Consider the following 57671-nt stretch of genomic DNA (forward strand, 5'->3'; position numbering starts at 1 on the left):
CGAAAATCACATCACCCAAACCAGAAACGAAGAAAAAATCGCTGCCTAACCGCTAGGTAGCTCCACTACGTGTCCACGATTTGCGGGCAACCCCACAAGCGTTTAGAAACTACTGCTCGTCGCTGGGTGTACGCCAGTCCATGGGAGCGGTAGGAACTAGTGCCGATAATGCCCTAGCAGAGTCATTTAACGCCACCTTAAAACGTGAAGTGCTACGTGATCGGAAAGTCTTTGACAACCCAATTAACTGTCGCCAAGAGGTCTTCCGGTGGTGCATGCGCTATAACACGCGCCGGCGCCACTCCTGGTGCAACCTCGTAGCCCCGGATGTCTTTGAAACCAAGACTTCGGCTATACTGACCACAGCAGCATAGCTAGCCCCCGATGTGTCCACTTTCCGGGGGTCGGGCCCTTATACGTACACACACCACATCCGCTCACAATGAAAATTGTGATGGTGTGGTTTTCATTTTTATGGGGGTCAGGTCCGTGCGCGCATTAAAGCTGTGCATGAGAAAGCCCGAACCATCGATAGGCTCGAGACGAATGCTAGTAGAGCACGGCAGTCATCGGGGAGTTGTTAATTATGGCTGTCTTGGCTTCTAACTCAGCATGTGAAGGGGAAACCTCGATAGGGGAGCTCTTACATCTAATTTTCGTATCATGGAAAATACGATAACTAAATCCAACCGTAACCGTCCCACCATCCCTCACTAACGCTTTGTCTCTTCCCCAGTGACAATTGCTTACGATCCCATCGCACTCAACGCGCGGGAACGTAAAAATCTTGTGGAACCACCAGCTCACCCAAGTTGGTTTGAAAACCGTGCGGATTTCACGGCAGTCCACAAAGTTCTCTACGTTTTTATCGTCTTCCAATTCTAGGTACCCTTTCTCAACAGGAATGGTCGAAGCAGGGGCCTGACCCCCGGACAGTGGACACGTCGGGGGTCAGGTCCGTCAGAGTAAGCTCTTCTACCGCAATACCGCTCTATATAGGAGCGGCTTGAGGTAACTCTGCTACTTGCCCGCGTGATTGCTACGGTGGCTGAAAGGTCATCATTACAACAGGATGCCCCATAAGAGTTAGAGCATTTCATGGATTAGTAATCCAGTGAATTTTTACCAACACCACCACAACATCAAAACCGACCGACGCGTCAACTACAACATGGACCTAGGCACCGGCACCGTACCTACCAAGTAGACCACCCGAAAGGACCACTGGCCACCCACAACACACACTGGCACTACACCTGGAAGCAATTCTTAGACCACAAAAAGAAAAAGCACCAGAAACTATTTGGTGCTTGAGAGTCCTGACTAGAGGACGAGCAGGTCATAGCGGGTGGATTTGACATCGGAAAGCCGCTTTCGGGCGCGCTCTAGGCGCTGCCATTGTTCCTGGGGGATGGATTTGCGGGCGATGGTGACGGTTTCAGCATCGGGGGTTCCCCAAGCAATGGGCATGGGGGAGATTTGCTGCCAATGCTCCTTATCGGAAGTAGAACGCTGGCCGGACACGGCGGCGACTGGAACCTTGGTGCCCACGGTGCGTTGGACGCCGGGAATGGAGGTCACCGTGCGCAGGCACGCGCCCCAACGCGGGGGCAGGGAAGGATCCACGTTGGTATTGACCAAAGCCATGAGGACCATGTCACGCTCGTTGACCTCCGCGATGACGGCGGGAGCCAGCGGATAGGAGTCATAGAGAGATTGCGCCGTTCCCACCTTGCTGGCGGCGGCAACGCCGACAATCGCCACGACAATGCCGAACAGGATAAGCCCTAATCCCAAGGTAATACCCCAAGAAAACCTCCACCACACGGCGGCACCGGCGATTACGAGAATCAGCCCGAAGATAAGCCCGGACACGCGCAGGCGGTTGGAATCACGAAGTAGCTCATTATTGGACTTAGCAAAGGACTCGTCAACGTCGAACTTAAAGATTTTCATTAACCCAAGTCTACTGCGTCCATCAGCCGGTAGGCATATCCTTGCTCGGCGAGGAAGCGTTGGCGGTGCATAGCGTAGTCCGCATCTAGGCTGTCGCGGGTGACTAGCGTATAAAAGAGCGCCGCGGTTTCCTTCGGACGCAGCAGGCGGCCGAGGCGTTGTGCTTCCTCTTGGCGGGAACCAAAGGTGCCGGAGACCTGGATGGCCAGTGCTGCTTCGGGCAGATCGATGGAGAAATTGGCCACTTTGGATACGACAAGGATGGATAGCACGCCCTCGCGGAATTGCTGGAAGAGCTTTTCGCGCTTGGCGGTAGAGGTGGTGCCATCGATGATGGGGGCATCGAGGTGTTCACCTAATTCGCGCAGTTGGTCCACGTATCCGCCGATGATGAGCGCTTGCTGGTCGTGGGAAGCAAGGATCTTATCGACGGCGCGGAGCTTAGCCGAGGCTTGTGCGGCGATGCGGTAGCGGTCGCGCGGCTGCGCGGTGGCATAGAGCATGCGTTCTTCCGGATCCATATCCACGCGGACCTCGATGCACTCCGCGGTGGCGATGTAGCCGGCCATTTCCAGCTCTTTCCACGGCGCATCGTAACGCTTCGGTCCGATGAGGGAGAACACATCGCCTTCACGGCCATCCTCGCGCACGAGGGTGGCGGTAAGCCCAAGCCGGCGCCGCGATTGCAGGTCCGAGGTCATGCGGAATACGGGTGCGGGAAGCAGGTGGACCTCGTCGTAGATAATAAGGCCCCAGTCGCGGGAATCGAAGAGCTCGAGGGCGCGGTATTCACCCTTGGTTTTCCGCGTGACCACTTGATAGGTGGCGATGGTAATCGGCTTGATTTCCTTCTTCTCGCCGGAGTATTCGCCGATATCGTTTGGAGAAAGCGTGGTGCGGCGCAGGAGTTCGTCGCGCCACTGGCGGCCGGCGACGGTATTGGTAACCAAGATGAGGGTGGTGGATTGCGCCTTTGCCATGGCGGCAGCACCGACGATGGTTTTGCCGGCACCGCAGGGCAGCACGACGACGCCAGACCCGCCGGACCAGAAGGCGTCGGTGGCGTATTCCTGGTAATCACGCAGGTGCCAGCCGTCCTCGTTGAGCGCGATGGGGTGAGATTCGCCGTCGATATAGCCGGCAAGGTCTTCGGCGGGCCAGCCGGCCTTGAGGAGTTCTTGCTTGAGGCGGCCGCGTTCTGAAGGAGCCACGGCGATGGTGTTGTCATCGATGCGCGAACCCAGCAGTTTTCCTACCTTGCCGCGGGAGAGCTCGGTGAGGATAGCGGGCTCTTCGGATTCGAGGATGAGCCCGTGGGCGGGGTGCGCCTGGAGGCGGACTCGGCCGTAGCGTGACATGGTCTCGGCGAGATCGACAAGCAGCGATTGCGGGACCGGGAACCGGGAGTAGGTTTCTAGGACATCGACGACCTGCTCGGCGTCGTGCCCGGCGGCGCGGGCATTCCACAGCGCCAGGGAAGTAATGCGGTAGGTGTGCACGTGCTCTGGGGCGCGCTCCAGCTCCGCGAACGGCGCGAGGGCGGTGCGCGCAGCTGCGGAATCTGGATGATCGACTTCCAGCAAGACGGTCTTGTCCGACTGCACAATCAGTGGTCCGTTCATGCGTCTAGGGTAACGGAGGTGATGCGGTGCAGGGGAAACCGGATGGTGGAGCCATCGGCGGCGCGGGCATCGATTTGGCCACCGGCGACGGTCAGTGGGGTGACGGTGCGGGTCTTGGTATTGCCATTTTTATCGGCGTAGCCAATGGTGATGGGGCGTGCGGTGCGCGCGGCGGCGTGGACCAGATCCAGGTTGGGCAGGCTCGGGGCCTCGCCGGTGGTGAGGTTGCGCAGCGCACGCGCGATATCCGGCGGCGCGGCCTGGGCGCGAGGGCTGGGTGTGGGAAGCGTTGCGGGCTCGGGCGCGATGGACAGGCTAGCGCCGTTTTCGTCCTCGGCAGCGGGGGAGAGGCCGTTTTCGCGCAGGCGCTCCAACAGCTCGCTGACGCGCAGCTGGGAAATCGCGACCGTGGGGGCCAGCAGGCGCAGCGGGGCGGCCTTCGCGGCGATCTGCAAGAGGGCTGGGTCCTCGCTGCGCAGGTAGGACAGGGCAGGGCCGGAGCGCAAGGTGCCGTGGCGCTTGGCGATGTCCTCGATGTGGAACGCCAGCGTATGCGGGACATCGCCATGCGCGGCGAAGAAATCGCGGATTTCAGTGCCCGTCATCCCGCGGTCCAGGCCGCGGCGAAGAGAGGCATCGCTAATCCGGTAGACGCTGGCGAGTCCAGGTGATTCCAAGTCCGCGAGGGACTCCAGGGTGTGGTGGGCCGCGGGCTCGAGGGGGCCTGGCACGAGCACGGTCATATCCGCCTGGACCAGGAAATAATCGATGGTGTCGGGGGTGAGGGAATCGGCGGCATCGAAGCCATCGATAAGCACGCTGGTGGCTTGCCCGAGCGCGATGGCACCGATCCATTCGGCCTCGCGGTGCAGCTCCTCGATGGTCTCTGGGGAGGTGTGCGTTGCAAAAAGGGGAAAGGAAAAATGCAGATCCTCTTGAAACTCGGCCGCGGATAGCGGCTGCGCGGAGTGGAGATACACATCGAGGATATGCCGGCGGAACTTGGGCAGGCGATCGGTGCTGGCAGCGAGCACCCGGCCCGATTCCCACGGGGTCCACGGAGAATGTTCCCAGGCCGCGAGGAGCACTCGCCACTGGGCGGCTAGTCCTGCATCGAGCCACTCTTGGGCGGAGTCGGTGGGCGCAAGGAAGTTTCCCTCGTACCCGGATGGTTCGCCGCGGTTGATAAGCCGCGCAGATAGGCCGAGCGTGATCAGGCGGCGCAGTTCTGGTTCCGCGATGCCCAGCTGCTTGCTGAGCTGGGCAAGGGGGCGCACGCCGACGGTCTTATCCTTGAGCAGCTCGATCGGCCGGGCACCCAGGGCAGAAATGAGCTGTTGCATGCCGCGCACCACGGACAGGCCCGCGGCGGTGCCGGCGTCATCGGCCTTGCGGTCAGCGGTGGGCTCGCCGCGCCGCGCGGAGGGCTCGGTGGGAATATGCGGGACGGTGTGCCCCTTCATCGCGCGGTGCACCTCGCGCGGCAGGCGAACGGTCTGGGAGTCGACGCGCTGTAAGAGCTGCTTCGCAATCAGCCGCGGCACGGGGTGGGACGGATTGGTCTCGCGGGTGGTACCGATGCCATTGGAGCGCGCCAGGGTGGCAAGGACGTGGCGTTCGTCTTCAGCAAGGGCATCGATTGTTGTGGGCGATACCTCGAGCTGATTAAGCAGCGACCAGCCGGTGGGCAGCGCAGGCATGACCTCTGGCGGAATCTGCACCGCGCCGAAGGCGAGGCCGCGCTCCTTGAGCTCGCGGGTAATTTCGGGGTTGTGGTCTTCTACCTCTGCAAGCTCGCCGCCGCGCTTGGCGATGTCCTCCAGCACCGCCAACTGCTGTGCGTTACACTCCGCTAGCGCTCGGGCGATGGAGGCGCGCAAGAGCAATCGCGTGGCCAGCGCCGCGATGGAGGGTGGCAGCGGGGTTAAAACGTCGGGGCGGTGGCGAAGGATGGTGGCCAGTTCCTCTTCAGTGAGGGAATTAAGCCAGGTGCGAAAATGCGGGAGGTGGGAGGACTGAGTCATGATAAATCACAATTTTAGCGCCCGATTGAGTTACGTTTTTGCCCGAGGTTTGAAATAATAAAGCTATGTCGAATGAAAAGAATGGCTTTGTTTCCCCGGCGTGGCCGGACAATGAACACCGCGAGCATGCAATTACGGAAATTTCTGCGCCTTTTGCTGGTGCTTCCAGCCCCTACGGCGACGATCTGGTGCTGCCGATGCCGGCAGAGAAGTTGAACTACGTTCATCCTTATACCCGCATCAACCGCTAAAAAATTCCCCTTGCCGTGAAAGGCAAGGGGAATTTTTATGCGCTTTTTTAGCGGCTGAAGTTCTCAACCAGCTGTGCAACCGGGTCGATGACGTTGCGGTTTGCGGAGTAAAACGCATCAAAGTCGTGGCGGTTGGCGTGGTAGAAGTCGGTGAACTGCGCCGGCAGCTGCAGGCCATAAGCGTTAGCGGTGTCCTTAACGAGGTTGTAGACGGCGTCTACGGCGAGCTCATCGGACTTGTTTTCTACCGCTTGCTGTACTGGCTGCGGTGCCTCAGCGGGTGCGGAAGGAGCGGTGCGCTCGGTCGGCGCGGAGTTCAGGCCGAGGGAGGCCGAGCATGCGGGCCATGCGCCCCAGCCCTGGTTAGCCAGGGTGCGCTCAGCGATGACAATCTGCTGCTCGCGGGTTGCCTGGTTAGCGGTAGGGGCGAATTCACCGCCGCCGTATGCCTGCCAGGTCTGCGCGTTGAACTGAAGACCGCCGTGGTAGCCATTGCCGGTGTTGATGTGCCAGTCACCGCCGGACTCGCACTGTGCGAGGCGGTCCCAGTCGGAGTCAGGGGCAGCGGCGGCGTTCGGTGCCATGATGGCGGCGGCTGCGCCCAAGGCAACGGTGCCCGCGGTGAACTTAGCGGCAAAGTGGTTAGTCTTAGCGGAGTGGCGTCCCATAAAAGTAGTCCTTTCCGTGGTGCCCGTTTTCGTGGAAATGTTTTGCGCCTAGAAGAAAGGATGGGCGGGGAAACCTTCTTTGCGGCGACACTGGGGGCCAGCGTAGCGGTTTATAACGAAATAGTCACGTTCTGGGCACTAAATGGGAAAGAATTGGGACTAGTGTGGTTCCGTCCGCAAGATTTCCGCAGGTAATTGCGGTGTTGTGAACTATATCACACGACACGTGGAACTTCTGTTCTGTATAACTTCCAGCTAAACTTAAGGCTTTACCCAAGAGAAGAGGTGGATACCTATGCCCATTGGCAAAGTGAAGTGGTATGACGCCGAGAAAGGTTTCGGTTTCGTTAGCAACCCGGGCGATGAAGACGTCTACGTTGGCCGGAATGTCCTGCCCAAGGGAGTAGAAGAAATCTTTCCGGGCCAGCGCATCGAATTCGATTTTGCGGCGGGGCGCCGCGGGCCGCAGGCGCTGCGGGTGCGCGTGCTGGATAAGCCACGCCGCCGCACGCCGTCGCGCAAGCCGGAAGAGCTCGGCAGCATGGTCTCTGATGTCATGACCCTGCTGGAATCCCAGGTGCAGCCGGTGCTGAACTCGGGGCGCTACCCCGAGCGCAAGACCGGGCGCCAAGTAGCAGAAATCCTCCGCGCGATTGCGAAGGATTTAGATAGTTAATTATCCATGGTGGATAGGGACCACACGGTGGCGAGGGGGGTTTCTTCGCCATCGTCGTCGGTGCCAATCATGAGGGAGGAGACCTCCACCACCATGAGCCGGGGGCGCTCGCCAGTCGATGCCTCGATGGGATCTACCGAACCGGGGATATCCACCTCGGTCGTTTCATTCGCACCGTGTGAGGTCTCGTCATTGGCGGCGGGGTCATCATAAATGGACAGCACCTTCCATTCGTGATTAGAAATCTCCTCGGGGATTTCAAGATGCAAGGTGTCATCCTCGCCCACGGTTAGCTGGGGGACATCGCCTTCAGGGCAATCGGTTCCCGGCTCGCACACGAGGTAGGGCGTGACCTCCTTGGTGTTATCCCCCACGGAGGCGGTAATCGCGATTTCGCTCGGCTCAGGGCCTGGCCGCGAATTGCGCCAGCTCTGGAAGATCACCGCGGAGGCGACGATGACCGCCACGACCACGATGAGCGCGAGGATTTGTAGCAGCGACTTTTTCCTTGCTTCCTTACGGGTTGCCATGGCCCATTACTTTACTCGAACGCGGTAGAGCTCATCCCACCGCTTGCCGGTAAGCCAGAATTCATTGGTGCCCTTGATATGCGCGATGCCGTTTAAGACATCATCGGGATCGGTGTATTTCGAGTTATCGATGGCATCGGTAGAAATCACCGCGGTTACCTCACCGGAGGAGGGATCGATGCGGTAGATATCGTTGGTTTGCCACACGTTGGCATAGACATCACCGTCCACGCATTCCAGCTCGTTGAGATCCTCTACGGGCGAGCCCTCGAGGGTGACCTCGGTGGTGGAGCGCTCCGCAAAGGTTTCCGGATCCATGTGCCGCAGGGTAGAGGTGCCATCAGACATGATGAGCTCGTCCTGGGTGGCGCAAAGCCCCCAGCCCTCGCCGGTATAGGTGGCAGTCCCAGTGCGCTGGAAGTCGCCGTCATAGCGCAGGGCCTGCCCGCGCTTCCAGGTCAATTGCCAAATAGAATCACCGTATTGGGTAATGCCTTCCCCAAAAAGCGATTCATCCAGGGCGTGGTCTTGGAGGACCTCGCCGTTCTCGGGGGAGAAGCGGATGAGTGTGGATTCGCCCCATTGCCCGGTGCCGAGCAAGAGGTTGCCCTCACCGTCTTCTTCTAGGCCTTGCGTAAAGGAGTTCTCTGGCAGCGGCGCGGTATCGAGGACTTCCACTGATAGGTGCTCGGGGGAGGAAGATTCAGAAGCATCAGAAGAGCAGGCTGTTAAGGTGCAGCAGGGCACGGCAATGAGCGCGGCGCGGCGGAGAAACGACATGCACCATATGTACCACTGTTGGCTGGACATCATGAATAATGAGGGGCGTGAGTAAGCGAAAAGCAAATCCGTTGATCGATTCCCGGGCCGTACGCATTGCGCGTGAGGCATTGGAAGAGGTGGGGGAAGGGGGCATCGGCAAGCATAGGGGCGTCGCCGGAATGGGCCGCAACGTTGTCACCCATCGCTTTGCGGCGGATATGCCGGGCTACCCAGGCTGGGAATGGCAGGCCGTGCTCGCGTGCGCGGATGGCTCGCGCTACGTCACCGTCAACGAGGTGGCGCTGGTGCCGGGCGGGGAGGCGCTGCAGGCCCCAGAGTGGGTGCCGTATGAGGATCGCGTGCTGCCGGGGGATTTGGGCCCGGGAGACCTCATGCCGCCGGCCATCGATGATGAACGACTGAATGGAAATGAGCTTTCCGCCAAGGGGCTGGCGGATGCCAAGCATCGCTGGCAAGAAGAATATGGCCCAACCTCGGAGATGGCGGCCAAGGCGCACCTGCAGTGCCGCACGTGCGCTTTTTATATGCAATTCATGGATAACTTTGGGGTATGCGTCAACGAGTATTCCGCCGATGGCCGTGTTGTACATGCACGCTACGGTTGCGGTGCGCATTCGCAGACGCGGGTGAGCGAGGAGAAGGCGCCGGCCGCGGCCTTCGATGATGAAAAGCCCATTTACCAAGATTTTGATTTTGAGGATTAAGGCAGCACACTTAGGGCGTAAAAATACCGCTCTACGTGAAAGGGCACGGCGTGAAAGCCACTCTCGATCGCTATTTCCACATTTCTGAACGCGGTTCCACCATCGGAACCGAGCTACGCGCGGGAACGGTCTCGTTCTTCGCCATGGCATATATTATTTTGCTCAACCCGCTGATCCTGGGCACGAGCCCGGACGCGGAGGGCTATACCTTAGGCGTGCCGCAGGTTGCGGCAGCTACGGCGCTGGTCGCCGGCGTCATGTCCATTGCCTTCGGTGCGATTGCGAAGTACCCCTTCGCCATGGCCGCGGGCCTGGGCATGAATACCTTCGTCGCCGTCAGCATGGTCGCCACCAGCGGGCTGACCTGGCAAGAAGCCATGGGCCTGGTGGTTATCGAGGGCCTAATTATCGTCCTGCTCGCCGTGTCCGGCTTCCGCACCGCGGTATTTGACGCCATCCCACAGCCCATGAAGGCCGCGATGGGCGTAGGTATTGGCATGTTCATCGCGATGATCGGTTTCGTGGACGGCGGGTTTGTTACCCGCGTGCCTGATGCCGCACAGACCACCGTGCCGGTGGGGCTGGGCATTAATGGCTCGATTGCCACCTGGCCGGCGGTGGTCTTCGTCATCGGCCTTATTGTTTGTGCCTTTATGGTCATCCGCAATGTTCCCGGCGGGCTATTTATTGCCATCATCCTCAACACGGTGATTGCTTTTATTGTTCAGGCGCTCACGGACTCCGAGGACTGGGGCATGGCCGCCCCAGAGGCCCCGGACGGGCTGGGCGGCCTGCCGGATCTGTCCATCGTGGGCGATGTGAACCTGGTGGGCGCCTTTGCCAATATTGGCGTGATTTCCACGGTCCTGCTTATCTTCACCCTGCTGCTGACCAACTTCTTTGATGCCATGGGCACCATGACCGGTCTGGGCAAGCAGGCCAAGCTCGTGGATGACAACGGCAACCTGCCGGGCATGAAGAAGGCGCTGGTGGTGGAAGGCGCCGGCGCGGTGGCCGGTGGTTTGGGATCGGCATCTTCTAATACCGTCTTTGCGGATTCCTCTGCTGGCATTGCCGATGGCGCGCGCACCGGCCTGGCCAATATCATGACCGGTCTGCTGTTTATTGCCGCCATGTTTTTCACCCCGCTCTATGAAATCGTGCCCATCGAGGCCGCTGCGCCGGTCCTAGTCATCGTCGGTGTGATGATGGCCGCGCAGCTCACGGATATCCCGTGGACGCGCATGGAAGTAGCCATCCCAGCCTTCCTTACCATCGTGGTCATGCCGTTTACCTATTCGATTGCCAACGGCATCGGCGTGGGCTTTATTACCTTCGCGCTCATGTCCACCTTTGCTGGTAAGGCCAAGCAGGTGCACTGGATCATGTGGCTGCTTGCTGGCTTGTTCGTCATTTACTTTGGCATCGATCCGATTTCGGAGGCCATCGGCTAGCCTGGAAGGCATGCATATTTCTGATCCCCGTGACCCTCGCCTGGACGATATTCGGAACCTCAATAAATCCGATAAATCCGGCGAGGGTTTGGTCATTGCAGAAGGCCCCTTGGTGGCAGCCCGCCTCATGGAATCGCGGTTTCCCATGCGTTGCCTGGTGGGCTTTCCCCAGAAGCTGGAGGCCTTCTTTGCCGAGTACGGCGAGCCCGAGTGCCCCGTTTACGAGGTCTCGCGCGAGACCCTTGCAGAGGTCGCGGGCTTCGATATGCACCGCGGGCTGGTTGCCGCTGCGGACCGCGCCCCAGAGCCGGAGGTGGGCGAGATTCTGGAGCATTCCCGCACCATCGCTGTGCTGGAGGGCGTGGGGGATCATGAAAATATCGGCGCCATTTTCCGCCACGCGGCCGGCATGAACGTGGATGCGGTCTTGCTCGGCTCGGGTGCTGCGGATCCGCTCTATCGCCGCTCGGTGCGCGTATCCATGGGCCACGTGCTTCGCGTGCCCTTTGCCCATTTGGAGGGCGGTTTCACCACGTGGCAGCGTTCCTTGCAGGCGCTTGCCGATGCCTCCTTTACCCTCATTTCCTTAACCCCCAACCCCCAGGCGGTGCACCTAGCAGAGGCCATGCACGGGCAGGACAAGGTGGCCATGCTGGTAGGCGCGGAGGGCCCCGGGCTTACCGAGCACGCAATGAAGGCCACCGATATCCGCGCGCGGATACCGATGGCCCCAGGTACCGATTCCCTTAATGTTGCGACCGCGGCCGCCATTTCCTTTTATGAGCGCCAGCGTTCCTTGAGCGATTTGAACGTCTGACGCAGCCAGTTGCTAATCAACGAGCCGAGGTGCTTGGCGGTGGAAAGGATCTCATCGCCGGTGGAATCCGGCTCGGCATCGTGGTCCTCGTAGTCGTCATAATCGTTTAGGCCCAGCCTATTCGCTGATTGGGCGGCGAACTCGCTGACCGGCTGCTTCGGCTTCGGCGGATCGATCTTGGGCTCTGGGCGCCCGTCCACGGCATAACCCACGACGTCCAGGTCTGGGCCTTCCCGCCCCACGGTGATGCCCAACCAGTGTTCCTGGGCGGCCTCCATGATGCTGTGGGGCCTAAACGGCAGCGAAATGCCGCCGAGGGATTCGTCCTTTTCGCCGGCCCAAAACGGCGCCTCGAAGGGCTCGGGCAAGCCGGTGTCCTCGTAGAGGCGGTCGCGCGTGGCGCACAGGCAGCGCTTGAGCTCGCCGCCTTCCCACAGCGCGAAGCCCGCATAATCCTCGTCGGCATTGCTAACAAGCGCGATAACCCGCTGGGCGGGGACTGCGTTTAAGAGGTCTTGCGGCAGTTGGGAGAGCAGGACGGAATCGCCCTCACAGACCGTTTGCACCACGGTAATGCCCGGGTAGCCGCCGATGTAGTACTCATTCGGATCCGTCTGCGCAGAGCGGTTGAGGGGGAATTGTCCGATCGGGGTGACCGGGAATTTCGGGTTGAGCTGGGCTAGGAACTTGCGGCCGAAACCGCGGTCCGCCTTGGGCTCGGTCTTGAGAACTTCTTCGGCGCCGGGCTTGGAGATGTACCACAGCGTGAGGACGGCATGAGAGATGTCCACTGTTTAGTCCCTCGGGCGCTTGGTATTGGAGCGAACGCCCAAGAGCACGTCCTCCCAGTGTGGGGTCACGGCCTTGCGGCGGCGCTTCGAGGGCTTGGGCTCGGAGGAAGGATTCTGCAGGAATTCCTCTTCCTCCGCCTCCTCGCTGGAGCCGGAAATATCGGTGACATTGGCGGGCTGGTCGCCGTCAATGGCTTCGTCGTAGCGGCCGCTACCCAGGGAGGTTAGCGATCGCACCGGCTGCACGAAGTCCGGGTCCGTAAGATCTGCCGCGACCGAGTTGCGGGCCTCGACCGTAGCGGGGGAGGACATGGACTGCTTGAAGGTCCATTCCGCCTCGTTTTCAGAAAGGCCAGCCTTCCAGGTCACGCGCACTACCCACGGCTCGCCCTGATGGCGGTAGGCATCCCACGTGGACTCCGAGAGGGAGTGGCCGCGGGCGGCAAAGGAGCTCGCCAGTACTTCCCACAGGGTGAGCTTGGCCGGGCCGTCTTCGCGCACCGGGTGGGCCTGCTTGGCCACCTCAGAAATGCGGTTGCGCTCCAGCATGACCGGGTAGGCGAAGGGCTCGATGCGCGATTCATCGACATGCATCTCTTCCGCGAGCTCCGCGGTGGAGGCACCGGCGCGGATGCGGTTTTGGATCTCTGCCGGCCGGATCTGCTTTTCTTCCTCTTCGTGGGAGGGCTTGGGCATCGGCGCTAGCTTCGGCGGCTCCGGCTTGCTAGCGGCGGGCGTGAGGGCGGAACGCAGCTCATCGGTGATGGGAAGGGAAAACTCTTCGCCTTCTTCGGTGCGTAGCACCAATGAGTCTTCGCTCGATTCGCTGTCAACGAGAAACAGCTCGCGCATAGTGTGGCGCTCCTTTGCCTATCGACGGAAGGACGGATCTGTGATGCAGTCAACTATAACGCGAAAAGGCCCCGCGCCCTGCGAGGCGGCGGGGCATGTTGATCACTTAGTTGGCATCCAGCACGTAGTCGATGCACTGCGTGAGCTTGGCGATGTCCCCAGGCTCAATCGCCGGGAACATACCCACGCGCAGCTGGTTGCGGCCGAGCTTGCGGTACGGCTCGACATCGAGGATGCCGTTGGCGCGCAGGGTGGCCGCGAGTTGTGCAGCATCCACGGATTCGTCGAAATCGATGGTGCCCACGACTAGGGAGCGCGCTGCCGGATCGCTGACGAACGGGCTGGCCTCCGGCCGGGATTCGGCCCAGTTGTACAGCGTGGAGGAGGACTCGGTGGTGCGCTTGACCATGCCGTCGAGCCCGCCGTTGTCATTCATCCACTGAATCTGGTTATCCAGCATGAGCAGGGTGGCTGTCGCCGGGGTGTTATAGGTCTGGTTCTTGCGGGAGTTATTCACCGCGGTCTGCAGGTTCAAAAACTCCGGAATGAAGCGGCCGGAGTTATTGATCTTTTCGATGCGCTCTAAGGCCGCCGGGGACATCGCGGCGAGCCAGAGTCCGCCGTCGGAAGCAAAGCACTTCTGTGGCGAGAAGTAGTACACGTCGGTCTCTGCGATATTGACGGGAAGGCCGCCGGCGCCAGAGGTGGCATCGACAAGCACGAGCTGCTGGTCGTTGTGGGGGTGTGGGCGAACGGCCTCCGTCATCGCGCCGGTCGAGGTTTCATTGTGGGCCCAGGCGGCGACATCGGCATCGGCAGCAAGCTCGCGCGGATCTGGGGCGGTGCCGGCGGGGGATTCGGTAAGAGCCGGGGCATCGAGCCACGGTGCCTTGGAGGCTGCCTTGGCAAACTTGGTGGAGAACTCGCCAAAGGTCAGGTGGGCCGACCGGCGCTCGATGAGGCCAAAGGTGGCCGCGTCCCAGAAGGCGGTGGCGCCGCCCAAAGAAAGGACGATTTCGTAGCCTTCAGGAAGCGAGAACAGATCGCTTAAGCCCTCGCGTACGGATCCCACGAGGTTTTTCACTGCCGGCTGGCGGTGCGAGGTGCCCACGATAGCGGGGTCTATGGCCTCGATTTGGGCGGGGCGCACCTTGGAGGGGCCGCAGCCAAAGCGGCCATCGGAAGGCAAGAGATCTGCTGGCAGGGTGATTTCTGGAGTACTCATGCCGCCAGTGTAGAACAGTTCCGGTTGTACGGCAGGTATTTTGATGCCCGTAAACTTGTTGGCAGAATCACAAAGTTTGCTAGAGTGTGAATAGGTATAAGGCTGACTTGTCTAAGTTAGTGCCTTAAAGAACTCTTTAACAGGGAAAGGAAATTCCGTGTCTACTGAAGAAAACAAGGTAGTACTCAAGCACGCTGGCAACGAGTACGAGATGGATATCAAGCAGTCCACTGAGGGCGATTCCGGCTTCGATATCTCCAAGCTCCGCAAGGAAACCGGGCTTGTTACCTTCGACCCCGGCTACACCTCCACCGGCTCCACCGAGTCCAAGATTACCTTTATTAACGGTGAGGAGGGCATCCTTCGCTACCGTGGCTACGATATTGCTGAATTGGCAAATAACGCCACCTTCAATGAGGTTTCCTACCTGCTGATCAAGGGCCACCTGCCGGATGAGCAGGAACTCTCGCAGTTCAATAGCGCCATCCGCCACCACACCCTCTTGGATGAGGACTTTAAGGCGCAGTTCAACATCTTCCCGCGCGATGCCCACCCGATGGCCGTGCTTGCTTCCTCCGTGAACATTCTCTCCAGCTACTACCAGGATCAGCTGGACCCACTGGATGAGGAGCAGCTGGACAAGGCCACCGTTCGCCTGCTGGCTAAGGTGCCGATGCTGGCCGCTTACGCTTACCGCGCATCCCAGGGCAAGCCATATATGTACCCGGATAACAACCTGAACGCGCGCGAGAACTTCCTGCGCATGATGTTCGGTTACCCCACCGAGGAGTACGAGGTTGACCCGGTTGTCTCCAAGGCACTGGACAAGCTGCTCATCCTGCACGCTGACCACGAGCAGAACTGCTCCACCTCCACCGTCCGCATGATTGGTTCCGCACAGGCCAACATGTTCGTCTCCATCGCCGGCGGCATCAACGCCCTGTCCGGCCCGCTGCACGGCGGCGCTAACCAGGCCGTGCTGGAGATGCTCGAGGACATCGAGAAGAACAACGGCGGCGATGCTACCGACTTCATGAACCGCGTGAAGAACAAGGAAAAGGGCGTTCGCCTGATGGGCTTCGGTCACCGCGTGTACAAGAACTACGACCCACGCGCGGCCATCGTCAAGGAAACCGCACACGAGATCATCGATCACCTGGGCGGCGACCCAATGCTGGACCTGGCCATGAAGCTGGAAGAGATCGCGTTGAATGACGATTACTTCGTCTCCCGCAAGCTCTACCCGAACGTGGACTTCTACACCGGCCTCATTTACCGCGCCATGGGCTTCCCGACGGACTTCTTCACTGTCCTCTTCGCCATCGGCCGCCTGCCGGGCTGGATCGCTCAGTACCGCGAGCAGCTGGAGATGAACACCAAGATCAACCGTCCTCGCCAGATTTACACCGGTGAAACCCTGCGCAAGGTTACCCCTCGCAGCGAGCGCTAAATAGCGCTTTTGGTCGCCCCAATTCAGCCGAATCGGGCTTGAGCACTATAATTGGTGCAGCTCGGTTCGGTTTTATTGCGACCGCACGAACAAACTAGATTTCCCAAGGAGAATAATCCCCATGGATAAACCTGTTATTGAAGCCCAGTCTGGCCCGGCGCCGACCGACCTCGTCATCGAGGACATCGTCGTAGGCGATGGCGCTGAAGCTCAGCCTGGTGGCGTAGTGGAGGTCCACTACGTTGGTGCCGAATATGAGACCAACCAAGAATTCGATTCCTCGTGGGACCGTGGCCAGTCCATCGAGTTCCCACTGACCGGTCTCATTGCGGGCTGGCAAGAGGGCATCCCGGGAATGAAGGTGGGCGGTCGCCGTCAACTCATCATCCCGCCGGAAAAGGCCTACGGCCCAGCCGGCGGTGCGCACCCGCTGTCCGGCCGCACCTTGGTCTTTATCATTGACCTCATCCGCGCCGACTAAACTGCGCTATAAACGTTGAACCGGCTCCCGAAAAAAGGGGAGCCGGTTTTTCGTTGTACTGGGGCCTTAGTTCTTTCAAGTGCCCGCATAAGACGGGAAACTGGGGCACAATGGGAACTATGACTGTGCCAACTATTTCTTTCAATGATGACCGCGAGATGCCCCAGCTCGGTCTGGGCACCTACAAGCTCAATGACGATGAATGCATTCGCGTAGTCCGCGAAGCCATTGACCTGGGCTACCGCCACTTTGATACGGCGACGCTGTACAAGAACGAGGGGGCCTTGGGTACTGCGCTGAACCAAGCCATTGACGCGGGCGATGTCAGCCGCGAGGACTTGTTTATCACCTCCAAGGTCTGGCACTCCCACCACGGCGCGCAGAAGGCGGAACAAGCCTTCCAGGAATCCATGGAGAAGCTGAAGCTGGATTACTTGGACCTGTACCTCATCCACTGGCCGTGGCCACAGGGCGGGCTGTACGTGGAGACCTTTGAATCCATTGCCCGCCTGCAGGGGATGGGCCAGATCGCTTCCATTGGTGTTGCTAACTTCTACGAGGAGGTCCTCGAGAATCTCATTGATAAGACCGGCATTACCCCGGTGCTCAACCAGGTGGAGCTGCACCCTGGGTTCACCCAGCCGCAGCTGCGCGAGTTCCACCACAAGCACGGCATCGTGACCGAGGCGTGGTCTCCGCTGGCGCGCGGCGTGGTGCTTAATAACCCGGAGATCGAAAAGATCGCCGCCGCGCATGAGGCTACCGAGGGCCAAGTGGTACTGGCTTACCTGATGTCCAAGGGCATTTCCGTTATTCCGAAGTCTGCCTGCAGTGAGCGGCTCAAGGAGAACCTGGCCGCCGCGGAGCTGGAGCTGGGCAAGGACGAAATCGCGGCGATTGACTCCTTGGAAGGCCAAGAAGGCTTTGGCCGCATGTTTAATGATCCCAGCGAATTCCCAGGCGCGGAGGGCTAAGACAGTACCTCGAGCTAAGGAGCCACCGGCGACGGCGTCGTCGGTGGCTTTTGCTGTGCAGGATGGCTGAGTGGGAAGTACGTGCTGGTTAAGGCACTCACCTCGCTGATAGGTGGTTCCTTTCGCGCCGCCTTTACTCATTAGTTAATGTCTGGTTAACAAAATTTGCGAACACGTTAACTCTGGGGTGGAGGGGGTGATTTGCAAAGAATATTAGCCCAGTTCACCGGAACCTATCGGGCTAAAAGGGGGGAGTTTTTGTGAGGCATATTGGCAATATTTACTGCTTTGCAAAGATTGTTCTGTATCTTACATAGCAACGCGGGTAGTGATGGACAACACATTGCGCCTCGTTTGTACAGAACCTCTCTCACCCAAGGAGACAACCCTTCTATGAGTGATACAACTGCTCCAGTCGAGCGCCGTGAGCTTACGGCAGCCGACTACATAGAAATGCGCGATAGCGAAGAGTTTGGCGAGCTGCGCAGCGCTTATCGTAGTTGCACCTTTCCCATGACCGTCGCGTTTTTCGTGTGGTACATCGTCTACGTGCTCACCGCCGTGTTTGCGCCTGATTTTATGGCCATTGAGCTTGGCGATGGCGGCTGGAACGTCGGCCTCGTCTTCGGCCTGGCCCAGTTCCTGACCACGTTCATCATTACCTGGATTTACGTGAAATACGCCAATAAGAATATTCAGCCTAAATCGGTTGCTATTCGCGAGAAGTTGGAGGCCAAGTAAATGACTACCACTTACCTTGCACAAGAAACTTCTGCCGGTAACCCGATTCTGAATATCTCCATTTTCGGCATCTTCCTCGTGGTTACCATGGCCGTCGTGTTGCGCGCCGGCAAGTCCACGAAGAAGGCGTCTGACTTCTATACCGGCGGTGGCTCGTTCTCCGGCCGCCAGAATGGCTTGGCCATTTCCGGTGACTACCTTTCTGCGGCATCCTTCCTCGGCATCGTTGGTGCGGTGGCGCTTAACGGCTACGACGGATTCTTGTACTCCGTCGGCTTCTTCGTCGCTTGGCTCGTAGCCCTGATGCTCGTGGCTGAGCCGATGCGTAACGTGGGCCGCTTTACCATGGCGGACGTTTTGTCCTTCCGCCTGAAGCAAAAGCCGGTGCGCGTGGCCGCGTCCATCGCCACACTCTTCGTGACGCTGTTCTACCTCATTGCCCAGATGGCCGGCGCCGGTTCGCTGGTGGCCGTGCTGCTGAACATCCATGACTTCAAGTGGCAGGCAGTTGTCGTCGGTATCGTCGGCGTGCTGATGATCCTCTACGTCTTGGTCGGCGGCATGAAGGGCACCACCTACGTGCAGATGATTAAGGCCGTCCTGTTGGTGACCGGTGTGGTCGTCATGTGCATCATGGTGTTTGTCTCCCTGCGCGGTGGCTTCAGTAACATGTTCAGCACAGCGATTGATATGCACGCGTCGTCCGACTACCTCCATGAAAAGGGCTATGAGGCCAAGGAAATCATGGAGCCGGGCCTGAAGTACGGTGGCTCTACCGCCGCTAAGTTGGACTTCATCTCCTTGGGTATGTCCCTCGTGCTGGGCGTGGGCGGCTTGCCTCACGTTCTGATGCGCTTCTACACCGTGCCGACCGCCGTTGAGGCTCGTCGCTCCGTGACTTGGGCCATCGTTATCATCGGTGCCTTCTATCTGATGACCTTGATCCTGGGCTACGGTGCAGCCGCACTGGTTGGTCCGGACCGCATCCTGAACGCACCGGGTGGCGCGAACGCCGCGGCACCGCTGCTGGCACTGGAAATCGGTGGCTCCATCTTCATGGCCATTATTTCCGCCGTGGCCTTTGCTACCGTGCTCGCAGTGGTGGCGGGTCTGGCGATTACCGCCTCCGCCTCCATTGCGCACGATATCTACCACGCGGTTATTCGCAACGGTGAGTCCACGGAGGCAGAGCAGGTGCGCGTCTCGCAGGCTACCGTGGTGGTGCTGGGTATTGTCTCCATTATCTTGGGCATCTTGGCGATGACCCAGAACGTGGCCTTCTTGGTCTCCCTGGCCTTCGCGGTGGCGGCATCGGCTAACCTGCCGACCATCCTGTACTCGCTGTACTGGCGCCGCTTCAACACCGCGGGTGCCGTGGCCTCCATGTACACCGGTGTTGTCTCCTGCTTGGTCCTCATCTTCTTCTCTCCAGCGGTATCCGGCACCGAAAGCGCCATGTTCCCGAACGCGGACTGGGCTATCTTCCCGCTGACCTCGCCGGGTTTGGTCAGCATCCCGCTGTCCTTCTTCGTGGGGTGGTTCGTCTCCATCGTGACCAAGCCGGACAACTTGGATGAGTTGGCGGCAGAGATGGAAGTTCGTTCCCTGACCGGTGTGGGCGTCGAGACCCCAGTCCAGCACTAATTGCCCGAAAAGGAGCAATTACCGGTAATATGGTTCGACGTGTTTAATCCGTCCTCTCTCAACGCGGCGGCATCAGTAAAGGCTGGTGCCGCCCTTGCCGTGTGCATGCTTGCCTGCTCTACGGTTGCTGGGTGCAGCAATAGCGAGCGAGATAGCACCGCCAAAGCCGAAGACACCACCATTACCGCGCATAGGGCGACAACGGTGCCCCCGCGGATCAATGAGTTCCTCAAGGGGGATGAGGACCATTCCATTAGCTATATTCGCCTGCACGATGGCATGTATATGGGCTCTGCGGCAGAACACGATCCCCGCCCGGCGCTTAGCCTCATCAAGCTCTACATCGCCACCTACGTCATTGAACAGGGTGAGTACGAAGATAAATATGAGGCGCTCGGCATGATCGCCAGCTCTTCTGATAAGAGCGCCGAGGAGCTGTTTAAAAAGTACCCGGATTCCATCGATAAGATTGCCAAGGAATACGATCTGGAATCCACCAAGGCGGGCGAGACCTGGGGCTATTCGGAAACCTCCACCTATGACGTGGCCAGCTTCATCTCGCAGCTCATCAAGCGCGATGAAACCCATCCCGTGCTGGTGGCGATGTCGCACGCGGATCCAGTCTCAGAAGATGGTTATGACCAGGATTATGGCACCGCGAAGCTCTCTAATGTCGTGGGCAGCAAGTGGGGCTGGTCCAACGATAAGTCCATCAATTCTTCGGTGTCCTTTGGCAAGAACTTCGTCGCCGCGGCCTCCATTAATGGTTCTGCCAATGACCTCACGGACTACGTGAAGAGCGAGATCAACGGCGAGAACCTGGGCAAGGCCACCGAGCGGTTCTTGAAGTACAAGGATGGCGAGGACGTGCCACCCATTGAGACGACCTCAGAGAAGCCGACCTCGAGCGAGAAGAAGGACGAGGACAAGAAGGACGAAAAGAAGTCCTCCGAGCCCAAAGGGAAATAGACCTACTTAATGGCCTTGGCGATGTCCTGGGCGGCATCCGCAAGCCCGCGAATTTGCTCGTTGCTTAGCGATGACCCCTTAAAGCTCACCCCATCCGCGTTGAGCTGCGGCAGCTCCGGCATATTTGGGATGGCCTTGTCCAGGGTGGAGCTGAGATCCTGGATGCCTGGCTGCTTGGAACCGGGCGTCCATTGGCCCCAGTCGCTGGCATAGACCTCGTTGACATCGACAATGACGTTCTCGATGGTCTGCTGGCGCGACTGCGGTAGCTGGTGAATGGTGGTCTTGGGGTGGATTTTCCCGTTGGAACCCCAATCGTGCATCCAGTAGAACGTGCCAATCCCATCCTGGCTGGCCCACTCGATGGTGTTGTAGTTGCCGTAGACGCCGGTTTGGTAGCCGGCGACAGACAGCGCCTTGGAGAATGCCTGCAGGTATGGCCGGATGAACTGGGTGTAGTGCTCGCGGGTGGGGTTATCGTCGATGGCGATGTAGATGGGGCGGTGCGTAGGCCCACCGGCGGCCTTGTGCAGCGAAATGGCCTGCGGGGCGTGGATGGCGGCGCCCGCCGCGCCCTGCTTCCAATCGGCGGTTTCGGCGCGGCCGAATTGATATACCGAGGCTGTGGGCAGGCCGGCCGCGGCATTGGCGGCAGTCTCTTGGAGTGTGACCGGCTTGCCGGTCATCCAGGCCGCGCCGGGGCGCTTATTGGAAACGTAGCGAATGGCACCGATATGGCCCGCACGCTTGATGGCGGCGGGGGAGGGGATGCCAGAGGAAAAATCGATAATGGTCCCGCGCACCGGGCCGAGGGCGGCGGCAGAGGGTGCGGCCGCACCAATGGCGCCGGCGGTAAGGGCAAGGGCGCTTGCCTTCAAGAGGCCGCGACGAGACAGAGACGGTGACATGAAAAGCTCCTGCAGTGATCGCATTAGTCACAATAGTTAACAAATGCACCATAGCAGGAGATGGTGGGTGGATCGTGTTTATTTTGACACGTTGCTAAATTCCACGTTCGTGGCGTGTTCCACGGTGCGCGATACCGTGCAGTCCTTCTCGTGGGAGATGCGGATCAGGTTATCCACGAGTGCGCGGGCCTTATCGCCCTCCGGGGTGGAGGGGAAGGCGAGGTCGAAGGCGACGCGGACATCGGAAAGCCGCGAGGCGCCATCCTCATCCACGCGGTCGCCCTCTGCGCGTACCTGGAAAGACTCCGGCTCGGTGCGCCGGGAGGTCACGACATCCACGTCCACCGCGGTGCACCCAGCGACGGCGGCCAGCAGGAGCTCTACCGGCGATAACAGGCCCTCCCTACGGCCGAATTCGATGCTGGCGCCATCCGCATTGGTGGCGCGGTACACCGAATTTTCTACGCGGTTAAGGTCAACGGAATACTGCTTAGTGATTTCACTCATGGCTTAAAGCTTAAGCCAGGCTCGGGATATAGGCCACGCTGCCGCCCAAGGACATGGTGATAAAAATGGGCGCGATAACCAGGGGGCCAAGCCATACGCGGCCGGTATTGGCATAAAACATCTTGTTCAAGATGGGCAGCAGGATCATCATGGGCAAGATGGACTGCAGCATGTTCACATACAGCCAGTCATCGGTCCAGTGCACCGTGCCGGTGGCGGCGAAGACGGAGTACTGGATAACGAAGATCATCGCCAAGCCGACGGAGTTAGCTAACGCCGCAATGAGGTAGGTCTGCCACTTGGGCGTATCGCTATAGCGCGTGCCCACACCGGCGCGAATGGAATTGGCCAGGTAGAAGATGAACATCGCCGGCACGTACATCAGCGCCACCAGGAACCAGCGCAGCGTCAGCGGGCGCGAGGCTACGACCAGGAAGCGGTAATCGCTGTGGAAGGCGAGGTAGACGATGGATAGCACGGAGAAGTACACGAAGAGCAAGATGAAGGCCAGCAGCAGCGTGCGCCAGAAGGTGCGCCAACTCATCGTGATGCCCCACGCGCGGGCGCGCTCGCCGCGGGCATAGGTGGACTTATCCCGGGTGATATAGAACAAGATAAGCCCCACGATGCCGTTGACGATGGCCCACAAGACCACCGAGTTGACCATGCGCGCCGGGAAGAACCAGGTGCTGACCTTATTCGCGGCATCGTAGAAAACGTCTTGTGAAAGGTTCGCCAGCGGCATGAACGTGAAGAACGCGATGGCCGCCGAAAGCACGAAGAATGCCCAGAACTTCGTGGCCTCTTTGCCCCGCGGGCGCTTCGGTACCGTCGGGAGCGCCTGTGCCACTGGTGCGAAGTAGCGGGTGCGCAAAAGCATGCGGGTCAGCGGGAAGAGCATGGCAATGCCGCCGATGAGGGACAGGAGGTTAAAGACCTCCTTGAGCCACCACGTCTGGTTGCCGGAATCCATCTTCACCGGCGCATCCAGGGTGTCATCGAAGAACTCGAGGATGCTGCCGATGGCACTAGGTGTCAGCGGCTGCAGCGGGTGCAGCGTTTCATCGTTATAGGCAACGCGGTACGTGCCCTTGTCGATGTCCCCGTAACCACGGCCGATCTCAATGCGGTCCACCTGGTCTTGTTTCTTGAGCCCAGAGTTGACCATGGACAGGGCCTCTGGGGCATCGCGCAGATCGCCATCGCCGTTGATATTGCGGTAGCCGCCTTCATCGTAGCGGGCATACCCCAGCGCCATATTGGAGTGCACGTGGGCAAACTTCTTATCGTTTAAGTTCTTGAGCCAGCCAGAGATAAAGACCGCGGAGATCTTATCCAGGTCCTCAGCGCGCTTGCGCTCGCCATCTGTGATGGTGGTGCCGCCTTCGCTATCTGGATCCTTGGCGGCTTCGAGCGCATCATCGACCTTCTTGCCGTACTTATTGGCCGCGGTGCGCACCGCGGTACCACCGGCGGAGTGGCCGGTAATGCCGATGCGATCCTCGTCGACGTAATTAAACGTATCCAAGTGGTCAGTGACGTAATCAATGGCAGTTACGACGGCGGTATCGCCATCGTCCGGGTGCTGCGAGCTCGATTCGCCCTGGTTATATGGGTCAACTACCAGGGTGACAAAGCCGCGCCGGGCCAATTCCAGCGAGTTGGAGACCTGAGTTTCCTTGGTGCGCTGGAAACCGGGCGAGACGATGACCATCGGCGCTTTATTCTCCGGCGTCGCGTCCTTCGGCCGGAAGAGATCGGCGGTGACGGTAGCGCCGTGCTTGCCGGCGATTTTGAGATCGGTGACCTGAATATTGCCGCCGTTGGTCTGCACCAGGGAGGAGCCTAAGGCACCAAGGACAACGATCACAATGCAGATAAAAAGCTTCCAGCCATCGCTAAAGCGGCGCTTTTTGGTGAGCTCTTTTGGGCTTGCCGATGCCTGTTCGGTCACGGTTTTGATATCCCGTTCTTCTGCGGGGCTGGCTGGGGGAGTGTGGGATGCGGACATGTACGCGTTCCTTAGACGTATTAGACGGTTAGTACATGGGCACAAAGTGTCCGAAGTGAAGAATGTTATTTTTCAACCGCTAAGTACTGTAGGACGGTGTACACATTCCGGCAAAAGATTTCACTATTCGGGGGTGAAGTGCAATTGCGGGGGTGGGGGCTGCCTCCTATGTTGGGTTGATTCCTCTGGTGGGGAGGCCAGAGTCTCTCGTTCTCGGAACAGTATCCAACCTCTCGCGCAGTCGTCACCGCCTTGCAGTGAGTAAACCTGCAGCACAGAGGATTGAACTAACCCCAGATAGGGGAACTATCTATACGGTAATAGATATTAAATACCTGTAAGACTACCGTTATAAAAAGAAAATTTTAGACAATCTACAAGGAGACCCAATGGATGCGGTGACTGCAGGTAATGCCAGTTGGATGCTCATAAGCGCAGCTCTCGTGCTGCTGATGACGCCAGCGCTGGCACTTTTTTATGGAGGCATGACTGAGCGCAGGGGTGTGCTCAACATGATGCTGATGTCCTTTGGTTCTCTCGCCGTGGTCAGCATTATCTACGTCCTCTGGGGCTGGTCGATGAGCTACGGAACGGAGTCCTGGGGCGGAATCGTTGCCAATCCCTTCGAGCTTTTCGGGCTGAAGGATTCCATTTTTGATGACAACGGTGGCTACATCGAAGGTGAGAACGGTTATCCCAACGTCATCGATATCGGATTCCAGCTCACCTTCGCCGTTATCTCCACCGCGATTATTTCCGGTGCGCTGGCAGGTCGCGTGAAGTTTGGTACGTGGATGATCTTCAGCGGTATCTGGGCAACCCTTGTCTACTTCCCGCTGGCACACATGGTCTGGGGTGGCGGCATCCTTGGCGATGGCGAAGACAGCATCGCCAGCTGGATCTTCGGCAGTGAAGACGGCGAGGCCCTCATTACACCTATCGACTTTGCCGGTGGCACCGTCGTCCACATTTCCGCTGGTACGGCCGCTTTGGTCCTGGCCATCGTGGTAGGCAAGCGCCAAGGATTCCCGCACAGCGTGCAGCGCCCCCACAACCTACCCATGGTCATGCTGGGTGCCGGCCTGCTGTGGTTTGGCTGGTTCGGATTCAACGGCGGTTCCGCCTTTGCTGCCGATGGCCTTGCCGGCCTGGCCTGGATCAACACCACCGCCGCTACTGCTGCCGCTATTTTGGGCTGGTTGCTCGTGGAAAAGATTCGCGATGGCTACAGTACCTCGCTGGGTGCAGCCTCCGGTGTCGTGGCCGGCCTAGTGACCATCACGCCGGCCGCCGGTGATTTGAACCCCGTAACCTCTCTCATCATGGGTCTATTCGGCGGCATGCTCGGCAGCGTGGGCGTGGGACTGAAGTTCCGCTTTGGCTTCGATGACTCCCTCGACGTTGTGGGCGTCCACCTGGTCGCCGGCCTGTGGGGCACCATCGCTATTGCCTTCTTTGCCAATGACCGCGGCATTCTTACCGGTGGCGGCGCCGACGGCTGGAAGCTGTTGGTCGTGCAGTTCCTCATCGCCGTAGTTGCTGTAATCTTTGCCGCCGTCATCACCGCCATTATCGCGGTAATACTCAAGTCCACGATTGGCTGGCGCGTGACCGACCAGATTGAAACCGACGGCATTGACTTCGGTGGGCACCGCGAGACCGGCTACGACATCGGTGGCCGTGCCATGCGCGGAACGACGAGCCGGGACTAATCCATCGAATAAACAGCGAAAGTAGGAACAGACATGAAACTCATTACAGCCGTGGTCAAGCCGTTTACCCTGGACGATATCCAGCAAGCGCTCCAGCAACTGGGTTCGCCCGGAATGACCGTCTCCGAGGTGGAAGGCTTTGGCCAGCAACGCGGCAACAAGGAAATCTACCGCGGCGCCAAGTTCGCCACGTCCTTTGTCAACAAGGCCAAAATTGAGCTCATCGTCGCCGATGACCAAGCTGAGGAGATCGTAGACGCCATCGTCGAGGCCGCCTGCACCGGCGAAATTGGTGACGGCAAGATTTGGATATCCTCCATCGATGACATCATCCGCGTGCGCACCGGCGAGCGTGGAGAAAAGGCTATTTAAATTCCAACAGCCCAACGCCCCAGGAACTCCGCACAGCAGTGGAGACCTGGGGCTTTATGCTGCGGTGCGCAGAACTGGCCTTTTAGCTTTCTAGCTGACCTGTGTCTTTTGCTGAAGCCATAATATTGGCTAGGGCATCCACCAAGCTATCGAGCACATTTTTATCACTAGAAACCAGTGCATCTCGCTGCTTGCGCTGTTCGATGCCACTAAAAATTGCACGCGTTGCTTCGGCCTTAAACCGCTTAGAGCGCTTGAGCTGCTCCTTGGAGTTTTCTTGGCCGAGTTTGACGGCTGCTGGCTGGCTAGAAAGCGTGCCCCAAGCAGCAACGATCATTTGGGCGGTATCGCCGCTGTCAACGTCAACTCCTGCGAGCGAGAAAAGATCATTGACCTTTTCTACGGCTTCATCAAAGGCGCTGCGCAGTGGAGTCTGTGGCTCGCCCAGGCGAACAGTGAACTCCGGCACCTGCAATGCCTCAGATTCGCCGCCGGTAACACTATGATCCTCCTCAACTTCACCTTGGGCAATCGCGACGCCGGCCAACGTGACACCGGTGAGGAAGTCTTCACTGTCATCCAGTTCGGTAATGTGCAGGTTTGGCTCTAGGACGCTGCACAGCATTGCGCGCCGGGATACATCAGCATCGGCATAAGCGACGATTTGGGATAAGAACTCGTAGGCGTGGCGGTATTTGAGCACATGTGCCTTAAAGTCTTTGGCGCGCTCGCGGGTGTCCTTATCGTTGGAGTTTCGGTCTGCGCGCCAACGGCCAAGGATCGTGCCTGCCGCACCGCGCAGATTTTCTGAGTCCTCGCCTGCCATATAGGCTTCGGCAACCTTGTTCATCTCGTCAAGGTCATAGTAGCCTGCGGTATCGAGTTCATCTGCCAGCGAGTGCAAGGAGTTAGGGTCAATGTCGGTATCAATGGCCGCGCCCTGGTAGTAGCGCTTGAAGTCAGCTTCAATGTTGGCCGGGTCGTTAATGAAGTCAACAACCATGGGAGCGGGCTTGTTCGGATAGATTCGGTTCAGGCGCGACAGGGTTTGCACGGTGGCGACACCAGAGAGGTGCTTGTCCACATACATCGCGCACAGTCGTGGCTCGTTGAACCCGGTTTGGAACTTGTTGGCCACGATGAGCACGCGGTAGTCCAGGTCGTCGTCTTTGAAGGCGCGCTCCACATCGGATTCGCCGTTCATGCTGACTTCGGTAACCGGCTCTGGTTCGTCCTCCATGCGTACCTTGTCGGAGAACGCCACCAGCGAGTGAAACTCGTAGCCTTTTTCGGTGATGTAGCGGTTCATCTCACGCGCCCAGTGCACTGCTGCCTTGCGCGAGGAGGTCACCACCATGGCGCGTGCCTGGCCGTCTAAGTGGTGGGCAACGTTGCGGCGGAAGTGCTCGACCACCACCTCAACCTTCTGTGCAATGGAGGTCGGGTGCAGGCGGACAAAACGCACCATGTCCGTGATCGCTGCGGACTCGTCTACTTCTTCGGTTCGTCCCAACTCGTCGCGGACTTCCGCCCACATGGTGTAGGTGGAATAGTTGGTAAGCACGTCCATGATGAAACCCTCAGCAATAGCCTGGCCCATCGGGTACGTATCAAAAGCGATGTAGTGTCCATCCGGGGTCTGGGTTCCGAACAGCCGAAGAGTTTTGCCCTTCGGCGTAGCCGTGAGCGCTACAAAAGTCATGTTGGACGCGGTAGCAACTGCTTCCTGGCGCAGCTCTAGCAGGTCGTCGGCGGTGTATTCCTCCGACTCGTCTAGCTCAACTTCTGCCAGAAGCTCACGCAGCGCCGAGGCGGAGGAGCCAGTCTGAGAGGAGTGCGCTTCATCCGCAATCACACACCAGTTGCGGCCCTGAATATCTGGGTCGTCATCCAACAATGAGAGCACATACGGGAATGTCTGCAACGTACAGGTGATGATGTGCCCGCCCTCGACCAGTGCCTCGCGCAGCTGCGGTGATTTCGCGCCGGAGTTTTCACCGACCGAGACCACCAGACCACGCGATGCCGCAAGTGCCTGCATGTCTTGGCGAATGTTGGTATCGAGCGCTGTGCGGTCGGTGACCACGATGACGGAATCAAAGGTCTTGGTACCGTCTTTAGCCACCTGCCTAATAAGGCGGTGCGCAAGCCACGCAATCGTCTTTGTCTTTCCTGAGCCAGCAGAGTGTTCGATGAGGTAGCGCCCGCCAGCGCCGCGCTGAGCTACATCAGTGGTGACTTTCTCCACCGCTCGCAGCTGGTGAAAGCGCGGGAAAATCAACGTTCCTTTCGCACCACGCTTGGACTTAGAATCCGGCTCCCACACAGCGAAGTCACTCAAGATGCGCAGCAGCAACCTCGGCTGCAACACCTGCTCCCACAAGTAGGACGTAGCCGACTTTCCTGCGATTGGCGGGTTTCCGCCTGCGCCGTCATGTCCCTGATTAAACGGCAGGAACCTCGTCTCGTTGCCATGAAGCGCGGTGGTCATGTACACCTCGTCATTCGACACCGCGAAGTGAACCAGCGCGAGCCCCGGCAGGAGCACGCGGCGATTCTTCGACGGTACACGATCCCTGCGGTATTGCTTCATTGCATGAGTTACGGACTGCGTGTTGTCGGTCTTCAGCTCAAACGTGGCCACCGGAATGCCGTTGACCGTGGCAACGAGATCCAGTGTCTCGCCACTGGTGGTATCAAAGTGAACCTGGCGGATAATACGCAGGCGGTTGTCCTCTGCACGCTTCGCCGCGGACACACTGAGCGGGTTGGCAGGTGGGAATGCCACCATGGGGCCAAAGGCTGCTGAGCGCGCGTTAGTCTGCGCGTACTTAAAGCCCTCGCGCAGGGTGCCCAGCAAGCCTCCACGGATGCGTCCGGTTTGTGCGTCCTTGCGCGTTGCGGATTCGAGCCGCTTGGCAACGTACTCCAGTAGCAACCTTTCCGCATTCTCCCGCGTTGCTTCAGGGGCATCCTGCGGCACGGCCTTGGCGTAGTTCTCTGGGTATTGGGTGGAAAGCCAGTGCAGCACATCAGCCGGGAACAGGCCCAGGCGTGCATCCCAGCCGGTGTCTTTCATTCCCGGCTCATGGATCCAACCGCTGGATTGAAGCGACTCGCAGATGGTCTCTTCCAAGCGTTCTTCGCGCATGATGTCACGTTTAAGCATGAGGTTCGTCCTTGTCGTCGAGTGAAGCAGGAATATCAATCTGGCCGGTCACCGCAGCAGAAATCACCGCGGCGCGACGCTCAGCAAGCAAGTCTCGCAACTTCGTAATGTCCTCCAACATTGAGTCAATCTCGGCGGTCTCACGATCAATCTCGTCCGCAATGCGACGCTGTTCGGTGTAGGAAACATTCAGAATCGGCAGCTCGCGGGCTTTATCAGAGGATAGGCCTGGGATCGTTGCACCATCCGCCAAAATGTCGATCAGTCCCGCGCCATAGTGTGCACGAATCGTGTAGTCGATGAATCGACCACTGGCACCGGCCCAAGGCCGAACCCGAATTACATGGTTCTGGAATCCCCAGCCGGGGAGTTCCTCACGAAGATACACGGAGCGGCCATACCCGGCCCCGCCCTCAACGACCAGCACGTCCCCTGCTTCAAGAGCTAGCTGTTTCAACTCATTAGGGGTAAACCACATCGGCTGATCATCAAGAACTAAGCGGCCATGAGGCTGAATATGCGCAGCACGCACATAGTTGCGTAATATCTCCGACGTGTCCTTTTGGGTCTTCTGAACCGTCTTCCCCAAAGACACATCCGCAACCAGCTTGATACGCGTATAGGTTCCATTCTCAGGAAGTACATGGCGCTGAATTATTGACACACGCCTTTCTTCCAGCAGCCGCTCCATCTCGTCCAAGTCGGCGCGCATACCGTCGATCTCGGCGGTCTCACGGTCGAGGTAGTCAGCGATGTCATGACGCTGCTTTAGGTCTAGACTGGGAAGCGGAAGCCCTAAAACTTGCTCAGAAGAGAGATGCTTGACGGTCGTCGAATACGTGAACTCATTGATGAGTTTTAGCTGGTCAGAGATAGCGTAAGAAATAAATCGAAGATCCTTGCTGTCAGGAGAACGCAGCAGGCACATTCTTTGATTGAGCGCCGCGGGGCCTTTGCCCCAAATTTTGGAATTGAAGTCGCCGTCCATTCCAATAACGAGATCTCCATTTTGAATGACGACATCATCAGGAACTTGTTCTCGGTCAATAAACGTGGTGAACTCGGGATTTTTGATGTCTCGAATTCTAGCGAGGGGTATATCGTTTTCTCGTCGTTCGTTGCTGAAATCATCCGAACTAAAAGGATGACCGTTCACCAAGGTAGCGAGGAAGCGCACACGTGTGGACTTACTCATTACGTCCTCACCTGTCCGAACTTGTCCATTAGTCGGCCTATAACCTCGGCTACGTCGGCATCAATCTCAGCCAACGAGCGTACTGGTTCTGGTTTGTAGAACACGCGCTTAAAGGGGATCTCGTAGCCGATCACGGCCTTGGTCGCGTCCCAGGTGACATCGGGTGCGAAGGGGAGCACCTCGCGCTGCATGTGCTCGTCAATGTCTTCAATAAGCGGCACGCGCTCAGTCATGGTGAATGATGGGTCGAGAACCGGGTTGCCCTTGCGGTCAACTGCGGGCTCTGCGTCTGGGTCGGGGACAGCAATTGCCTTGGAAATGGCATCGATAAGCGTAGCGGGCATTTTAACGCCGTGGTCTTTGGCAGCGGCTTTAAGCATGTTCGGCAAGTCGTTGTAATTTGCATCTGCCACCGCGCGCATTACGTCGGCGTGTTCGTCCACGGCCTGCTTGTGCTCTAGTACCTCGGCAATCGCGTCGTCGGTGACTTTCACGGCTAGGCTTGCTTGCTTGGTTACCTTTACATCGCGGAAGCCCAAGTCATCCGGGGTGAGCACCTTGGACATGTCACTATCAGCAAACTCGTTGTAGGCTTCCAACACCTTGTTACGGTCGGCCTCGCGCATCTCGCGACGCTTATCGCCTAGACCCTTGCTTGGGACAGACCAGCACTCGGAGGCATCGATAAGCTGCACGAACCCCTTGCGGTGGTCTTCTTTGTTGGTATCCAGAATCCAAACATAGGTGGAAATACCCGTGCCGTAGAACATGTTGGTGGGCAGCTGAATAATTGCGTCCACCAGATCGTTTTCTAGCAGCCAGGCGCGGATTTGGTCAGGCCCTGAGCCGGGTCCACCTGTAAACAGTGGTGAGCCGTTGGACACCACTGCGCCACGTCCCCCGGAGCCATTGTCGCCTGCGGGCATGAGCTTGGAAGCCACATGGGCGAGGAATAGCATCTGCCCGTCACCTTTATTGGGTAAGCCGTGGCTAAACCGTGAACCAGGGATCTTGGCCTGCTCTTTCACTGCTGCCTGCTGCACGGACCAGTCGGAGCCGAACGGAGGGTTGGACAGAATGTACTCGAACTGCTCGCCCTCATAGAGATCAGTTAGCAGGGTGTCGCCGTGGCGGATCGCATCCGGTTCTCCGCCTTGAATAAGTAGGTCGGCTTTGCCAATAGCGTAGCCGTGGGGTTGCCCGCAAATCGTGGACACGTAGTGGAGCTACCTAGCGGTTAGGCAGCGATTTTTTCTTCGTTTCTGGTTTGGGTGATGTGATTTTCGAAATCGACAGGGCTGACCATCCCAAGGGCGGAGTGCCGGCGCCGACGGTTGTAGACTACTTCAATCCAGTAAGCCACAGCCTGACGCGCAGTATCGCGGGTTGCCCAGCGTTTCCGGTCGTAGAACTCGGTCTTAAGCGTCGACCAGAACGACTCGGCCATCGCGTTATCGAAACACACCCCAGTGCGCCCTACCGACTGAGCAACCCCTAGGTTGCGGCACACGTCCCAGAGCTGCTCGCTGGTAAATTGTGTTCCCCGGTCAGCGTGAAACACCAGCCCCTCAGGAACATCACTACGCAGTGTATGTGCCATCCGCAGCGCTCGTTCGACCAGGTATGTATCTTGCACGCTATCCATAGCCCAGCCCAGTACCCTGCGGGAATGACCGTCGCGAACTGCGCATAAGTACAACCAGCCCTCGCCGGTGCGCAGGTAGGTAATGTCCGACATCCATACTCGATTGAGCTCGCCGGTATCAAACATGCGCTTTACCAGGTCAGGAAGAGCAGATTTACGCTTAGATTGAATCGTTGTCACCGGCACAAAAGCACGCGGTGAAATCCCTTCAATGCCCATCAGACGCATCCGCTTGGCCACAGTCTTGCGATTCACACTGATCTGGTAGCGCTCACCTAGCTCTGCGGTGATCCGCGGAGCACCATAGACCTCATCGGAGTCTTTCCAAATCTGATGAATCTTGCGATCAACATCATCGTAAAATGATGCACGATCATCCTTACCGGTTAAGCGTTGCTGCTGTATATGGGTCCATTTGTAGTATCCAGACCGAGATACCTTCAACAAGCGTGCCATGCGCTTGATGCTGTAGTTCGCCTTCTCCTGCTGCATTAATTCGAACTTTTCTGCTCGCGTTGCTTTGCGGCGAAGAAGGCTGTCGCTTTTGACAAAAACTCATTATCCATCTTGGCTTCTGCCAGCTCACGACGCAGACGAGCATTCTCAGCACGAAGATCAGCCTCGCTTAATCCATCGGAAGATCCTCGGCGTTGACGCTCATTTTTTACCCATCGGCCTAAAAGACCAGGTGCGACACCAATTTCTTTCGCTACATGAGCAATTGGGCGCTGCGATTCGATTACCAGGTTCGCGGCTTCGCGTCGATACTCAGGTGTGTATTTCTGGCGTTGTTGACTCACAATGAACATCCTCTCTTACGGACACAAGATCCGCACTAATCGGGTGTCCACTAAACGAGGGTAACCTCAGCCGGTGGGCATGAGTTCTTGGCCGGCGAGATTTACTTCAATGTCGGGATTAAGTTCTTTTAGTGCACGTGCTGCGACCAGCAACATACCGCCAGTACCGGCGGTGGGATCGTAAACGGTACGTGAAGCACCTGAAGAGGTTAGTCCAGTGTCATCGGAAGCGAACAGGATATCCACCATGAGGCGAATTGCGTCACGCGGGGTATAGAACGCACCTGCGGCTTTGCCTTTGGTGTTGAACGCGCGGTACATGACGTTCTCGAATAGGTCGCCCATCTGAGCATCAGGAAGCGCCTCGAGAGACATATCAATGGTGGAGAAGTGCTTAATCACCGGCCACAAGCGGCCTGCTTGATCGAGAGTGCTCATCTTCACTCCGAAGTCGAATGCATCCCAGATATCCCGAACAGACTGCGAGAATGCGCCCACGTAGTCCATCAATGAGTCGTAGACATGGTCATCGGTTTCAGCGATGCGAGTGAGATCGAGCTCGGACCTGTTATAGAAGGAAAGTCCAAACTGGGACTGCACTTCCCAGTCCATGTACGCCTCGCTGACGCCGTCGGCGTGCAAGGAGCTTACCAACTTAAGCACCTGGTCTTTGGTCGGCGCCAGAATGCATTCAAGGCGGCGGAGAACTGTCAGTGGCAGGATGTAGTCGCCGTAATCCTCGGGTTCCACGATGGACCGGAGGTACTTATCGGCGGTGTTCCAGACGACAGACTGGTTGAGGTTAGCGGTGCTCAATCTGGGAGTTCTTTCTAGCAAGGCGTGGGGCAGTACCTTTGTAACCTTAGTTCTCCGAAGTAAAGAAGTGGTGGAAGCTCGGGCTTAGATTCCAGAGGATTGAAGGCTCAGGCGATACAGCCAGCAACGACCGTACCGAAGCTCCGACTATTTTCAGCTGAGTTCTTTTCGAAGAATTTCGAATGCTTCAAGATATTGGATCCCCGTTTTTCCTATTTCCCTCGAGACGCACTCGCAAATTGCTTCGATTAGCGCGAATGCGGGAACCAGAGTGTCAGAGGGGCCGAATGCCTCGACGCGGGTGACCAAGGTTGCATCACTGTACGAGGATATAGGGGACATCCATCTATCTGTGGTTAAGATAACCAAGGCGCCTTTTTCCTTGACTAGCCGCGCAATTCGTTCTGAACGTGGACTGTATCTCCGGAAGTCGAAGAAAACCCAAATGTCGTCGGCAGACGTTTGGGATATTAATTCAATAAGGGCAAGATCGGACAATGGTGCTGCTAGTTGGTTACCACGGAAGAGACTGAGCTGAGCAACAAAATGTTGAGCTAGTACCCATGAGAAAGTTCCGCCGTGAGAAACAATGCGGTGCTTTTGATCCGATAGGAGGGTTATGACTTTTTCAATATCGTCTTTTTTGGCGTATTTAAAAGTCGATTCAATTCCGCGTAAAAAAGCTTCGGCTGAATGATTGAGTGTCTGTTCTACTCGGTCATTAGCCAGGCTGGGGAAATCGTCCCCAGCCTGGCTGAGTGGTGAGGCATCTCTTTCAGAAACCTCTTTCATTAGAGCGCTCTGAAATTGCTTAAACCCTTTGAAGCCCATGGTTTGCACAAAGCGAACGATCGTTGCACTGCTGACATTTGCTTGGACAGCAAAGTGCTGGACCGTCTTAAGGCCGACCCAAGGATAGCTGTTTAGCAGACACCTTGCCGCATCCTTTTCTGCTTGTGACAGGGTTGGAAATTTAGCATTGATCTGCTCAGTGATGCTGTAGGACATTATCTTTCCAGTAAGTTATCCGCTGCGGCAATATAGCCAGTGATAAAAGCTTTGGCGACGTGGATAATTGCTTCATCTGGTGGTAAAAATTCGGCATCGTGTAGTGAAGGGGTATCGCCTTCGTTGACCCCCACGAAACACATTAAAGAGGGACAGTTTTCTCCGTAATAGGAAAAATCATCGGCGCCTAGAGAGCGCATCGTATTGGCTAATGGTATGTCAATCTCTGCAGCGTACGACTCAAATTTATTAGCCAAGGAGTCTGCGTTGACCAGGGCTGGTTCGCCGGGAGTATATCTGGTTTCTGCAGAACAGCCTAAGCTCTGTGCCGTAAAAGCGGCGAATTGATTGATCTGGTTTGCAAGTTCGTCATTTGTTTCGATGCTAGTGCTTCTAATCGTTGCGAAGATGCTACCAGTTTGAGGCAAGACGTTTGCGGCTCCTTGTCCGACTGAAATGCTACCGATGCTCACCACAGCTGGGCTCATTGGATCGTTATTCCTACGTACTACCTCGGATAGTCCGAGAGCGATCTGAGCAGTAGGTGTCGCTACGTCGTTGGCTTTGTGAGGATAAGCCCCATGCCCTCCTTTACCGCGCACTCTGATTTCGATTTCGCCTGCCGCAGCGTTGACAAATCCAGAGCCGGCCGCGATTGAGCCGAGTTGAATGGCTGGATGCACATGTGCCCCGATTACATGGCTGACTTTGTGCTTTTCTAATAGACCGGATTCAGAGATATCAAGAGCCCCCGAAGGATAGGTTTCTTCTCTGGGCTGAAGAATTGGGACTAACCCAAAAGGAAGATCGATATTTTTTGCTGCGTTGACGACGCCTGCTAACGCCGCAAGATGAATGTCGTGGCCGCATGCATGCATCTTGTTGGAGGTGGCAGCCCACTCGACGTTTGTATTCTCTTGCACTGGCAAAGCATCCAATTCGCCACGCATTCCGATACTGGGGCCTATCGTTGGACCAATTCGGCCGACTGCGCCAGTCTCTGCAACGGAGTCAAAACTGATGCCCATTTCTTTTAGCATCAGTTCTTTTGTAGGGCCCTCTTCGCCGCTAATTTGCGGATGTTGGTGAATGGTTTTTCTGAGCGCGCTCGATTTGGAAGCAGTTTTCAGGAACTCATTAATCCATTGTTGAGATAGCTTCTTCAAATGCTCGTTCATGTTTCCAGCTCTCCTAATCTACTTCATAAAGTCGTGCTGCGTTTTCGTAGCCGATCATCCGAGCGATTCGGTAGCATTCGTCAAGAGGCCAATTCGCTTCTTCGTGGAAGTTGATTAGAGCCTTAGCTAATCCCTCGCGGAACAATTTCGCCCCTAGATAGTATAGCTCAGGGAGTCCAAACGCATCGGAGCTGAATAGAATCTTTCCGAAAGGACTTAGTTCTAGAGATTCAGCAATTACAGCATTAGCGCGGGCCCCAGTGTAATTAATCGCTAGCCCTACATCGAAGTAGACATGTGGAAACACGTCCGCTAGGTACCCAGCCTCTCGATGGTAAGGGTAGCAGTGTAGCAGAGTAAAGCGCGCGCCAGATCCGATCGATTGCCGAAATAGATTGGTAAGCAACAGTGGATTGCATCGATGAAGGTCCACGTCGTCATCGCCATATCCGATATGGAGCTGAATTACTTGAGCTTTGTCGATTGCGAACCACAGTAGGTGTCGAATGATTGTACTATCCTCGAGTCGAATACTTCCTTCCTGGGCTAGTAATTTAGTCACCGCTTTTGATAGTTCATTCTCGGTTGGACGAGTGAATGGGAAATCTAAACCAACCCGGTACGCGGCAATGGACTTTACTCCTATTGCATTTTTTATTCGAGCCCGCAGAGTGGTGTCGAGTTCTTCGAGAAAGGCAGCCTCCTTTTCGTAGCTTTCCTGATCGCGGATTTTTTCAGCTACTTCTTCGGCGACCCTTTCTAGCCGAACTACTTCATGGACAGTTTTCCCGGTTAGTTGATGTAGTTCGTTAGGGGACGTGATCATATCTGCGGAGTGACCTGTCTCGAGACCAAAAGTCTCGATTCCGGTGGCTTCGAGAAACTTCTTGTTAATGCTTTCTGATGGCATAGATGTTCTCTTCGCCATGTACTCTTCTGGTGAGCAAAATGAGTCCAATCCTAAGACTGGAGCACAGGCGCCTCGAACCTGAAAACCAATTTGGGAATCGAATCGAGTCGTTCCGACGGTTGCTGGGCTAGACGACTCGGAAATGAGTTCTTCAAAGTCGGGGCGCTGAAGTTGTTCAGTAACGGTTCCATGGCAGTGGTGGTCGAACAATGGAAGAGAATCCAATGCATGTAGGAACTCATTGATACTCTTAATAGACATCTGCATACACCTCACATTGCTCTTCGATGCTTTTTTCTTCTAACGTGGCAATTTCATCTCGCTTCACCTTAAGGAAAGTTTCTACCCAAGCCTCGGAGAACCAAGAACGAACAACTTCATTTTCTTCGAAAGCCTTTAGGGCTTCTTCCAAGGTCGATGGCAACGGCTGACCCTCGAAAGAAGAGTCTTTGTCCGAGTCCGCTTCACCTACTACCACCCTTACAGGGTCCAAGTTTTCAACTATCCCAGCCATGCCTGCTCGAATGATAATACCCATCAGGATCCAAGGATTTGCTCCGACGTCTCCACCGCGGAACTCAAAGTGGAATTGTTTGTCAGGCTTTCGATTACCAATTTCGTTAGTTGGGCAGATTCTTACAAGTGCTTCTCGGTTTTGCTCCCCGCAGAAAGCCTGCGCGACGGACCATTTATTTGGTTTCAGGCGGTGATAGCTTACGGTTAGAGGCGCGAACAAGCTAGTCATTGGAGCAGCGTACTTTATAATTCCTGCATTAAACTGGCTAGCAATCTTAGACATCCGCCCCGGTTTGTTTGGATCAAAAGAAATGATCTCACCATTGCGTCCGTAAAGCCCGTAGTGAACGTGCACGCCGGATCCACCCTCGGAGGCGTCTGGGACAGGTGAAAACGTAACCTCACGACCGTAAGCTTTGAAGCAGGTACGCACGATTTCTCTGAGCAGAATTGCACGATCGGCAGCCAAGACTGGATCGGAGGGTTTCATAGTGAGTTCATACTGGTAAGGTGCATACTCGGGAAGCCAACATTCTGGTTCAATTCCAGCTTGCTCTAAGATTTCGAAAATCGTTCCTCCTACAGGCTCTCCGTCTACGAAGTTCGAGAACGAAAATGGGTGAGTGGATTCGGAGGCATTTGTTTCGGTGAACTCGTGTTCAAATGAAGCAGTAAGGGTGAGCCCGTGTTTGTCTTTCAGTTCTTCTACCGCATTTTTTAGAAAGGTACGCGAGCAAGACTCCCATGCCGTTCCATCATTGTTGACTAAGTCAGAAAAGCAGACGTTAAAATCGGGGAGGTTTGGGATTCCCTTTAAGTGAAAAAGGGCATTGGGATCTGCTAGTAGGCGAATGTCACCAGTTGAATCGTAAGGAATACCGCTGACGATGTGACCTAGAGGCCCAATTCCCAGGTTGGCTGGCACCCAACCCACGCTTGTGCCTTCTTTGAAATCCTTTGTGCTTACAGCGCGGCCTTTGGTTCGAGCCGAGATATCGCTTGTTGCGAGGAAAGTAAAGGTGCTTGAGTTTTTGGGGTTAGACATTATTCGATGTCCTCCTTAGTTAGTTTTCTTCCAATTTGGTTAGCTAATCGGGGTTTTGCCAAGACGATTATGAGTCCTAGAAGGCACCAGGCCCCTGAAATCCAAGGGAAGTAGGTGTACGGCGCCTCTTGGCCTACAACTTGAATGAAGTAGACGTAGACTAGATAGCCCACAGCAAGTAGCGGAAAGATGGTTTCCCACCGAGGAATGCTGGAATCTTTTTTTAGAATAAATTTGATAGCCCCTACTGATGCCATGCCATAAGCAACAACCATGCAGAGGGTGGCAATTGTCGCGTACCAATAGTAGATTTCGACGCTGGTCCGCCCAGCAGCTCCAAGTGCGAGAGCCAAAAGCAAACCGATAATGTTAGTGGCCCATACGGAGCTTTTCGGAATAAACGTTTTTGAATCGCGATTTGCGAACGTTGAGGGACCGAAGCCGTCGCGAGCAAGAGTGTGGATGAGCCTGGAGGTGGCGGTACTCGAGCTGAGGAATGCCCCGAATGCAACTGCGAAGGCGATTACTGAAATTAGAACCGAGAACCACTGTCCGATGTACATTGAACCAAGCTGAGTCAAAGTTGAGGACGATTCGGCAAACATAGCTACGCCCTTCTCGTCAGTTCCGAAACCATTGACTTGGGCGAACATGACGAATACGTAGAGAAATCCACCAATGATTACTGCTAGGAGCAATGAGAGTGGAACTGTGCGTTTGGGATTTGCCGTTTCTTCTCCAAGCGATGAACCAGACTCAAACCCTGCCCAGGAAAGGAAAGCGAATACAGATGCCGTCATTACGGCTGACCAAGAATTCCCAGCCGGAGTAAGTGTTTGAAAATCAAGGGAAGTAGAAGCTAAAGAATCTCCTCCGGTCACTTTGACCAATATGACAACGGAAAGGACCACCATCGCTAAGATTCCAACAAAGCCGATCGCAAGCGTCACACGAGCGGCGGCAGATGAGTTTCTTAAATTTAGATAGAGTCCGGCTGTAGAGACAATGATAGGTATGAGAAGCCAAAGGCCAACCGGAGTTTGAGCCCCCAATTCTTGCAACATTGCTTCGAAAAAAACGCTAGAGGCGCCCAAAATGCAAGTAGTCATGAAGACATATGTGCCGAGTAATGCGAAGCCGCTAAAGAATCCAGATTTGGGGCCAATGGTGATACCGGCCAACGCATAAACCGATCCTGCATGTTTAACTCTCTGAAGGAGTCGTACGAAGGCATAGGCAACGAAAAGTGTTCCGGCAAAAGCGATAGCAAATGCGAAAGGAACCGCCTTGCCGACTAGTCCGGCAACTCCGATTCCATTCAAGGACATGGCCATAACTGGTCCCATAAATCCGACAGAAATCGCTGTGACTTCCCAGGTAGAGAGCTTCTTTCTATCGGAGGGGGGGAGAGTTTATTGTAGAGGACCCCATTTTAAAGTTCCTTTCATCAAAAGTGTCCCGTGAAACAAAACATACATTAATATGACATAGGTCGCAATAGATTGTTGTTGTCGGCCACTTAATAGCAGTGTCGTGACTATCTGGTAGCGCTTTAGTGGGTATCCGGTAGCAGCTCACAACGCTCCGGGCGGTACTGGAAGGATTCCGTCATGGCGGATAACCGTGCGGTGAAGACGCAGCTGATACGGCAGCGTTCTTACCGATAGTTTGAAGACCCGCTCGGGTGCTCGCATCACGCGATTTCAGGAGCGAATCATGCATTGCGGAGCCGGGACCTGACCACGGTTCAGCAGGTCGCGGCATCAACGAATGGCGAGTTGGACGAATTCTTCATTGAGAAACGCAGCATTGGGTAAGAAGAATTCGTCCCGATTGACTTTGACGCCGTAGTCAAAACACACACTGGGCACACAGTGCACACACTGCAGGAATTGTAGGCTTGCTACACTCAATCCACCGTCCAGGCGGGTCAGTGTCACTACAGCTACCACCGCCTTCGCCAGCTGATGGGCTCCCATGTCGATGTGGTCGGGCTTACCGCCCGTATCACCGGACCTGACCCCTGATTGGTGGACACGAGGAAACGCGCGTCCAATCAACCTACTGGTTGATTCAAGGTTCAACCGCCTCTGCGATTCAAAGCCAGAGAAGTCGGGGCAAGATATGTATATAGAGAAATTGATCGCCTCGGCTATCCAGTCACTGTGATGACTGGGAAGGAGTAATGACATGAAGGCTTTGTACAGGGCAGCGATTTTCTACCTCGTCTTGGGCTTGGTCGCTGGTTTGTTTTATCGGGAGTTTACGAAGCTACAAGATTTCCCGGAAGGCGAATATACGCAGCTAAGCGTGGCCCACACCCACTTGCTGGCACTGGGCTTCATGCTATTCCTCATCTTGTTGGCGCTGGAAAAGGTCTTTGCACTGTCGCGGTACCGCCAGCTATTCAACTCGTTCTTCTGGCTGTATAACGTGGGCGTGGTGCTCACCGTCGGCATGCAAATTTCGCACGGCATTTTGACGGTGCTGGGCAAGGAATCCAATGAGATGATCTCCGGTATTGCTGGGCTGGGCCACATCTTCATCACGGTGGGGCTGACGGTCTTCCTCGTGAATTTGGGCCGGGCCATCAAGGCGCCAGATGACGGCAGCACCAAAGCTTCGGTGAACGCCTAACTATGACCGAGCGCAGCGCACAAGAAAACGTCACAGCACCTGCTCGCCGCGATTGGATAAGCCTGGCGGTTCTATCCGTCGGACTGGGCATCATTGTTCTAAATGGCACTATCGTCGGCGTGGCATTGCCATCGATCATCACTGACCTGCAGCTCAACTTGACGCAAGCGCAGTGGGCTAACAGCCTCTATGCGGTGTTGTTGGCGGCGCTGCTGCTGTCGACAGGCAAGCTTGCTGATACCTGGGGCCGCAAACGCGCCTTCCTCGCCGGCCTGACGATATTTGTGGCAGGCAGCGTATTGGCGGGATTTTCTACCTCCGCTGCCACGCTGATCTCCGCGCGCGCCGTACAGGCTATCGGCGCCGCGTTCATCATGTCGTCCATGCTTTCGACCGTTAATGCCGTATTCCGGGGCAAGTACCGTGCCGCAGCCTTTGGTGTGCGGAGCGCAGTGATTTCCAGGGCTGCAGCGGTCGGGCCGCTCGTCGGCGGTGCGCTGACGGAATGGGTGTCCTGGTATTCGCGATTATCGAGGGCCCCGACCTGGGCTGGTGGGAGCCCCAATCCTCATTCAGCATCTTTGGCTGGACGTGGTCAGAAAACGCGGCCATTTTGCCGGTTCCGGTGGCGCTCGCGGTTTCGGCCGTGGGCTTCGCGCCGTCAGCCATGGCAATCGGTGCATTCTTCTCCGGTGCAGCCGCCCGCCGCGTCGCGGCACGGTACGGGGCGCCTGGGGCAGTGGTGCAGGCCTTAAGCTAGGGCTTGACCAACGCCGCGCAGCGGTCGCTCGTCGCCGCTACCGCATTCCTTGCGCTGGGCTTTGTCGGTGCACTTCGGATGCGCCGTGCTGCGGGGGAGAAGGGTGCCCCCGCAAACAACGTCGATCTCGGTGCCCGCGTTAATCGCGTCCCGAACTGATTTTCCACCCGCGTGCTGCTTTGCGTTGCTGCCAGAAGTGACGGTAGATACCGGGGACATCGGAAAGCTCAGAATGCGTGCCCAGCTGGCTGACGTGCCCGTGTTCATCCAAGACTACGATTTGATCAGCAGATTTGATTGTATCCAGCTTATGGGCGATAACGATAAAAGTAGACTTCTCCCGTAGCTCGTCCATTGCGGCAAGGATATTTGCCTCATTTTCTGCATCGAGTGCGGAAGTTGCTTCATCAAAGAGGACAATCGGCGCTTGCTTGAGCAGCGCGCGAGCAACAGATACGCGCTGGCGCTCGCCGCCGGACAGAAGCCGTCCCCCTTCACCAACCGGAGTGTGCCACCCTAGCCGGTTCGCAATAGACGTCACGCCTGAAAGATTAGCTGCACGGAAGATTTCCTCATCGCAGGCATCGGGACGACCAACGCGGATATTAGCAATCAGCGAATCATCGAAGAGATAGACGTCCTGAAAGACCATGGATAATCTGGACATTAGCTGTTCGGTTCCAAGCTCGCGGATATCTACGCCGTCAACCATCACCGCCCCGGAATCTACATCCCAGAATCGTGAAATAAGGCGCGCAATTGTGGTCTTTCCGGAGCCGGAAGGACCGACAATGGCGGTAACGGTGCCCGGTTGGGCGTGGAAGGCGACATCGACCAATACCGGCTTATCTCCGTACCCAAACGTGACATCGCGCAGCTCAACACTGCCCGAACCGTCTCCTGTGCGCGGAGTAGTGGGTTCTGGCAGGGAAGGGGCATCGGTGATGAGCTCGGTTTCTGCGAGCGCGATACGGCCTGCGTCTAAACCGACGAAACAAGAGCCCAGCTGCTCAAGCGTGCGGGTAAACCTCAAGCTGATTCCGATGATCGCAATTGTTTCTAGTGGCGATAGGGTGCCTTCAACGGCAAGATCCGCGGAGACCATAATGAGAGCCACGATGAAGATCTGCACTACTATGCCGTTGAGTAGCAAAGCTAATGTGGATACCCATAGCTCGCGTATCCGTGCTTTATGATCGATTTCTAGTGCTTGCTCAAGCGGCGCAAACCCTTGTGATTTTCCCGCCGCGCGCAAGGCCGGCTGGCGGTTAGCAAATTCTACGATGCGCTGGGAGAGCTCTTTACTCGGCCCGAGTGCGCGGTTCGATGCTTTCTCACGAATCCATGCAGCCAACTGCATCACCACGAGCGCCAATGGTGCGATGATTAGAAAGACCAATCCCAACCGCGGATTCCAGAAACACGCTCCAACCAACAGGGTCATAAGTGCTGCACCATCGCGGTACACCATGCCTTGAGTATGTGCAAGAGTCTCGGCCGCCACCATAAAACGATCTGAGACGAGACGAGATAGCCCGCCGGTATTAGCCGGTATGAACCAGCCGAGCGGTAGCGTTGCCAATTTATCGCCCACAGTCGTGTGCGCGGTTCGGATGAAATCCAAGGCCGTGTGGTAAGAGGCCATGGTTGCGAAAAATCGTAGCGCAAAAGCTACGAGCGCAATTGCCAAAAGCGTCCACATCCATGGTGCGATCGTCGTATCCCCATCGAGTGCCTTTGTAAGTGGCACGAGCGTGAGAACGGCGAGGCCGTCAAGCACGCCAACGATAAGCGATAGACAAGCATGCCTTTTATTGAGCTTATGACCTACAGGACTTTGCAGCTTTTTGACACTGCGAGTAAGTAACGGATCACGAAGCCGCGAACTAGCAGGCGTGGTGGCATTAGACATGAGAATTATCCTTCACAGGCTTGAGGCGGATTATTTGGTCTGCGCCTTGGATGGACTCCGGCTTGTGGGCGATGACCAAGACGGTCTTGTCTCTTACGAGTGTGGCCAGAGCCGCTTGAATTTCTGCTTCGCAGTCAGGATCAGTTGCCGCAGTAGCTTCATCCAGGATCAAGATTGGGGCATTGGTAATAATTGCCCGGGCAATAGAAATGCGTTGCTGTTGTCCACCGGATAAAGAGATGTCCTCACCAACAACGGTGTCGAGCCCAGCCGGTAAAGCGCGAATATCAGCAGCTATGTGCGCAGCCTCTGCTGCTTGCCAGATTTCTTCATCGCGAGCTTCTGGGCGTGCAAGGCGAATGTTTTCCCGAATACTCATGCGCAGTAAGTGAGGATCTTGTAAGACGAAAGCCACAGTGCGGTACAAACTGTCGAAAGTGAGATCACGGATATCCACGTTGTTGATAGTGATTGTGCCCGAATCTGGATCCTGGAAACGCGCCAGCATCGTTGCTGCTGTGGATTTGCCAGACCCGGAGGGGCCAATCAATGCCGTGACAGTGCCTGCGTTTAATTGCGCAGAAAAGTCTTGGAGGACTGGTGTGTCTGGGGCGTAGCTAAAGCTGACCTTGTGGAATTCCACCTCCATGTCTTGACTACTGGCATCGAGGCTCTTTGAGCCTTCATTCACGTGGGAAATTGTCATGACTTCATCGAGGCGCAACGCCGCATTGCCAGCGAGCTGGTAAGACCACATCATGCGGCCGACGGTTTGAATCGTGCCTGGGATCACCAGTGCAATCAACGTTGTGGCGATGACTTCAGCAACCGTGACATAGTCCCCGGCTATTAGCAGAGAACCGACTCCTATATTGATAAGGATGAGCACGGGAACCGCCACCACGGATTCTGAAATTGCGCTAACGCGAAGAAGCGGACGTACCCACTCGTAATAGAAGTCAGCGAATTGTTTAGCAGCTTCGCGGTACCGAGCGTGGGCTTTGCCAACGGTGCCAAAAGCCTTGACGACGGAAATACCTTCGGAGAACTCCACTGCAGTGGCAGAAACCTCTCCAAGATAATCGTCCATTTCCGCAGTTTTTGTGCCCATATCTTTCATTGAATACGCCTGGATTGCTAGGAAAATGGGCACAGTGGCAATAGAAAGTAGGCCAAGGCGCCAATCCAAGATAAAGGCATAAACTAGAAGCGCAAGAGGCGTGAAGATTGCGGCAACTTGCTCTACAGGAGCATGGGCTGTCAGGGTGTGCAGAGTTAGCGTATCGTCCTCGACTGCTTTGCGGACTTTGCCGGAATTAGTCTGGCTAAACCAAGACAGCGGTGCTTTCGCAATAGCGGTAATAATTCGGCGCCGGTTGATCCCCACCAGCTTTGCATCAGCGAAGTGGGTGATCGTAAGGGCAAGGAAATAGAAGAATAGCTGGCCCAAAAATGCTGCAAGGAGCCATTTCACAATGGACGCGACGTCATCAGTATTGCCGTCGATTAGAGCATTTCCCAGTGCCACCAACGCGACGTAGGGTGCTACGGCGAGTACCGAGGATATAAGCGCGAGAAACTGTGCGAAGTAGATGGTTGTTTGCACTGGGGCCAGTAGCTTTTTTAGAGCGACTTGGCCGGCTTTTTGTTTTGCGCGAGCCTCTTCTTCCGGTGACGCACCGTGTGATTCTGGTGCGTGGGTTCCGCTTGATTCTGTGGAACTTTGTTTTACCTCAGACATTTCTTTCTCGATTCTTATTGATTTCCGTCATATCGATGATTCTGGTGACTGATTCTTGGATGAATTCGTGGTCATGGGTGATAACGATGACCACTGCGCCGCTTGCTGCAAGAGATCGAAGCAGCGCAGAGATGGATTGCAGTTGGCGCCAGCCCACTCCAGAGGTAGGTTCATCGAAGATGTAGACCTCTGCTTGCTCGGCTTGGGCTGAAGCTATGGCTAAGCGTTGCCGTTGCCCACCGGACAGAGACTGCGGATGCCGTTGGGCCATCTCTTCCAGATCGAGGCGATGGAGAATCTCGTTGACATCGATGTGGTCCCGCTTCTTCTTTGCCAGTCCGAGCGTGACCTCTTCTTCGGTGGTGGCAGCGAATAGCTGGCGGCCAACATCCTGCATCACCATGTACGCGCTGCGCCTCCGAGCTGCTGCTCCTACTCGTTTGCTGTTCAAACGGAGGCTACCGCCGCGTTTGGGAGAGGCAAGACCACAAATGATTCTGGCGAGGGTGGTTTTGCCAACCCCGTTGGGCCCGATTAAGGCGGTGACTTCGCCGCTGGGGAAAAATGCGTGGTCAATGTTTAGCACCTCATGCGTGCCATAAGAAAAACGGATGTTGCTTAACTCGAGTCCGCTCCGCTGGGGATCGGCGTTTTCGGGCGTGGGTGGTGCCGGCACGCTCGCGGGCAGGGGAACGTGGTGTAAGCTGCGTAGCCCCAATTGTTTGCGTTCGGGTTCGTCTAAGGCATAAAACTCTTGCGCGTGGAAACTCCGCGTTATTTTTCCCTGAGTCAAGTAAATAACTTGGTCAGCGATATCTTTTAAGAAAAAGAGGCGATGATCAGCGATAATGATCGTTGTGCCTAATTCCTTCAAGCGGTGTAGCACGCGTGCGAGAATCTCGATGCTTTCCATGGAGAGATTGGACGTGGGTTCATCGAGAAGCACGAGACTGCCCGGAGACACAAGCGCGCATGCGCACGCCACGGTTTGTAATTGTCCACCGGATAATTCTTTGAATCGCCGGCCCCGAAGCTCGTTAATGCCTAGTAACTCGACCGCTGATTGAATCCTAGATTCAATTTCTGTGGGATCCACACCCAGGTTGTCTATCCCGAAGGCTAATTCTGCATTGACGCTTTCAGTGAAAAACTGCGTCCGTGGATTCTGGAATACTGAGGCGCTGAACTCGATGGCGCGGGAGAGCGGTTCCTGCGCAGGGTTAAAGTCCTGGCCATCCTTTGTAATAGTGATGGTACCTAGTAGCTCTCCTGGATTGAAATGGGGGATGAGTCCGTTGATCAACTTGAGTACCGTGGACTTTCCCGATCCGGAATCACCGGTAATCAGTAGGCACTGTCCTGGAGAGACAGAAAAAGACACATCAGATACACCTTGAATGCCTGGCCGAGCGCCCAATGGATATGTAAAAGAAACGTTATGGGCGTTTACACTGGTTGCGACACTGCGTTCGTTCATAAGTGGACCTCCGTGGGAAGCCAGACAGAGGCAACAACGAGGCCCAACCCAGCTATTGCAGTTGCATCGACAAGCTTGAAGGAAAGATCAGCGGTGGTGGTTGGGCGTGTGGGTCCTCCCAATCCGCGGACAAGAGCAGAGGCAGCGAGCTCATCACCAGCGCGGACGACGGCGCCCAACAAGGGGATGATCAGCATCGCGGACGATTGTGTGGGCTGTGTGAACCAGCTTTTTACTCCGGGTTGGAGGCCACGAAGGACCATGGCATCGCGGATGGCTTTGGCTTCTGCCACGATGATCGGCAAAACACGCAGGAATACCGCCGGTGGAATGGTGGCCCAGCCTGGTAAACGCAGGTCCCGCAGTGCTGAGGTCAACGTGGATGGTGTGAGAATGAGCAAGCCGAATGCGCCGATGGACATGCTGATGACAAAACGGCTTAGCCACGAAAAAATTGCCGCCGAAAAAGCGAAAAATGTGGAGCCAGGAAGCTGTAATAGGCCCCAATACCCTAGATAGGATAATGCAAAAGCGCACAGGCAAATAAGACCATAGTGTGGCTTTACTGTAGCTAGTGCGATGGAGCTGAAGGCGATAGAAATCAGCAGTGTCGGTAGGTGGCCGTGGCTGAGAGCTACCGCATTGATTACTAGAACAGAAAGCAGCACGGTCCGTGGATCGATTGAAGATCGACGAAGCACGCCCTGTTTGTCCAAGCTCACAGGAGACCAGCGCTTTCAAAGTGTTTGCGACTGACGCGAACTCCGACCTTTCCTCCGATAAAGCCGACGATGAGCGCACAAATGGCCAGTACTCCAATGGTCCATGGCTGGAAGATATCCGACATAGCATCGGCGTATTCTTGGCCCATTTGGTCTGCGATATCGACGTAGTATGAGTCCGTATCCATAATTAGCGGGATAAAAGGCAAAGAAACCCAGGCACAGAAGACGCCATAGGCAATAGGGAAGGACTTGGCAATCCCGAGGTGGCTTTTTGTGATAATCAAATCCGCGATAAACCCAAGAATTATGCTTCCCAGCAAGGTCCAGAAGTAGTGCCCGGTGAGCATGAATGCTAATCCGTTAATACCGCCGACAAGGGTGAAAGCGCCCATTTTGGGCGTGCGGGCAGCATAAAGCGCTAGCACGATTCCATTTGCGATTGCCGCGATGAACCAGCCAATGAACATGAATTGTGGTCCTGCGAATCCAACCATCCCGGTTACAAAAGTGATTACAAAGTAAAGTGCAGCAAAGATGCCAGCGTTGATGAGATCTCTGGTGTTTAAACGTGCCGTCGACCCACTGGATGAGCTTGTATTCCGTGCGGGCGTAGAGGACTGTTGGGTCATGGTAAACCTCGATTCATAAACAGTAGGGAAAGTAAGGCTTACCTAAAACATATAATACTGTTTATAAGCTATTTCTAGCCGGATCTGAAGATTTACCCTTAATGGGGGCGAATGCAGATAAGCGGTTTTAGGGATCATAAAATAATTACTTATCGATATGGGGAAACTAAGGTGTACCGCCTCTGCATGCTTGGACCGAATGAAATCAGACAGCAAACGGATCGTTATCGGGATTGCTGTTGGCGATGAGCTCAATATGGTTGGTCACTGAGAGTGCTGTTTCTTCACCGAAGAAGTAAGTAATGAAAGCCACCGCCATATCAATTCCTGCCGCCACACCGGATGATGTCCAGAGATTGCCGTCGTGGACCCATCGAGCTTGCTTTTTCCATTCAATTTTCTGGCCGTGCGTTCTAACCCAGTCGAACGCGCTTTTATTGGTGGTAGCGCTGTGGTTTTCTAATAAGCCCGCGGCGGCGAGTAACGCTGACCCAGTACAAACTGAGGTGATGATGTCCGCCGAGCCTGCAATGGCAGCTAGCTGGCGGAGGAATTCTGGATCTTGAACAAGTGAGCGTGTACCGCGTCCTCCTGGCACAAGCAGAGTATCTCCAGAGAAAGATTCAAAACGCATTGTCGGAACTATGCGTACGCCTTGAGCGCTGCTTACCGGGCTGTCATGTTTTGACAGATAGTTGACTTCAAGGCCTGGTGTATTTGCGAGTACTTCTGCGGGGCCAAAAACATCGAGTAACTCGAACCCATCAAAAAGTACGATGCCAATGTTGTGCGGACGCGTCTGGCTCATGACTAAACCGTATCAAAACCGATTTTGACGACCTTAGTGTTTTGGTACGCGGGGTCAATAAGCAGAAGCGTGGAAAAATCTACCCCTCTGATGCAGGTCAGAGGGGTACAAATTGGTGCCCCAGAGAAGATTCGAACTTCCGACACCGGCTTTAGGAGAGCCGTGCTCTATCCCCTGAGCTACTGGGGCGGGGGTGTTGCTTATGCAACTCGGATCATCATAGCAGTGGGGCGCGAGTGCGCCCCAAAAGGCTGCGTGCGCGGCCATTTGTATAGGTTCGGCCAGCAGCCTTAGCTATGAGGTTTAGGCGCCTGCCAGTTCTTCCTGCTTATTGCGCACGGAGGATGCGGGCGGGTTGGTTTCGTGGGTGCCGTCGGAATACAAGACGGTGGGGATGATGCGGTTGCCGTCGTTGACGGACTTGATCCACTCGTTGATGTCATCGGCGTTATCGCCCTCTACGTCCACGAGCTCGTACGGGGTTTCGGTGCGGTCCAAGTTCTTAATGAGCTTGGCGCAAAATGGGCACCAGTCGGCGTAGAAGATGGTGGCATCGGCGTTGGTTTCGGGTGCTTGTACAGTCATTATGCTGCGTCCTTTCTATCGTAAGTTAAAAAGCGGTACTTCATGGGTAGCTCGCTGGCCGGCTGCTCGGGAAGCTCTAAATGCCCCGTGTCAGAGGTGAGCCAGTCCGTGCTGTAGGCCAAGCCGAACGTTTCGGGGATATCCGGGGCAAAGACGGCGTCATCGCCATAGATATCGCCGATGTTTACGCCCATGAGAGTGACCTCGATGCGGTCCACCTGGTCCAAGGCGGCGGTGTAGATTTGGCCACCGCCGATGACCCAGGCATCGGCAAGCGCGGGCATCGTTCTGCCCACCGTAGCACCAGTTGACCACGTGCCGGGCGCGCGTGAGGAGAGCACGTAATTCTCCCGGCCGGGCAGGGGGCGGAACTTAGGGTTGAGGGACTCCCAGGTCTTGCGGCCCATAATGACCGGCGCGCCCATGGTGACGTCCTTGAAGTGCTTGAGATCCTCCGGCACGTGCCAGGGCATCTGCGCGCCATCGCCGATGATGCCGTCCAGGGACTGCGCCCAGATTGCGCCGAGCATTAGACCGACACCTGCGCCTTGATGGCCGGGTGCGGGTCGTAGCCCTGCACCTCAAAATCGGCGAAGTCATAGGAGAAGAGGTCCTTCGCCTTGCTGAGCTTGAGCTGCGGGTACTCGCGCGGTTCGCGGGACAGCTGTTCCTGAACCTGCTCCACGTGGTTGTTGTAGATATGGCAATCGCCGCCGGTCCAGATGAGATCGCCCACCTTGAGGCCGGCCTGCTGAGCAAACATGTGGGTCAGCGCCGCATAGGAGGCGATATTGAAGGGAACGCCCAAGAACATATCTGCTGAGCGCTGGTAGACCTGCAGCGACAGCGTGTCATTGGCCACGTAGAGCTGGAAGAGCAGGTGGCAGGGCATAAGCGCCATCTGGTCGAGCTCAGATACATTCCACGCGGAGACCAAGTTGCGGCGCGAGTCAGGGTTATTCTTCAGGGTGTCAAGCGCCTGTTGGATTTGGTCGATGTGGCTCCCATCCGGGGTGGGCCAAGAGCGCCACTGCACGCCGTAGACCGGGCCCAAATCGCCATTCTCATCGGCCCACTCGTTCCAAATGCGCACGTTATTATCCTGCAGGAATTTCACATTGGAATCGCCGCGCAGGAACCACAGCAGCTCGCCGATGACCCCGTGAAAGTAGACCTTTTTCGTGGTCAGCAGCGGGAAAGATTCTGCCAGGTTATAGCGCAGTTGTGCGCCGAAAATGGAGCGCGTGCCGGTGCCGGTGCGATCGCCTTTGGCCGTGCCCTCTTCGAGGACGCGGCGGAGGAGATCCTCATATGGGGTATTGATAGTGGCACTAGAGGCGGTGGACGTATCACTCATGGTGCCCAAGTGTAGAACGTTAGAAAGCCATTGGGATAGTCGGAAAATCTATTTCTTGTTGGTGCTGGTAGCGGGACTGTCTGCTCGAAGGGTTTCGCGGATCGCTTGCTCGATCGGGGTAGCTTCCCACTGGGCGTCGGCACCACTCAAGATGGAGGGGCGCTCCCACAGATAGCGCATCTCCAACAGTCCATGAAGATCGGAGTTAAAGAGCCCGCCTAGCCTGATCATCCACGGACGCAGCGTTATGGGCGAGTGTCGGCAGCCTGCGAGGCATGCGAACTCCGCCTGGGTGATTGCAGGGGCGCAGGGCGCAGAAATAATAGGTGGCCTGGTGGGGGCAAGGATGGCATCGGCAAGCGCACGGCCAAAGTCCGGAAGGTAGGTAACCGAATGCGTGGTATGCGCGTTGAAGAGTGCGAGGGGAATGCGTTTGCCGATGATCAGTTGGTGATACACGCACCCCGGACCAGAATCCGGGCCAAATAGGTCAGCGGCCACCACCGATACGGCGCGGGCAGGTGAGGCGAGGCGTGTATTGATGAGCGCAGCGCGCACGCCGGGTTTTCCTTGTGTGGATTTGTTTAAAGGGGTATCTGGTGAAACCGTTTCGTAGGCTGGATCGAATCCGTAGATGGATTCTGGGAATACTATGGGGATATCGCATTCGGCGGCGACGTGGAGGGCTGTGTCCTCAGCGGGGATGAGGAGCGTGCGCCATGCCTCGGCGTTATAAGCGGCGTGGATGCAGTGGACAATGCCGTCGACGTCTGCGGGATAGGACTCTTTTTGGGTGGCATCGCCGGTGATGTGCTGTACGTGTGGGCCTAGGTCGAGTGTGGAACCGTGGCGGCTCATGATGATGCATTCATAGCCTCGGGCGGTGAGTTCGCGGGCAACCGCACGGCCAACGGGTCCAGCGCCAGTGATGAGGTATTTCATTATCCGGAGTCCTATTCATATTAGTGACTAGTGCTCTCTAAAAATATAGGGCGGGGTCCTTGAAAGCAAGAGTAGTGCTCTCTTTTGTGAGTTGCTATAGTTTGCTCATGGCACAAACCCCACGCGAGCGCGCCCGAGAGCAGACGATGACCCGCATCATCGAGCTGGGACGGCAGCAACTAGCTAGTGGTGGTGTAGAGGCGCTGAACCTACGGGCCATAGCCCGTGAGCTAGGAATCGTCCCTTCTGGTATTTACCGCTACGTACCGGATAGGGCGAGCCTTATTACTCTCCTCATTGTTGATGCTTTTGACTCCCTTGATGGGGCAGTGGTGCGGCGCGATGATCCGAGTGCGCAACCGCGTGAGCGATTCATTGGCCTCGTAGGTGCGATGAGGCAGTGGGCCCTTGAATTTCCGCAACGGTGGGGGCTGATTTACGGCACCCCGATTGTGGGCTATCAAGCGCCAGCTGCCGAGACGATAGCAGCGGGTACCAAAGTTAGCCGCCGCCTCGCCGCCTTGCTAGAACAGTCTACGGTCGCGTCGTTGGGGCAGCGATCGCGCCAACTGGATGCAGATATGGAGGCAGCCGCGAAAGATATGGGCTCCGAGCTCAGCGCGGACGCCATGGAAATGGCGTTGGAGGCTTGGGTGAGGATCATCGGGCTGATCAACGCCGAGGTTTTCGGCTACCTAGGGCGCGATACGCTGAGCGAGTTCGCTGAGTTCCATGCCCGCGCTGTGTCGCGGCTCGCCGATGAGTTAGGGCTCTAAAATCCGCCATTCTCCTCGGCAAAGGCCGCGGCGTGCTCTAGAATCTCGTCTTTGAGCTCGGGGCGGCAGATGAGCAGATCGGGGATGAAGGTGTCCTCGTTATTGAAGGTGATGGGGCTGCCGTCGAGGCGAGAGCAGTGCAGGCCGGCTGCCATGGCGACGCCTACCGGGGCGGCCTGATCCCATTCGTATTGGCCGCCGGCGTGAATATAACCGTCATAATCACCCAGCAGCACGTGCATGGCCTTGGCGCCGGCGGAGCCGACGCCCTCGGTTTCATAGCCCATCTTTTCCGCGATGTAGCCGGCCACCTTGGGCGGGCGGTTGCGAGAGATGACGAATTTCTTGGATAGCGGGCCGGCGACGGCGCGCACATCGGAGGACTTGAAGGTTACGCCGTAGTCTGGCAGTCCCACCGCGGCGTGGACTGGGGTGCCGTCCTCAACGAGGGCGATGTGTACTGCCCAGTCCTGGCGGCCGGTGGCGAATTCTTTGGTGCCGTCAAGCGGGTCCACGATCCAGACACGCTTCTTTTTTAACCGGGCAAGGTCATCGGAAGCCTCTTCAGAAAGCACGCCATCGCCGGGCCGGTGCTGTTCTAATACGCGGGCGATCCATTCTTGGGCGGCGTCATCGCCGGCATCGCCAAGCGAAAGGCCCCGTAGCAGGCCACCATTGCGCACACCCTTTAAAATCTCGCCGCAGCCTTGGGCGAGCGAATTGGTCAGGCGGGAATCAGAAATCTCGACGGTCATGGTGCCCACATTACAACGGGGACTAGAGTGTGGTCATGCCAGAAAACATCCTCGAGCGCTTTCGCCCCCAAGTGGCGCGGTGGTTCCAGGACGTTTTTGCCGCTCCCACCGCAGTACAAGCCCAGGCCTGGGACAAGATTTCCCGCGGGGATCACGCCCTGATGGTTGCCCCCACCGGTTCTGGTAAGACGCTCGCGGCGTTTTTATGGGCGCTAAATAACCTGGTAGAACGCGAAGGACAACTGGCCCTGCCGGTAGGAAACGCCGCAGGCTCCGCAACGGGCGTGCGGGTGTTGTATATATCGCCGCTCAAGGCGCTGGGCGTGGACGTGGAAAATAACCTGCGGGCCCCGCTGACCGGCATTGCGCGCACCGCGGAAAAGCTGGGGCTGGAGACGCCGAATATTTCCGTGGGCGTGCGCTCTGGCGATACACCCTCAGCAGAGCGCTCCCGACAGGTGCGCAAGCCACCGGATATCCTCATTACCACCCCGGAATCGGCGTATTTGATGCTGACCTCAAAGGCGGCGGGGATTTTGAAAACCGTCGATACCGTCATCATCGATGAAATCCACGCGCTGGCCGGCACCAAGCGCGGCGCGCACCTCGCCCTGACGCTGGAGCGCCTGCAAGAAATTGCGGGTGATTTTCAGCGCATTGGGCTTTCTGCCACGGTGCGCCCGCTTTCGGCCGTCTCGGATTTCTTGGGTGGCAATCGCCCAGTGGAAATCGTGGCGCCGGAGGCCCACAAGAAGTGGGACCTGGATGTGCGCGTGCCGGTAGAGGATATGTCGGATCTTCCCACGCCGGAGGCGGGCTCGACCATCGGGGAGCTCACCGTCGATGATGCCATTGGCATTACCGGCGGGCCGGAAGGCAGCGGGGACGGTGTGGAGGACTTCGTCGGGGAAGAAGACACCGCGCTGCCCACCGCGAACTCCATCTGGCCGTTTATTACCCAGGACCTCTACGCGGACATCATGGCGCATCGCTCCACGCTGGTCTTTGTGAACTCGCGGCGCAGTGCTGAGCGCCTGACCAGCCGGCTTAACGAGCTATACGCGCAGGAATATGACCCGGATTCGCTCTCGCCGGAAACTCGGCGCGATCCCGCCCAGCTGATGGCGCATTCGCACGTTGCGGGCAAGGCGCCGGCGGTCATCGCACGGGCGCACCACGGCTCGGTGTCCAAGGACGAGCGCGCCATGACGGAAACGATGCTAAAGGAAGGCACGCTGAAGGCCGTGGTGGCCACGAGCTCGCTGGAGCTGGGCATTGACATGGGCGCGGTGGATTTGGTGGTGCAGGTAGAATCGCCGCCCTCGGTGGCCTCAGGCCTGCAGCGCGTGGGCCGCGCCGGGCACCATGTGGGCGCGGTATCGCACGGCGCGTTTTATCCCAAGCACCGCGCGGACCTGGTGCAATCGACGCTAACGGTTGCGCGCATGCGCGGCGGGATGATCGAGAAGATGCATACCCCGCGCAATCCGCTGGACGTGCTCGCGCAGCAGACCGTGGCGGCGGTGGCCGCAGCGGGCGAGGAAGGCTTAAGCGCGGATGACTGGTATGACATCGTCAAGCGCAGCCATCCTTACCGCGAACTGGCCCGCGAGGTTTATGATTCCGTCATCGATCTGGTCAGCGGCGTGTACCCATCCACGGATTTTGCGGAGCTAAAACCCCGCGTGGTCTATGACCGCGTATCCGGCGTGATGACCCCGCGGCCGGGGGCGCAGCGCGTGGCCGTGACCAGTGGTGGCACCATCCCGGATAGGGGAATGTTTGGCGTCTTCCTCTATAGCGGTGGGGAATCCGGGAAGGCCCCGCGCCGGGTGGGCGAGCTCGATGAGGAGATGGTTTATGAATCCCGCGTGGGCGATGTCTTTACCCTGGGCGCGACCAGCTGGCGCATCGAGGAGATTACCCGCGACCAAGTCCTAGTCACGCCCGCGCCGGGGCATACGGGCCGGCTACCATTTTGGAATGGCGATGGCGCCGGGCGCCCCTATGAGCTGGGCCAGGCCTTGGGCGAGTACCGCCGCGAGGTAAATACGGACCCGAGCATTATCGCGGATGCTGATGAGAATGCCCGCAGCAATATCTTGTCCTACCTGCGCGAACAGCAGGAGGCCACCGGGGTTATTCCGGATGAAAAGACGCTCGTGCTCGAGCGCTTCAAGGATGAGCTGGGGGACTGGCGCGTGGTGCTGCACACGCCCTTTGGCCGGCCGGTCAACTCCGCCTGGGCCTTGGCGGTAGGCGCGCGGGTGGGCGAGCGCACCGGCATGGACCCGCAGGCGGTGGCCGGCGATGATGGCATCGTGCTGCGCCTGCCCGAGGGCGAGGCCGATCCCGATGGCACCATTTTTGCCTTCGACGCCGACGATATTGCCGATGTCGTGGCCGAGCAGGTGGGCAATTCCGCCCTTTTTGCCTCCCGCTTCCGCGAGTGCGCGGCCCGCGCGCTGCTTTTGCCCCGCCGCAATCCCGGCAAGCGCGCCCCGCTATGGCAGCAGCGCCAGCGCGCCGAACAGCTTTTGGATGTTGCCCGCAAGTACCCGTCCTTTCCCATTATTTTGGAAACGGTGCGCGAGTGCGTGCAGGACGTTTACGATGTCCCGGCGCTGCAGGAGGTCATGCGCGATTTGGGGCACCGCCGCGTGCGCATCGCGGAGGTCACCACGGATCAGCCTTCGCCCTTTGCCTCCTCGATGCTTTTTAATTACACCGGCGCCTTCATGTACGAGGGCGATTCCCCGCTGGCGGAAAAGCGGGCGGCGGCCCTCGCCCTTGACCCAGCGCTCTTGGCCAAGCTGCTGGGCACGGTGGAGCTGCGCGAGCTCTTGGATCCCGCGATCATCGATGAGGTCCATACCCAGCTGCAGCGCACCGCACCCTCGCGCCGGGCGCGCACCACCGAGGAGTTCGCGGATCTCTTGCGGGTGCTCGGGCCCATCCCGGTAGAAGAGCTGGGCGCGCATACGGATGTGCCCCTTGCCGCCCTGGAGAGCTTGGGCACGCGGATTATGCGGGTGCGCATCGGCGGGCGCGAGCACCTTGCCCAGTCCCAGGATGCGGCGCTGCTTCGCGATGCCCTCGGTGTCCCCATTCCTCCCGGCATCCCCGCCCAGGTCGCCACGCTTGCCGATGCCCTCCCACAGCTCGTAAGCCGCTGGGCGCGCACCCGCGGCCCGTTCGTGCTCGCGGACTTAACCGCTGCCTTCGGCATTTCCGTCTCCGCTGCATATACCACCCTGGCCGGGTTGGATTCGATCGTGGAGGGCCACTACCGGCAGGGCGTAGAGGAGCAGGAGTACTGCGCCGCCGAGGTGCTAAAGACCATTCGCTCGCGCTCGCTTGCTGCCGCGCGCGCGGATACCGAGCCGGTCTCCGGTGCCACCTTCGCCCGCTTCCTCCCGGAATGGCACGGCATCGCGCCCGCAGGGAAGCGGCCCGCGCTGCGCGGTGCCGATGGAGTATTTTCTGCTATCGAGCAGCTCGCCGGGGTGCGCCTGCCGGCCTCTGCCTGGGAATCCATCATTTTGCCCGCCCGCGTGGGGGATTATTCGCCCCGCATGCTAGATGAGCTAACCGCCAATGGCGAGGTGATGATCGTCGGCGCCGGAAAGGCCGGGGCCGTCGACCCGTGGGTGATGCTGCTGCCTACCGATTACGCCGCCCAGCTCGCCCCCGAAACCGATCCGGAGGGCGTGAGCATGCTGCAGCGGGCCATTTTAAGCGTGCTCGAGCGCGGCGGCGGCTTCCTCTTTTCTGATATCGCTGCTGAGGTTCCCGGTACCGCCGAGGAGACCCGCGAGGCGCTCTGGCAGCTGGTGGAAATGGGCCTGGCTAGCCCGGATTCCTTTGCGCCCATCCGCACGCGCTTATCGTCAGGCGGGCGAGGGGCATCCCGCGCGGGCCGCGGTTCTACCGCCCACCGCTCCAAGCGGCGCCCCACGCGCTCGCGGCTGCGCATGGGCCGCACCTCGTTCGCCCAGACCCAGAATGCTAACGGCGGAGCCGGCCAGACCCCGCCTGATATGCTCGGCCGCTGGTCGCTGGCGGTGCCCGCCGCCCAAGACGCCACCTCGCGCTCTGTGGCGCACGGTGAGGCCTGGTTGGATCGCTACGGTGTGGTCACCCGCGGTTCCGTGGTGGCAGAA

At 57.3% G+C, this 57671-nt stretch carries 50 protein-coding genes, 1 tRNA gene and 1 pseudogene (1 of these 52 running past the window's edge); 18 read left to right on the forward strand and 34 right to left on the reverse strand.

Going from position 1 to position 57671, the window contains the following annotated elements; all coding sequences use genetic code 11:
* Positions 1–89: 89 nt before the first annotated feature.
* Positions 90–374: pseudogene (locus HMPREF1267_RS12640) on the forward strand (integrase core domain-containing protein); the annotation flags it as partial.
* Between the two features lie 949 nt (positions 375–1323).
* On the opposite strand, the gene HMPREF1267_RS04020 reads toward HMPREF1267_RS12640, so the two are convergent.
* The 3 genes from HMPREF1267_RS04020 to HMPREF1267_RS04030 are packed head-to-tail and all read right to left on the reverse strand — an operon-like array spanning position 1324 to position 5602.
* Complete coding sequence (locus HMPREF1267_RS04020; protein ID WP_023025839.1) at positions 1324–1956, reverse strand: DUF3239 domain-containing protein; 633 nt, start codon at positions 1954–1956, stop codon at positions 1324–1326.
* Positions 1956–3578, reverse strand: coding sequence for a DNA repair helicase XPB (locus tag HMPREF1267_RS04025; RefSeq protein WP_023028481.1), 1623 nt, complete (start codon positions 3576–3578; stop codon positions 1956–1958). The genes HMPREF1267_RS04020 and HMPREF1267_RS04025 overlap by 1 nt, the downstream gene beginning before the upstream one ends.
* Positions 3575–5602, reverse strand: a complete 2028-nt coding sequence (locus tag HMPREF1267_RS04030) for a helicase-associated domain-containing protein (protein WP_023028482.1) — start codon at positions 5600–5602, stop codon at positions 3575–3577. The genes HMPREF1267_RS04025 and HMPREF1267_RS04030 overlap by 4 nt, the downstream gene beginning before the upstream one ends.
* A gap of 65 nt (positions 5603–5667) precedes the next feature.
* On the opposite strand from HMPREF1267_RS04030, the gene HMPREF1267_RS04035 reads away from it, so the two are divergent.
* Positions 5668–5853, forward strand: a complete 186-nt coding sequence (locus HMPREF1267_RS04035) for a hypothetical protein (RefSeq protein WP_005279826.1) — start codon at positions 5668–5670, stop codon at positions 5851–5853.
* Between the two features lie 47 nt (positions 5854–5900).
* On the opposite strand, the gene HMPREF1267_RS04040 is transcribed toward HMPREF1267_RS04035, so the two are convergent.
* A complete protein-coding gene (locus HMPREF1267_RS04040) occupies positions 5901–6521 on the reverse strand; it encodes a resuscitation-promoting factor Rpf1 domain-containing protein (protein WP_023028483.1) in 621 nt (206 codons plus the stop codon).
* A gap of 295 nt (positions 6522–6816) precedes the next feature.
* On the opposite strand from HMPREF1267_RS04040, the gene HMPREF1267_RS04045 reads away from it, so the two are divergent.
* Entirely contained in the window at positions 6817–7197 is a 381-nt protein-coding gene (locus tag HMPREF1267_RS04045) for a cold-shock protein (RefSeq protein WP_005279828.1), read from the forward strand.
* On the opposite strand, the gene HMPREF1267_RS04050 is transcribed toward HMPREF1267_RS04045, so the two are convergent.
* Together HMPREF1267_RS04050 and HMPREF1267_RS04055 are read right to left on the reverse strand one after the other, a co-directional pair.
* Positions 7194–7727: a DUF2771 domain-containing protein gene (locus HMPREF1267_RS04050; RefSeq protein WP_005279829.1), complete on the reverse strand. Its 534-nt coding sequence runs from the start codon at positions 7725–7727 to the stop codon at positions 7194–7196. The two genes, HMPREF1267_RS04045 and HMPREF1267_RS04050, sit on opposite strands and share 4 nt — an antisense overlap.
* A gap of 6 nt (positions 7728–7733) precedes the next feature.
* Positions 7734–8540, reverse strand: a complete 807-nt coding sequence (locus tag HMPREF1267_RS04055; protein ID WP_034666848.1) for a glutaminyl-peptide cyclotransferase — start codon at positions 8538–8540, stop codon at positions 7734–7736.
* A gap of 5 nt (positions 8541–8545) precedes the next feature.
* Between HMPREF1267_RS04055 and HMPREF1267_RS04060 the strand changes: the two genes are divergently transcribed.
* Genes HMPREF1267_RS04060 through HMPREF1267_RS04070 form a run of 3 tightly spaced genes read left to right on the forward strand, consistent with a single transcriptional unit; the run spans position 8546 to position 11485 of the window.
* Complete coding sequence (locus HMPREF1267_RS04060; RefSeq protein WP_023028485.1) at positions 8546–9214, forward strand: DUF3027 domain-containing protein; 669 nt, start codon at positions 8546–8548, stop codon at positions 9212–9214.
* A gap of 50 nt (positions 9215–9264) precedes the next feature.
* Positions 9265–10668, forward strand: coding sequence for an NCS2 family permease (locus HMPREF1267_RS04065; RefSeq protein WP_023028486.1), 1404 nt, complete (start codon positions 9265–9267; stop codon positions 10666–10668).
* Positions 10669–10678: 10 nt separating this feature from the next.
* On the forward strand, positions 10679–11485 hold the full coding sequence (locus HMPREF1267_RS04070) for an RNA methyltransferase (protein WP_023028487.1): 807 nt from the start codon (positions 10679–10681) through the stop codon (positions 11483–11485).
* On the opposite strand, the gene HMPREF1267_RS04075 is transcribed toward HMPREF1267_RS04070, so the two are convergent.
* From HMPREF1267_RS04075 to serC, 3 genes are all read right to left on the reverse strand, one after another.
* Positions 11446–12276, reverse strand: coding sequence for a hypothetical protein (locus tag HMPREF1267_RS04075; protein WP_023028488.1), 831 nt, complete (start codon positions 12274–12276; stop codon positions 11446–11448). The genes HMPREF1267_RS04070 and HMPREF1267_RS04075 overlap by 40 nt on opposite strands.
* A 3-nt stretch (positions 12277–12279) precedes the next feature.
* Positions 12280–13128 carry a septation protein SepH gene (sepH, locus tag HMPREF1267_RS04080; protein ID WP_023028489.1) on the reverse strand — a complete coding sequence of 283 codons (849 nt, stop codon included), beginning with the start codon at positions 13126–13128 and terminating at the stop codon, positions 12280–12282.
* A 106-nt stretch (positions 13129–13234) separates the two neighbouring features.
* Positions 13235–14353, reverse strand: a complete 1119-nt coding sequence (gene serC, locus HMPREF1267_RS04085) for a phosphoserine transaminase (protein WP_023028490.1) — start codon at positions 14351–14353, stop codon at positions 13235–13237.
* Between the two features lie 157 nt (positions 14354–14510).
* Here serC and HMPREF1267_RS04090 point away from each other — a divergent pair, with 157 nt between their 5' ends.
* The 6 genes from HMPREF1267_RS04090 (at position 14511) to HMPREF1267_RS04115 (ending at position 20612) form a co-directional block, all read left to right on the forward strand.
* Positions 14511–15803, forward strand: a complete 1293-nt coding sequence (locus tag HMPREF1267_RS04090; protein WP_005279842.1) for a citrate synthase — start codon at positions 14511–14513, stop codon at positions 15801–15803.
* Positions 15804–15924: 121 nt separating this feature from the next.
* Positions 15925–16284, forward strand: coding sequence for an FKBP-type peptidyl-prolyl cis-trans isomerase (locus tag HMPREF1267_RS04095; protein WP_005279843.1), 360 nt, complete (start codon positions 15925–15927; stop codon positions 16282–16284).
* A gap of 110 nt (positions 16285–16394) precedes the next feature.
* Entirely contained in the window at positions 16395–17258 is an 864-nt protein-coding gene (locus HMPREF1267_RS04100; RefSeq protein ID WP_023028491.1) for an aldo/keto reductase, read from the forward strand.
* A gap of 393 nt (positions 17259–17651) precedes the next feature.
* A complete protein-coding gene (locus HMPREF1267_RS04105) occupies positions 17652–17999 on the forward strand; it encodes a DUF485 domain-containing protein (RefSeq protein WP_023028492.1) in 348 nt (115 codons plus the stop codon).
* The gene (locus HMPREF1267_RS04110; protein WP_023028493.1) at positions 18000–19643 is read left to right on the forward strand and encodes a cation acetate symporter; all 1644 of its coding nucleotides are present in this window, start codon (positions 18000–18002) and stop codon (positions 19641–19643) included. It abuts the gene before it with no gap.
* Positions 19644–19682: 39 nt separating this feature from the next.
* Entirely contained in the window at positions 19683–20612 is a 930-nt protein-coding gene (locus HMPREF1267_RS04115; protein ID WP_023017579.1) for a hypothetical protein, read from the forward strand.
* Positions 20613–20614: 2 nt separating this feature from the next.
* Here the strand turns inward: HMPREF1267_RS04115 and HMPREF1267_RS04120 are convergent, their stop codons facing one another.
* The 3 genes from HMPREF1267_RS04120 to HMPREF1267_RS04130 all read right to left on the reverse strand — a co-directional run bounded on the left by HMPREF1267_RS04120 (position 20615) and on the right by HMPREF1267_RS04130 (position 24038).
* Positions 20615–21520 (reverse strand): DUF1906 domain-containing protein, encoded by a 906-nt coding sequence (locus HMPREF1267_RS04120; RefSeq protein ID WP_023028494.1) that lies wholly within the window; start codon positions 21518–21520, stop codon positions 20615–20617.
* 78 nt (positions 21521–21598) lie between these two features.
* A complete protein-coding gene (locus tag HMPREF1267_RS04125) occupies positions 21599–22027 on the reverse strand; it encodes an OsmC family protein (RefSeq protein ID WP_023028495.1) in 429 nt (142 codons plus the stop codon).
* Positions 22028–22037: 10 nt separating this feature from the next.
* Positions 22038–24038, reverse strand: coding sequence for a prolyl oligopeptidase family serine peptidase (locus HMPREF1267_RS04130; RefSeq protein ID WP_023028496.1), 2001 nt, complete (start codon positions 24036–24038; stop codon positions 22038–22040).
* Positions 24039–24427: 389 nt separating this feature from the next.
* On the opposite strand from HMPREF1267_RS04130, the gene HMPREF1267_RS04135 reads away from it, so the two are divergent.
* A complete protein-coding gene (locus tag HMPREF1267_RS04135; RefSeq protein ID WP_023028497.1) occupies positions 24428–25750 on the forward strand; it encodes an ammonium transporter in 1323 nt (440 codons plus the stop codon).
* 33 nt (positions 25751–25783) lie between these two features.
* Positions 25784–26122 carry a P-II family nitrogen regulator gene (locus tag HMPREF1267_RS04140; RefSeq protein ID WP_023028498.1) on the forward strand — a complete coding sequence of 113 codons (339 nt, stop codon included), beginning with the start codon at positions 25784–25786 and terminating at the stop codon, positions 26120–26122.
* Between the two features lie 82 nt (positions 26123–26204).
* On the opposite strand, the gene HMPREF1267_RS04145 is transcribed toward HMPREF1267_RS04140, so the two are convergent.
* The 10 genes from HMPREF1267_RS04145 to HMPREF1267_RS04195 all read right to left on the reverse strand — a co-directional run bounded on the left by HMPREF1267_RS04145 (position 26205) and on the right by HMPREF1267_RS04195 (position 39732).
* Complete coding sequence (locus HMPREF1267_RS04145; RefSeq protein WP_023028499.1) at positions 26205–29291, reverse strand: type I restriction endonuclease subunit R; 3087 nt, start codon at positions 29289–29291, stop codon at positions 26205–26207.
* Complete coding sequence (locus tag HMPREF1267_RS04150; RefSeq protein WP_023028500.1) at positions 29284–30486, reverse strand: restriction endonuclease subunit S; 1203 nt, start codon at positions 30484–30486, stop codon at positions 29284–29286. Before HMPREF1267_RS04150 ends, HMPREF1267_RS04145 begins: the two co-directional genes overlap by 8 nt.
* The gene (locus HMPREF1267_RS04155) at positions 30486–31703 is read right to left on the reverse strand and encodes a class I SAM-dependent DNA methyltransferase (RefSeq protein ID WP_023028501.1); all 1218 of its coding nucleotides are present in this window, start codon (positions 31701–31703) and stop codon (positions 30486–30488) included. The genes HMPREF1267_RS04150 and HMPREF1267_RS04155 overlap by 1 nt, the downstream gene beginning before the upstream one ends.
* Before the next feature lie 20 nt (positions 31704–31723).
* Positions 31724–32940 (reverse strand): IS3 family transposase gene (locus HMPREF1267_RS04160; protein WP_156906108.1). Its coding sequence is split into 2 segments (ribosomal slippage): positions 31724–32679 and positions 32679–32940, totalling 1218 coding nucleotides; the frame shifts between segments, so codons are not numbered across the junction.
* 57 nt (positions 32941–32997) lie between these two features.
* On the reverse strand, positions 32998–33768 hold the full coding sequence (locus HMPREF1267_RS04170; protein ID WP_023028503.1) for a type I restriction-modification system subunit M N-terminal domain-containing protein: 771 nt from the start codon (positions 33766–33768) through the stop codon (positions 32998–33000).
* 132 nt (positions 33769–33900) lie between these two features.
* Positions 33901–34755, reverse strand: coding sequence for a MurR/RpiR family transcriptional regulator (locus HMPREF1267_RS04175; RefSeq protein WP_023017588.1), 855 nt, complete (start codon positions 34753–34755; stop codon positions 33901–33903).
* Complete coding sequence (locus tag HMPREF1267_RS04180; RefSeq protein ID WP_023028504.1) at positions 34755–35933, reverse strand: M20 family metallopeptidase; 1179 nt, start codon at positions 35931–35933, stop codon at positions 34755–34757. Before HMPREF1267_RS04180 ends, HMPREF1267_RS04175 begins: the two co-directional genes overlap by 1 nt.
* A gap of 13 nt (positions 35934–35946) precedes the next feature.
* Positions 35947–37104 (reverse strand): amidohydrolase family protein, encoded by a 1158-nt coding sequence (locus HMPREF1267_RS04185; RefSeq protein WP_023028505.1) that lies wholly within the window; start codon positions 37102–37104, stop codon positions 35947–35949.
* Positions 37094–38404, reverse strand: coding sequence for a glutamine synthetase family protein (locus HMPREF1267_RS04190; RefSeq protein WP_023028506.1), 1311 nt, complete (start codon positions 38402–38404; stop codon positions 37094–37096). Before HMPREF1267_RS04190 ends, HMPREF1267_RS04185 begins: the two co-directional genes overlap by 11 nt.
* Positions 38404–39732, reverse strand: coding sequence for an APC family permease (locus HMPREF1267_RS04195; protein WP_232215103.1), 1329 nt, complete (start codon positions 39730–39732; stop codon positions 38404–38406). The genes HMPREF1267_RS04190 and HMPREF1267_RS04195 overlap by 1 nt, the downstream gene beginning before the upstream one ends.
* A gap of 862 nt (positions 39733–40594) precedes the next feature.
* On the opposite strand from HMPREF1267_RS04195, the gene HMPREF1267_RS04200 reads away from it, so the two are divergent.
* Complete coding sequence (locus tag HMPREF1267_RS04200) at positions 40595–41041, forward strand: DUF2871 domain-containing protein (RefSeq protein WP_023028509.1); 447 nt, start codon at positions 40595–40597, stop codon at positions 41039–41041.
* A 2-nt stretch (positions 41042–41043) separates the two neighbouring features.
* Positions 41044–41796: an MFS transporter gene (locus HMPREF1267_RS12645; RefSeq protein WP_023028510.1), complete on the forward strand. Its 753-nt coding sequence runs from the start codon at positions 41044–41046 to the stop codon at positions 41794–41796.
* A 144-nt stretch (positions 41797–41940) separates the two neighbouring features.
* Here the strand turns inward: HMPREF1267_RS12645 and HMPREF1267_RS04210 are convergent, their stop codons facing one another.
* From HMPREF1267_RS04210 to HMPREF1267_RS04260, 11 genes are all read right to left on the reverse strand, one after another.
* Positions 41941–43713 carry an ABC transporter ATP-binding protein gene (locus HMPREF1267_RS04210; protein ID WP_023028511.1) on the reverse strand — a complete coding sequence of 591 codons (1773 nt, stop codon included), beginning with the start codon at positions 43711–43713 and terminating at the stop codon, positions 41941–41943.
* Positions 43706–45454: an ABC transporter ATP-binding protein gene (locus tag HMPREF1267_RS04215; protein WP_023028512.1), complete on the reverse strand. Its 1749-nt coding sequence runs from the start codon at positions 45452–45454 to the stop codon at positions 43706–43708. The genes HMPREF1267_RS04210 and HMPREF1267_RS04215 overlap by 8 nt, the downstream gene beginning before the upstream one ends.
* On the reverse strand, positions 45447–46931 hold the full coding sequence (locus HMPREF1267_RS04220) for an ABC transporter ATP-binding protein (protein WP_023028513.1): 1485 nt from the start codon (positions 46929–46931) through the stop codon (positions 45447–45449). Before HMPREF1267_RS04220 ends, HMPREF1267_RS04215 begins: the two co-directional genes overlap by 8 nt.
* Positions 46928–47653, reverse strand: a complete 726-nt coding sequence (locus HMPREF1267_RS13470) for an energy-coupling factor transporter transmembrane protein EcfT (protein WP_023028514.1) — start codon at positions 47651–47653, stop codon at positions 46928–46930. The genes HMPREF1267_RS04220 and HMPREF1267_RS13470 overlap by 4 nt, the downstream gene beginning before the upstream one ends.
* Positions 47650–48285 (reverse strand): MptD family putative ECF transporter S component, encoded by a 636-nt coding sequence (locus tag HMPREF1267_RS04230; protein ID WP_034666856.1) that lies wholly within the window; start codon positions 48283–48285, stop codon positions 47650–47652. The genes HMPREF1267_RS13470 and HMPREF1267_RS04230 overlap by 4 nt, the downstream gene beginning before the upstream one ends.
* Before the next feature lie 205 nt (positions 48286–48490).
* The gene (locus HMPREF1267_RS04235) at positions 48491–49093 is read right to left on the reverse strand and encodes a DJ-1/PfpI family protein (protein WP_034666858.1); all 603 of its coding nucleotides are present in this window, start codon (positions 49091–49093) and stop codon (positions 48491–48493) included.
* Between the two features lie 113 nt (positions 49094–49206).
* Positions 49207–49282: transfer RNA gene (locus HMPREF1267_RS04240), tRNA-Arg, on the reverse strand.
* Positions 49283–49396: 114 nt separating this feature from the next.
* On the reverse strand, positions 49397–49678 hold the full coding sequence (locus tag HMPREF1267_RS04245) for a glutaredoxin domain-containing protein (protein ID WP_023028516.1): 282 nt from the start codon (positions 49676–49678) through the stop codon (positions 49397–49399).
* A complete protein-coding gene (locus tag HMPREF1267_RS04250; RefSeq protein ID WP_023028517.1) occupies positions 49678–50208 on the reverse strand; it encodes a dihydrofolate reductase in 531 nt (176 codons plus the stop codon). Before HMPREF1267_RS04250 ends, HMPREF1267_RS04245 begins: the two co-directional genes overlap by 1 nt.
* Entirely contained in the window at positions 50208–51035 is an 828-nt protein-coding gene (locus tag HMPREF1267_RS04255; RefSeq protein WP_023028518.1) for a thymidylate synthase, read from the reverse strand. Before HMPREF1267_RS04255 ends, HMPREF1267_RS04250 begins: the two co-directional genes overlap by 1 nt.
* A 48-nt stretch (positions 51036–51083) precedes the next feature.
* A complete protein-coding gene (locus tag HMPREF1267_RS04260) occupies positions 51084–51977 on the reverse strand; it encodes an NAD-dependent epimerase/dehydratase family protein (protein WP_023028519.1) in 894 nt (297 codons plus the stop codon).
* 107 nt (positions 51978–52084) lie between these two features.
* Here HMPREF1267_RS04260 and HMPREF1267_RS04265 point away from each other — a divergent pair, with 107 nt between their 5' ends.
* Positions 52085–52753, forward strand: a complete 669-nt coding sequence (locus HMPREF1267_RS04265; protein WP_023017606.1) for a TetR/AcrR family transcriptional regulator — start codon at positions 52085–52087, stop codon at positions 52751–52753.
* Here the strand turns inward: HMPREF1267_RS04265 and HMPREF1267_RS04270 are convergent.
* Positions 52750–53508, reverse strand: coding sequence for a 3'(2'),5'-bisphosphate nucleotidase CysQ (locus HMPREF1267_RS04270; protein WP_023017607.1), 759 nt, complete (start codon positions 53506–53508; stop codon positions 52750–52752). The two genes, HMPREF1267_RS04265 and HMPREF1267_RS04270, sit on opposite strands and share 4 nt — an antisense overlap.
* A gap of 35 nt (positions 53509–53543) precedes the next feature.
* Between HMPREF1267_RS04270 and HMPREF1267_RS04275 the strand changes: the two genes are divergently transcribed.
* On the forward strand, positions 53544–57671 hold the 5' portion of the coding sequence (locus HMPREF1267_RS04275) for a DEAD/DEAH box helicase (RefSeq protein WP_023028520.1). The gene runs 741 nt beyond the window's last position; 4128 of the gene's 4869 nt are visible here — the first part of the coding sequence; its start codon is at positions 53544–53546; its stop codon lies beyond the right edge, outside the window.

This window comes from Corynebacterium sp. KPL1824 (assembly GCF_000478095.1).
In the GTDB taxonomy this organism is placed as follows: domain Bacteria; phylum Actinomycetota; class Actinomycetes; order Mycobacteriales; family Mycobacteriaceae; genus Corynebacterium; species Corynebacterium accolens.

Coding starts and splice junctions, on each gene's coding strand:
- HMPREF1267_RS04020 (WP_023025839.1), bottom strand. CDS start 1,956: ATGAAAATCTTTAAGTTCGACGTTGACGAGTCCTTTGCTAAGTCCAAT.
- HMPREF1267_RS04025 (WP_023028481.1), bottom strand. CDS start 3,578: ATGAACGGACCACTGATTGTGCAGTCGGACAAGACCGTCTTGCTGGAA.
- HMPREF1267_RS04030 (WP_023028482.1), bottom strand. CDS start 5,602: ATGACTCAGTCCTCCCACCTCCCGCATTTTCGCACCTGGCTTAATTCC.
- HMPREF1267_RS04035 (WP_005279826.1), top strand. CDS start 5,668: ATGTCGAATGAAAAGAATGGCTTTGTTTCCCCGGCGTGGCCGGACAAT.
- HMPREF1267_RS04040 (WP_023028483.1), bottom strand. CDS start 6,521: ATGGGACGCCACTCCGCTAAGACTAACCACTTTGCCGCTAAGTTCACC.
- HMPREF1267_RS04045 (WP_005279828.1), top strand. CDS start 6,817: ATGCCCATTGGCAAAGTGAAGTGGTATGACGCCGAGAAAGGTTTCGGT.
- HMPREF1267_RS04050 (WP_005279829.1), bottom strand. CDS start 7,727: ATGGCAACCCGTAAGGAAGCAAGGAAAAAGTCGCTGCTACAAATCCTC.
- HMPREF1267_RS04055 (WP_034666848.1), bottom strand. CDS start 8,540: ATGATGTCCAGCCAACAGTGGTACATATGGTGCATGTCGTTTCTCCGC.
- HMPREF1267_RS04060 (WP_023028485.1), top strand. CDS start 8,546: ATGAGGGGCGTGAGTAAGCGAAAAGCAAATCCGTTGATCGATTCCCGG.
- HMPREF1267_RS04070 (WP_023028487.1), top strand. CDS start 10,679: ATGCATATTTCTGATCCCCGTGACCCTCGCCTGGACGATATTCGGAAC.
- sepH (WP_023028489.1), bottom strand. CDS start 13,128: ATGCGCGAGCTGTTTCTCGTTGACAGCGAATCGAGCGAAGACTCATTG.
- serC (WP_023028490.1), bottom strand. CDS start 14,353: ATGAGTACTCCAGAAATCACCCTGCCAGCAGATCTCTTGCCTTCCGAT.
- HMPREF1267_RS04095 (WP_005279843.1), top strand. CDS start 15,925: ATGGATAAACCTGTTATTGAAGCCCAGTCTGGCCCGGCGCCGACCGAC.
- HMPREF1267_RS04100 (WP_023028491.1), top strand. CDS start 16,395: ATGGGAACTATGACTGTGCCAACTATTTCTTTCAATGATGACCGCGAG.
- HMPREF1267_RS04105 (WP_023028492.1), top strand. CDS start 17,652: ATGAGTGATACAACTGCTCCAGTCGAGCGCCGTGAGCTTACGGCAGCC.
- HMPREF1267_RS04110 (WP_023028493.1), top strand. CDS start 18,000: ATGACTACCACTTACCTTGCACAAGAAACTTCTGCCGGTAACCCGATT.
- HMPREF1267_RS04120 (WP_023028494.1), bottom strand. CDS start 21,520: ATGTCACCGTCTCTGTCTCGTCGCGGCCTCTTGAAGGCAAGCGCCCTT.
- HMPREF1267_RS04125 (WP_023028495.1), bottom strand. CDS start 22,027: ATGAGTGAAATCACTAAGCAGTATTCCGTTGACCTTAACCGCGTAGAA.
- HMPREF1267_RS04130 (WP_023028496.1), bottom strand. CDS start 24,038: ATGTCCGCATCCCACACTCCCCCAGCCAGCCCCGCAGAAGAACGGGAT.
- HMPREF1267_RS04135 (WP_023028497.1), top strand. CDS start 24,428: ATGGATGCGGTGACTGCAGGTAATGCCAGTTGGATGCTCATAAGCGCA.
- HMPREF1267_RS04140 (WP_023028498.1), top strand. CDS start 25,784: ATGAAACTCATTACAGCCGTGGTCAAGCCGTTTACCCTGGACGATATC.
- HMPREF1267_RS04145 (WP_023028499.1), bottom strand. CDS start 29,291: ATGCTTAAACGTGACATCATGCGCGAAGAACGCTTGGAAGAGACCATC.
- HMPREF1267_RS04150 (WP_023028500.1), bottom strand. CDS start 30,486: ATGAGTAAGTCCACACGTGTGCGCTTCCTCGCTACCTTGGTGAACGGT.
- HMPREF1267_RS04175 (WP_023017588.1), bottom strand. CDS start 34,755: ATGTCCTACAGCATCACTGAGCAGATCAATGCTAAATTTCCAACCCTG.
- HMPREF1267_RS04180 (WP_023028504.1), bottom strand. CDS start 35,933: ATGAACGAGCATTTGAAGAAGCTATCTCAACAATGGATTAATGAGTTC.
- HMPREF1267_RS04185 (WP_023028505.1), bottom strand. CDS start 37,104: ATGTCTATTAAGAGTATCAATGAGTTCCTACATGCATTGGATTCTCTT.
- HMPREF1267_RS04190 (WP_023028506.1), bottom strand. CDS start 38,404: ATGTCTAACCCCAAAAACTCAAGCACCTTTACTTTCCTCGCAACAAGC.
- HMPREF1267_RS04195 (WP_232215103.1), bottom strand. CDS start 39,732: ATGTCCTTGAATGGAATCGGAGTTGCCGGACTAGTCGGCAAGGCGGTT.
- HMPREF1267_RS04200 (WP_023028509.1), top strand. CDS start 40,595: ATGAAGGCTTTGTACAGGGCAGCGATTTTCTACCTCGTCTTGGGCTTG.
- HMPREF1267_RS12645 (WP_023028510.1), top strand. CDS start 41,044: ATGACCGAGCGCAGCGCACAAGAAAACGTCACAGCACCTGCTCGCCGC.
- HMPREF1267_RS04210 (WP_023028511.1), bottom strand. CDS start 43,713: ATGTCTAATGCCACCACGCCTGCTAGTTCGCGGCTTCGTGATCCGTTA.
- HMPREF1267_RS04215 (WP_023028512.1), bottom strand. CDS start 45,454: ATGTCTGAGGTAAAACAAAGTTCCACAGAATCAAGCGGAACCCACGCA.
- HMPREF1267_RS04220 (WP_023028513.1), bottom strand. CDS start 46,931: ATGAACGAACGCAGTGTCGCAACCAGTGTAAACGCCCATAACGTTTCT.
- HMPREF1267_RS04230 (WP_034666856.1), bottom strand. CDS start 48,285: ATGACCCAACAGTCCTCTACGCCCGCACGGAATACAAGCTCATCCAGT.
- HMPREF1267_RS04235 (WP_034666858.1), bottom strand. CDS start 49,093: ATGAGCCAGACGCGTCCGCACAACATTGGCATCGTACTTTTTGATGGG.
- HMPREF1267_RS04245 (WP_023028516.1), bottom strand. CDS start 49,678: ATGACTGTACAAGCACCCGAAACCAACGCCGATGCCACCATCTTCTAC.
- HMPREF1267_RS04250 (WP_023028517.1), bottom strand. CDS start 50,208: ATGCTCGGCGCAATCTGGGCGCAGTCCCTGGACGGCATCATCGGCGAT.
- HMPREF1267_RS04255 (WP_023028518.1), bottom strand. CDS start 51,035: ATGAGTGATACGTCCACCGCCTCTAGTGCCACTATCAATACCCCATAT.
- HMPREF1267_RS04260 (WP_023028519.1), bottom strand. CDS start 51,977: ATGAAATACCTCATCACTGGCGCTGGACCCGTTGGCCGTGCGGTTGCC.
- HMPREF1267_RS04265 (WP_023017606.1), top strand. CDS start 52,085: ATGGCACAAACCCCACGCGAGCGCGCCCGAGAGCAGACGATGACCCGC.
- HMPREF1267_RS04270 (WP_023017607.1), bottom strand. CDS start 53,508: ATGACCGTCGAGATTTCTGATTCCCGCCTGACCAATTCGCTCGCCCAA.